Below are 53,950 nucleotides of genomic sequence, written 5' to 3'. Positions count from 1 at the left end.
CAGTTCGGTCGCGCCCGTGACCTCGACGACCTCGGCGTCAATGCCCTCGGCCTCGAAGTAGGTCCGCGCGATGTGCGGGAACTCGGTGGCGACGACCTTGCCCGACACGTCCTCGACGGTCTCGATGTCGCCGTCCTCGGGCGCGGCGAGGACGAGCCGACACTTGCCGTACTCCAAATCGAGCAGGTCTTCGAGTTCGTGGCCCGACTCGCGGACCTGGTCGAGGCCCGTGACGCCGACCTCGGCGGCCCCGTCGCGGACGTACTCGGGGATGTCGGCGGCGCGGGCGAACAACACGGTCACGTCGGGGTCGACGGTCCCGGCGTAGAGTTTGCGCTCGGCACCGTTGTCGAGGTGTAGTCCCGCACGCTCCAGGAGTTCAATCGTCGGTTCGTGCAGGCGGCCCTTGTTGGGCACGGCGATTCGCATACCTGCCCGTCACGTCCCGGAGGTAATTGACTTTCGCAAGCCGGAACGGTTTTTTGACACATCTGTGAAGTGTCATCTATGGCTCCCGTTACGTTCGCCGGCGCGCTCGTCGGCGTCTCCCTCCTCGGTGCCGGCTGGTCGCGGCTCAGCGCCGCGTTCCACGAGCGCCGCGGTTCGTCCGTCCAGCGGTTCAGAAAACGGGTTCGAAGCAACTGGCTCTACGCCGCCATCCTGTTCGTCGGCGTCGTCTGGTGGACGAACGCGGACCGGGCGGTCCTCACTTCCGTCGGTCTCCCGACCGACTGGCCGTGGGCGATTTTCGGCTGGGCGCTCGTGGCTGTCGGTGCCGCGGTCGTGGCGACCGTCTCGTACTTGGGCGCGTTCCCCGTGGCGAGGCGCGTTCGAGACGCCGATATAGGTGCGGGAACGGCCGCCGCGAAGATGTTCCGCTATCAGCTCTTCATCGCGGCGCTCGTCTTCTGCGTGGTGACCGCGCTACAAGTCGAATTCCGGGTCTTGGAGACCAGCGGCCTGCTCACCATGCTTGCGTTCGTAGCCGCCGCATACGTCTTTTCGGCACCGCTCGTCGGCGTCTCGCAGACGACGGCGGCCCCCGCGGCCGCGACGCGCGAGCGACTCGACCGCCTGTGCGACCGCGCCGGTCTCTCGGTCGCTCGGATTCGCCTCCTCGACGGCGGCGGCCATCGCTCGGACCACCTCACTCGCGGCCCGGTCGGGCGGAAGACGCTCTTTCTCACAGACTCGCTTCTCGACCGCTACGACGACGAGGCGGTTACGGCGCTGTTGGCGGTTGACGCCGCGCGACTCGGCCGGTTCGTCTACGAGCTTCGACTGTTCACCGTGGGCGCGGCGGCCGGGCTCGTCTTCTTGGGCGTCGCGTGGCCGCCGTTCGGATTCGTCCTGTCGTTCTTGACGTTCGCCGGAATCGGCGTGATAGTTCTCGTGACCGGCGAGTACGCGAGCAAACGGCTCATCTACCGGGCCGACGAGGCGGCGGCACAGCGGGTCGGACGCGCGGCCGTCGCCGACGCGCTCGACGCGACCGCCGACGAGGTCGACACCGGCCGCGCGGGGTCGTTCCTCTCGTTCGAGCCGTCGCTGGCGTCGCGTATCGGGCGGCTCCGAGACGCGGGCGGCGCGGGCGAGACGGAAGCGTAGGACCGCTCTCGGGACCCGCGGCTACCCTTCGACGAGGTGGTCGAGCAGGCGGTCGAACCGGTCGACGAACCGCTCGGGGAGCGACGGCGACACGTCGTCTAACAGCCGGGTCGTCCGCTCGGGGTGGGTGAGGACGAGCGTCACGCGGTTGTGCAGGTCGCGCTCCTTGCGGACCACGTCGCGCTCGACGAGGTGGTCGAGGTGCCACTCCAGCGTGCTCCGGGCGACGCCGATGTCGTCGGCCACGTCGTCGGGGCGGGCGTCGCCGTGTTCGAGGAGGTGGCCGAGGATGTCGCGGGCGGTCTCCCGGCGGACGAGCGCGAGCGTGCCGCGCTCCCACGCGTCGAACTCCGGGGGGAAGTAGTGCGTCCGCCCGTAGAACTCGGCGCGACGGACCGTCTCGTCGGAGAGCAGTCTGCGGACGTGGTGTTGTACCTGGCCGGGGGCGAGGTCGAGCGCGCGAACGAGCTCGTTGAAGTGGACTCCCGGACTGTGCTTGATGTGGTCGGCGACGCGGGTTCGTGTCTCACTCATGGGTCGTTGACCCCCGCCTCGCGCTCGATGCTCCGGGCGTAGTAGATGGCCGCGAGGACGAGGCCGGCCATCACGAGGTCCAAGAAGTGTTCGACCACGTGGTGGTCGAACTCGGAGAGGACGCCGGTGAGCGTCAGCGCCGCGACGGCCGCCCGCGACGCGAACGCCAACAGCGCCAGCGCGACGAGCAGGTGCGACCGCGTCCGCCGCCGGAGGAAGACGGCGACGCCGAGCGCGGCCAGCGTGACCGACGAGACGCCCGCGAGGACGACGACCGCGGTCATCCACGGACTTGCTTGGACGTGCCCCGGAACGAGCGCGAGGTTCGACGGGGGCTCCATGTCCCCCGATACTTGGGGTTCGGACCTAAGCGGGGGTGCTCGTTCTCGATTTTCGGGAATCGGACTACCGCCGGTATCCCGGCCGCTCCGCGGCGAACTCGGCGGTTGCGTCTCGCGGCCGCGAGACGGTGGATTCACCACCCCACCGACCCGAACGAGCGACATGAACACGCTCCGAATCGCGGGCGGACAGGTGCTCCGCCCCGACGCGACGGTCGAGGACGCGGACGTACTGGTGGACCGAGACGAGGGGACGATTCTCGATATCGGCGCGGACCTCGACGCCGACGCCGACGAGACGCTCGACGCCGAGGGCTGTCTCGTCACGCCGGGTCTGGTCAACGCCCACTGTCACGTGGCGATGACGCTCCTGCGCGGCTACGCCGACGACAAGCCGCTCGACGCGTGGCTCCGCGAGGACATCTGGCCCGCCGAGGCCGCGCTCACGCCCGAGGACGTGCGCGCCGGCGCGGAACTCGGTCTCGTGGAGATGATTAAGTCGGGGACCACCGCGTTCGCGGACATGTACTTCCACGTCCCCGAAATCGCCGCCGCGGTCGACGAGGCCGGCCTCCGCGCCCGCCTCGGCCACGGCGTCGTCACGCTCGGCAAGGACGACGCGGACGCGCGGGCCGACATCGACGAGAGCCTCGACGTGGCCCGCGAGTTCGACGGCGCGGCCGACGGCCGGATTCGGACCGCCGCGATGCCCCACTCGCTGACGACGGTCGCGGAGGAGTACCTCCGCGAGTTCGTCGCCGACGCCCACGCCGAGGGCATCCCGGTCCACTACCACGCCAACGAGACGACCGACGAGGTCGACCCCATCGTCGACGAGCGCGGCGAGCGGCCCCTGTCGTACGCGAAGGAACTCGGCATGCTCACCGGCGACGACTTCCTCGCCCACGGCGTCCACGTCGACGACGCGGAAATCGACCTGCTCGCCGAGGCGGGCACCGGCGTCGTCCACTGCCCGGCGTCGAACATGAAGCTCGCCTCCGGCATGGCTCCCGTCCAGAAACTGCTCGACGCGGGCGTCACGGTCGGCCTCGGCACCGACGGCGCGGCCTCGAACAACGACCTCGACATGTTCGACGAGATGCGCGACGCCGCGATGCTCGGCAAGCTCGCCGCGGACGACGCCAGCGCCGTCGCCGCCCCCGACGTGGTGCGGATGGCGACCGCCGGCTCCGCCGCCGCCGTCGACCTCCCCGGCGGCGCGCTCGAAGTCGGTGGCGCGGCCGACCTCGCCGTCGTCGACCTCGACGCGCCGCACCTCGCGCCCGCCAACGACCTCGTGAGCCACCTCGCGTACGCCGCCCGCGGCTCCGACGTCCGCCACACGGTCTGCGACGGGCGGGTGCTGATGCGGGACCGCGAGGTGCTGACGCTCGAGGAGGACGCCGCGATGGCCCGCGCCCGCGAGGCAATCGCGTCGCTCCGCGAGCGCGTCTGAATCGCCGCGCCGGCCTGCCGCCGTCTGAACCCCCCGTCTGGTCCGCCCACACCGCCTTCCGACCTCGCTACCCGGCCAGTTCGATGCGCAGTCCGTCGTCGGTCACGCTGACCTCCATGCGCTCGAACGTCCGGTGGTACTGCGCGACGTGTCGCCCGTCGCTGTGGTCGACCATGATGGACTTCTCGAACAGCGCCGCCTCGTGGAGCCGCTTGACCTCTCTGTAGGCCGTCGACAGCGGCACGTCGGCCCGACAGCTCAGCTCCTTGACCGTCAGCGGTTCGTCGGCGACGCGCAAGAGGTCCGGGACTGCGGGGGCGCTCATCAGGGCGAACAACTCCTGCTCGGCGAGCGTCTTGCCGTTTTCTATGACGAGCATCGGCCCTCGGCGATACAATCTCCCGGTTGACACTTGTAGATTCGGGGGCGCGACCGCCTTCGGTAGGGTTTTCGGACCCCTCTCCGAACCCACGGGTATGAGCGAACACTACGCTCCCGTCTCCGAGCACCTCGACGACGTCGAGGCCGCCCGGACCGAGGGACGACGCAAGATGGACTGGGCGCTCCAGCACATGCCCATCCTGCAGGAGCTCCGCGAGCAGTTCGAGTCGGAACAGCCGCTCGCCGGCGAGGTCGTCGGCATGGCGATGCACGTCGAGGCGAAGACGGCGAACCTCGTCGAACTGCTGGCGCTCGGCGGCGCGGAAGTCGCCATCACCGGCTGTAACCCGCTTTCGACCCACGACGACGTGTCGGCGGCGCTCGACGCCAACGACGACATCACCTCCTACGCCGTCCGCGGCGTCGACGACGAGGGCTACTACGCGGCCATCGACGCCGTCATCGCCCACGAGCCGACCGTCACGGTCGACGACGGCATGGACATGGTCTTTACCATCCACGAGGAGTACCCCGAACTCATCGACACCATCGTCGGCGGGGCCGAAGAGACCACGACCGGCGTCCACCGCCTCCGCGCGATGGACGAAGACGGCGAACTGAACTACCCCGTCTTCGCCGTCAACGACACGCCGATGAAGCGCCTGTTCGACAACGTCCACGGCACGGGCGAGTCGTCTCTGGCGACCATCGCCATGACGACGAACCTCTCGTACGCCGGCAAGAACGTCGTCGTCGGCGGCTACGGCTACTGCGGCAAGGGCGTCGCCAAGAAGGCGTCCGGCCAGAACGCGAACGTCATCGTCACCGAGGTCGACCCCCGTCGCGCGCTCGAAGCCCACATGGAGGGCTACGACGTGATGCCGATGGAGGAGGCCGCGAAGGTCGGCGACGTGTTCATCACGACCACCGGCAACCGCGACGTCATCACCCGCGAGGACTTCGAGAACATGAAAGACGGCGTCCTCCTCGCCAACGCCGGCCACTTCGACATCGAAATCGACCTCGAGGCGCTGTCGGACCTCGCCGTCGACGAGTACGAGGCCCGCGACGGCGTCGACGCCTACGAACTCGAAGACGGCCGCCGCCTGAACGTCCTCGCCGAGGGCCGCCTCGTCAACCTCGCGTCGCCCATCGCGCTGGGCCACCCCGTCGAGGTCATGGACCAGTCGTTCGGCGTGCAGGCCGTCGTCGTCCGCGAACTCGTCGAGAACGGCGACGCCTACGACGCCGGCGTCCACGACGTGCCCGACGAACTGGACCGCGAGGTCGCCGAAATCAAACTCGAAGCCGAGGGAATCGAGTTCGACTCGATGACCGACGAACAGCGCGAGTACATGGGTAGCTGGGCCCACGGGACGTAAGCCGACCCGCGCGCTCTCTCTCTCTCTCGTTTCTCACAGCTGTCAGCGGCCGCGTTCGGTCCACTCGCCGGCCCGCCAGATGCAGGCGACGCCGCCTATCCACGCCGCGAGTCGCATCGCCTCGATGGCCGCGTCGGACGGCGCTTTCCACCCCCAGCCGGTCGGGACGCGCTCGGTTTCGACCGGTTCGACGACGTAGTACCGCCCCTCGAACGCGACGTAGTGGGTCTCCGGTTCGTACAGTTCGGATTCGGTCACGGTGCTACTGCCGTTTCGGACGGCCTCGCGGACGTATCCCGGTGACTCGGCGAGGTCTTCCGAGAGGTCGCGTCTGACCGTCTCGGTCGACACCGGGTGGAGCGAGAGCGTGAGCGTGCGCCCGTCGAGGGTCGCGTTCGGTTCGAAATACCGGCCGTCGGCCCGGACGTAGTCGAACGACCAGAATTCGGGGTCGACGCCGCGGTCCGGGTCCAACTCCAGTTCGACCGGGTCGCCGCGGACCATGTCGATGATGGCGGCGCACTCCGCCGACTGGAGGGGGTTCCACCCGCACGATTTGACCCGGTAGAACGCGTCGGCGGTGTGCGGGAGGTAGTCCACCGCCGACGCCTCGTAGGTGTACGTCTCCTCGTAGGAGACGCCGTCGGGATAGAGGAAAAGCGGGTTCGCGAGGAGGGCGACCCCGAGGACGAGGAAGACGAGGCCGCGGCGGTTCTCGCGGTTCATACGGGCAGTATCCGCCAGCCGACAGATAGCTCTGGTGGCGCGGTCCCTTCGTGTCGGCCCTCAGTGTGCGGCCATCTCCGAGAGGACGTTGACGCAGTAGACGCCCGCGAGGATGAGAAGCAGGCCGACGAGCCCGGTCAAGTCGACCGGTTCGTCGAACACGACGACGCCGATGGCCGCGACGCCGACGATACCCAGCGCGGCCCACGTCCCGTACACCACGCCGATGGGGAGTTCTTCCAGCGTCAGCGAGACGAGGTAGAACGCGAGGCCGTAGCCGACCACCACGCCGAGGCTCGGGAGGGGCTTCGAAAACCCCGCGGACAGTTTGAGCGCGGTCGTTCCGACCAGCTCCGACGCGATTGCGCCGGCGAGTACCACGTACGGATTCATGCCCGTCGGTCCAGTCACGACCCGGATGAGCGTTCTGCAATCGCCCGCCACTTGCGGTCCGTTGCCCACCGCCGCCGAACGCGAAATATCGAATTACTAACTGATGGGGAACGGACTTCCGCACATGACCGAACTCGGCGAACTCGGCCTGTCGAACTACGAGGAGAAGGTGTACCGGACGCTACTCGTCACGGGGGCCGCGACGGCCGCGACCGTCTCGGACGCGAGCGGCGTCCCGAACGGCCGGGTTTACGACGTGCTCAACGGGCTTCGGTCGCGCCGACTGGTTCGCGCGCAGTCGACCCAGCCGACGCGCTACGTCGCCGTCGACCCGCCCGCGGCCGTCGAGCGACTGCTGACCGAGCGCGCCGCGGAACTGCGCGAGGAGTGGACTCGGTACCGCGACGTGGCCGACGCGGTCCGGTCGAGCCTCCTGCCGACGCCGCCGGCCGACGGGAGCGTCTGGCTCGGCCGCCTCGGCGGCGACGAGATGCGGACGGCGATGCACGAGCACGTGCGGGCGGCAACTGACTCCGTCTCGGCCGCGGTCGGCCCGCCGTACGAGCGGGCTCCGTGGGAGACGCTCCGCACGGAGTTCGACGCGTTCTTCGAGGGCGCTCGCGCCGACCTCGGCGTGTCGTTACTCCTCAGCGACCCCGTGCTCGACTCGCTCCCCGACGAGTTTCGGGAACTCGTGGCGTCGAAGCCGCAGACGGTTCGGGTCCGGACCCTGCCGCACCTGCCGGTCTCGTTCGACGTCGTCGACGGAACGGTCGCGTCGGTCGACATCCCGCACCCCCAGTCCGCGGCCGACCGGCTCGGCGTCGTCGTGGTGACGGACGCGGGCGTCGTCAGCGAGTTCGACCGCCAGTTCCGGGCGCTGTGGGGCAACGCCGTTCCGCTCTTCGAGTGACGCCGCGTATTTCGACTGCGCTCCCGGACGCCGGTCGCCCCATTTATCACCGCCCGCGGCCGACTCCCGACCATGTCTTCGAACAGAAAGGGAGACCGACGCGAGCGCGAACTCGTCAACGCTCTCGACGAGGCCGGGTTCGCCGTCATGCGCGCGCCCGCCTCCGGGAGCGCGACGACGCGCGAACTCCCCGACGTGCTCGCGGGAAACGGCGAGGTCTTCTACGCCATCGAGGCGAAGTCCTCCAGCGGTCGCCCCATCTACCTGAGCGGCGAGGAGGTCGAAGCGCTCGTCTACTTCTCGCGGAACTTCGGCGCGAAGGCCCGCATCGCCGTCCGGTTCGACCGCGAGGACTGGTACTTCTTCCACCCCGGCGACCTGTACGTGACCGACGGCGGGAACTACCGCGTGAAAAAGGAGACGGCGCTGGCGGAGGGCGAGGACTTCGAGTCCTTCACCGGCGGCCCGACCCAGACCAAACTCGGCGGCGACTGAGGCCGCGGCGCGATTTTCCGCGCTCGCTCACGCCCGAGCGAGTCGCTCGCCGAGCGTGCGCGCGCCGACGAAGCCGCGTTCGACGCGGCTGAGCCGCGAGGCGGGGAACCGGTAGGCGTGCAGTTCGTCGAGGTCGGCGAGGCCGGCGTCCACCGGGAGCGAATCGAGGTAGACCGCCTCGAAGGTCGGTTCGTGGTCGCCGTAGTCGCGGTTGCTCTCGTACGCCGAGACGAGGCGTCCCGTCTCGGTCGGCGTCTCGTCGGCGCGGGTGCCGAGCGCCCGCGTGACGACGAGGAGGCTCCCGCTCTCGCGGTCGTGGACGAGGTCGCCGGCGCGGTGTTCGTGGTCGGGACAGAGCTGTGGCCCCGTCGCGTCCATCGGGACGAACGTCTCGTCGCCGCAGACGGCGCAGGTGGCGCTCCGGCGGCCGGGCGGCGGGACCTCGCCGCGGGTGATCTCGATGGCGACCCGGCGGAGGTGCTTACAGCGGGCGTGTCGGATGGCGTTGTCGGGGCAGGTGCAGGTGCGCGCCTCCACGTCGACGACGTAGGTGCCGCCGTCGGTTTCGACGACGTAGCGACCGTCGCGGAGCGGCCGGACGGCCATCGGCTCGACGCGGGCGCGGCGGGCGCGCCCGGCCAGTCCGTCGGACGGGAGCGTGGTCTTGCGGCGCACCGGGCGGCGAGTCGACGCGGGTGTGTGTGCGATGTGCGTCATGGTGGTGCGGGAGTCCGACCTTACCAGCGGCTGTTCGAGGTCGGTTTCCGTCACCTGCAAGTAGGTTCTCGAACGACCTAAACCCTCGTTTCGCGTGGAAAATCGGCCGCGTGAGTGGCTCTCGTCGGGCATCCGCCCATCGAAGACCTTTTAGAACGGCCGCGGATACGTCGTCGCATGGCTATCGAAGCGGAGATGCGGCGGAAGATTGCCGTCTCCATCGTCGCGGTCGGGGTGTTTATCGCCCTCATCGTCGGCATCGGTGCGACCTACAACCAGAGTGGACTCGCCTCCACCGGCGGGTTCGCACTCGTCGGCGCTATCACGGCGTTCGTCCTCGTGATGGCTGGTATCGGCGTTTGGCTGTCGCGTTCTTCCTAACTCGGCCGGTCGGTTTCGGTGACGTGTTCGCCGTCGCGGGGCGCTCGACGCGTAGCGGCGGCGCTCGGCGGTCGGCTGACGGCCCGCAGACGGCTCGCAGAAACGCTCTTCGTGCCCTCGTTAGTCGGCGGCTTCGTCCGCGGCGGCCGCGTCCGCGTCGGTCGTCGCCGTCTCGAAGTACTTCATCGGGTGCTTGATGGTGTCACACCGGTCGTCGCGGTTCACACAGAGGTCGTACGACTGCATCGTCTCGCAGGTCGGCGGCGCGTACTGCGACCCGCTTGAGTCCGCGAGGACGGTCGCCCGCTTTTCGAGCTCCTCGGCGTTCGCGTCGCCGACGACGCCCCTGACCGCCTCGGGTTCGAGGCCGACGCCGACGAGGAACGCCGCGAGCGCGAACGCCGCCTCGTTCGGGAGGTCTTCGCCGTCCTGCGCCCGCGCTAACAGCGCCTCGACGCAGGGCGGGAAGTGGTCGGGGTCGACCGAGTCGACGTAGACGACGTTGACCGCGCCGCGGTCCGAAAGCAGGTTCCGCAGGCGCTCGACGTGGGGCTTGAGCGCGTCGGCGAGGCGGTCGCCGGCGTCGCTCCCGCGGACGGCGAAGGGAAGCCCCTCTGCGACCCGGCGGCGGACCGCCTCGCGGAGCAGTTCCGAGAGCTCCTCGCGGGTGACGCGGACCGCGCCGCCGGCCAGCGAGCGGTTGACGAGCCGCCAGTCAGCGCCCCAGTCGGTGTCGGAGTAGGTGAGGTACGGTCCCACGTCGACCCAGTAGTGGTCGGGCGCGCGGCGGCTGTTGCGGCTCCGGGTCGATTCGGCCCGCACCGCGCCGTCGAGGTCGAACTCGCGGAGGAAGTCGTCGAGGCTCGCGCGGGCGTCGCCGTGGACGTCGTCGTCGCCGGCGTCGAAGTCGGCGAGCATGCGCTCGTAGGCCGTGTCGGCCTCGGCGCGGGCGTACTTGTCCACCGCCGCGGGCGTCTCGACGAGCGAGACGATGATGCGCGAGATGGGGTACGAAAGCAGTTCCGTCTGGGTGTCCCGCCCGTAAGCCTCGTCGGGGTCGGGTTCGACGGTGCCCTCCATGAGGGCGCGTTCGACGCGCTCGACGCCGCGCTCGACGGCCGGGGCGTCCTCGGCGACGAGCGTCGCGATGGCGACGTCGGCCGATTCGACCGCCTCTCTGGCCGCGGCGAAAAACGGGTATCGGGCGTGGAGCGGGCGCATCCGCATACCGCCACGTTCCGGGTGCCCACCGATAAACGCGACGGATTCGGCGGTGGCGCACGGGCCGCGTGACCCCGTCACAGACCCCGCCGGCGGCGACGCGCATCACACAACCTATTACCGACCACTTCCTCAGGCTCTCACGTGCCGCACTTCGACTACCCGTGTCCGGACTGCCGCGCCACGACCAGTCTCCACGACGCCGACTGCCGCTTCGAGGGGACGCCGTGGGTCGAAGTCGAGCGCGCCTACGTCGACATCGTCTCCGTCCTCGCTGGCGGCCCGTGCGACGAGGAGACGCTCCGCCGCGAGGCGCCGGGCGAGTGGGGTCCGCTCCAGCAGGCCGCGCTCCGACGGCTCAAGCGCGACGAGCGGATATCGGACGCGAACTCGGGCGTCCTCCGACTGCGCACCGCCGAGGAGTTCAGAGAGGAGGTCTCGGAGCCGACCCGGGAGCCGATGCGGACGCTCCACCAGTACGGGAGCGTCCCCGGCTGTCACGACAACGCCGTCTTCGCCATGATTGCGTGGTACGAGATGGTCGGGCTGTCGTGGCCCGAGACGCGCGAGAACGTCGTCAACTGGCTCCGCGACACCGGTACGTGGGACCGCGGCGGCTTCGAGGAGGCGACGCCCGCCGAACTCGTCGAGAAGAAGCGCCACGTCTACGACGCGGGCTACGGCTGGAAGGAAAAGGCCGTCTCGGCCAAGCGCGTCATCGACCGCTACCGCTCTTGAGCGTCGCCCCGGCTATCTATCCCGACTTTTCCCCTACCTCGGCGTAACTGTTAGGCGCTTCTCGCGCGTCTGTGGTGTCGTGAGTGCCCCCGAGTCCGCCGTGTCTTCCGACGCCGAGTTCCCCGAGGAGTCGCGGGGGACGCGACGCGCCCTCGCGGTCGTCATCGCCGTCGTCTTCATCGACCTCCTCGGGTTCGGGGTCGTCATCCCCATCCTGCCGTTCTACGTCCGGAGCTTCGGCGTCAGCGACGTGTACATCGGATTTCTGGCGGCGTCGTACTCGCTCATGCAGTTCCTCTTCGCGCCCGTCCTCGGTCGCATCTCCGACCGGCGGGGCCGCCGGCCGGTCATCATGCTCTCGCTCGTCGGGAGCGTCCTCGCGTGGACCGTCTTCGGCGTCGCCGGCGAAATCGACCTGCTTTTCGGGACGGCGCTCGCGGTGGCGACGCTTTTCGCCTCGCGGATGCTCGCGGGCGCGATGGGCGGCAACATCGCCACGGCGCAGGCGTACATCGCCGACATCACGCCGCCGGCGCGGCGGGCCGGCGCGCTCGGCCTCGTCGGCGCGTCGTTCAGCCTCGGGTTCATCTTCGGCCCGGCCATCGGCGGCCTGATGGCCTCCGACCCGGTGGTCGCGCTCGCCCGCGACCTGTTTCCGCCGTTCGTGCCCGCGACGCGCTTTTCGCTACCGAGCTTCACCGCGGCGGCGCTGAGCCTCGTGAGCCTCGGTTTCGCGTTCGTCTTCCTGCGCGAACCCGAGCGGACCCGCGCGCCCGCCGGCACGCCCGCGACGACGCTCGTCTCGCAGTTCCGCGCCGCCCTCGCCGACGACGACCTCCGGGGACTCGTCGTCTCGTTTTTCGTCGTCTCGGTCGCCTTCTCGGGGATTCAGGTCATGTTCATCCCCTTCGCGGCCGACGTGTACGGCTACGGCGAGACCGAGACGGCGCTGTTTCTGACCTACATCGGCCTGCTCGGCACGCTGAATCAGGGGGTCGTCGTCGGCCGCCTCGCCCGGCGGTACTCGGAGGAGAAACTGGCGGTCGTCGGCGCGGTCGGCCTCCTGGCCTCGCTCGCGTTGCTCCCGTTTTCGCCCGACATCGGGGCGTTTCTCCCCGCGGTCGGCGGCCCGCCGTGGCTCACCCGCGAACTCGTGGCGCTCCTCCTCGTCGGGGCGCTCCTGTCGTTCGGCAACGGGATGTTGAACGTCTCGCTTTCGACGCTCGTGTCCACGTCGGCGTCGGCGGACCAGCAGGGCAACGCCTTCGGCGTCACGCAGGGCGCGGGGAGCCTCGGCCGGACGCTCGGTCCGCCGTCGATGGCGGCGCTGTACGTCTTCGCGTACTGGTCGCCGTTCGTCGTCGGGGCCGTGCTCATCGTGCCCGTGGTCTACGTCCTCGTGTCCGTGGCGCGAGGTCCGCGGACTGAACCCTCCTGAGATTCGGTTCGCGCCGCCCGCCGCCCACGCCCGCGCCGACGCGGTCGCTGGCGGGTGCGAATCGAGAGAAACGAGTGGGACGGCTCGGATGGTCCGAAAACGACGCGGCCGCCGCGGCCGCCGAAACGTCCGCTCAGTCGCTCTGGATGCGCGGGGCGAGCATGTACGTGATGGTTCCCATCCCCTCTGCGATCTGGTAGTGAAGCTTGACCGGGAACTCCTCGCCGAGTTCGACGGTGACCTCGGCGTCGGTCGGAATCGCCTTGTTCATGTCCTTCAAGTAGTCGAGCGAGAACAGCGAGTCGGCCGCGCCCGCTTCGATGCTGATGAGGTCCGCCGGGGGGAGCGACAGGTCCACGTCGTCGGTGTCGCCCTCGGCCTCGATGTGGAACGTCTCTTCGGCGCCGTCGACGCGGAGGCGGATGTGGTCCGAGACCATGTCGGCCGCCTTGATACCGCGGTCGAGGTGCGTCCCTTCGAGGACGATGTTCGCGGCGAGGTCGAGGTCCGGGATGTCGGGTTCCTGGCGAATCGAGTCGGGGTCGATGAGCGCGAGCGTGTACGACAGCCCGTCGATGCGGATGTTGAGCTTGCGCGTCTCCTCGTCGAGCGTGAGGTGGATGAGGTCGCCCGAGCCCGCCATACCGGCGACCTCTTCGAGGCGCGAGAGGTTGACGCCGATGACGCCGCCGTCGGCTTCGTAGGATTCGAACGCCGCCGCGTCGAGCGTGAGGTCCACCATGCCGACGTTCGCGGGGTCGACGGCGCGGATGGAGAGACTCTCCTCGTTGAGTCGAATCTTACACTCGTCGACGAGGACGCTCACGGAGTCGAGCGCGTCCCGGAGCGTCGCGGCGCTCACGATGGCCTTGAACATATGTGCCGTCGTACGACAGCGGTCTTAAAAATACTCCTGATTTGGACTCACCGCAATATGATGTTCGCACGCTCTCCCGCGTGCGCGCTCCCGCGAGCACACCACCGTTCCCCTCGGCTCCCCACCGTTCCCCTTGGCTCCCCATGCGTGTTGTTGTCACAGATTGGATATTAAGCTAATCTCCTGATTTCAGCGGACACAGGCTCCAAAGCACTCAAATAGCTGATTGTGCAACTTCCGGTTATGGCGCACGACGAGACGAAGCCAGCCGCCCGCCGACGAGGTGCCGAGCGATGACCGACGCCGCCGATGTCGATGTAGACCCCGACGCCGACGCGACCGCGACCCGCGTCGCCTTCGTCTGCGTCCAGAACGCCGGCCGGAGCCAGATTGCGACGGCCTTCGCCCGCCGGGAGCGCGACGAGCGCGGCGTCGGCGACCGCATCGAGGTCGTCACCGGCGGCACCGACCCCGCCGACCACGTCCACGACGAGGTCGTCGCGGTCATGGGCGAGGAGGGGTTCGCCCTCGCCGACGAGACGCCCCGCGCAATCGACCAAGACGAGATTATGGGCGTGGATATCGTCGTCACGATGGGCTGTTCGGCCGAGGGAATCTGTCCCATGACGTGGCGCGGCGACGCCCGCGACTGGGACCTCGACGACCCGGACGGACAGGACCTCGATGCGGTTCGGGCGATTCGCGACGACATCGAGGGGCGCGTCTCGGCGCTGTTCGACGAACTCGTCGGCGACGACTGAGTCGGGGGCCGGCCGGTCTCGACGCCTGACGCCCGACCCAGCCGTCAGCCGAACAGTCGCTCTCGGAGCGACCGCCGCCGCGGGCGCTCGGCCAGCAACACGGTCGTCTCGAGGTCGTTGAGCACGGACAGCGCCAGCGACCCGCCGACGAGTCGGGACAGCAGGCCGGACTCCGTCGCGCCGACGAGGACGAGCGACTTGTCCGCCGCCGCCTCGCCGATGACGGTCTCCACGTCGCCCGTCTCGACCAGTTGCTCCACTCCTTCTAGGTCGTGTTCCGCGACCCACTGTTCGAGGAACTCCCGACCGGCGGCGACCTCGTCGGCGACGTGTAGCACCGAGATGCGCGCGTCGGTCGTCGCTTGCAACGCCCGTGCGACCTCCGCGGAGAGGTCAGACGAGTGCCCGCCCGCCGTCGGGAGGAGCACCTCGCTCGGGTCGAACTCCCCTCCGTCGAGGACGAGCACGTCACACGGGAGGTCGTGGGTGAGTTCGTCGAGCGCGCCCTCGACCCGCCCGCCGGCGAGTTTCGCGCCGCTGTGGCCCATGACCAGCCTGTCGACGCCGTGTTGACGCGCCACGTCGAACACCTCTGCGAGTCCCTCGTGGGAGAGAATCGTCCGCGTGTCGACCGGCACGTCCAACTGTTCGACGTCGGCTCGCGCGTCGGCCATGAGCTGTTCGGACGTCTTCGAGATGCGGTCGCGCTGGTCGGCGGCGGCCGCCAGCGAGGTCTGGTCCGGGACCTGAATGACGTGGGTGGCGAGGACCCGCCCGCCGTCGAACTTGGCGAGCGCGGCCGCGAGCGTCACGAGCGCCCGCTCGGTTCGGGGGTTCGAAACCGCGACCATCGTCGTCGTCGCGGGCGCGTCGTCGATGCGACCCGACCCGTTCGGCGCGACCGTCGCCGCGGCGTCGACGACCGAGTTCGGTAGCTCGTCGCCCCGAGAGAGGATGTGCCGACCGAGCAGGCCCTGCCTGTCGGCGTTGTTCCGTGCGTACACGAAGTACCAGACCACGGCACCGACGACGAACAGCCCCGAAAGCAGGAGCTCCTCCCCGCCGACGAACGCCAGCAGTCCGAGCGAGAGCGCCATGCCGACTATCGGCGTAAACGGGTACAGCGGCACGGTGAACGCCGGGTCGTACTCGGGGTCCGTCTCCCGGAAGACGATGAGCGCCGCGTTCATGAGCGCGTAGACGACGAGGTGGAGCACGCTCGCGGCTTTCGCCAGCACCTCGATGTCGCGGCCGAGCGCCGCGATGAAGAGGACGATGACGGCACCCGTGACGAGAATCGAACGGTAGGGCGTCGCGTAGTTCGGGTGAATCTCGTTGAGCCAGTTGGTGACGATTCGGTCCCGTCCCATCGCGAAGTTGATTCGAGCCGACGCCAGAATCGACGCGTTCGCGCTGGAGGCGGTCGCGAGAAGCGCGCCCAGCGTCACGATAGTGACGGCGAGGCCGGCCAGTCCGCCGGGGAACGCGGCCTGCGTCGCCTGCGTCAGCGGCGCGCTCTGGCTCAGGTCCGGCCACGGCACCACGCCGAGCATGATGCTCACGAGAATCGCGTAGAGGACGGTGACGATGGCGACGCTCCCGATGACCGCAAGCGGGAGGTTCCGACCGGGGTTCTTCAGCTCCTCGGCGACGGTCGCAATCTTCGCGTATCCGAGGAACGAGACGAACACGAGCGCCGTGCCCGGCAGGATGGCACCGTAGCCGAACGGCGCGAGACCGCCGTCGCCGACGAGCGTCGCGAAGTCGAACGACAGCCAGCCCTGAACCGCGAACAGGGCCAGAATCGCCAACAGGACCGTGACGATGACCGTCTGCACGCCGCCGGTCTCCTTGGCACCGATGTAGTTGACGCCCACGAAGACGGCACCGGCGACGAGCGCGCCGACCTGCACCTCGTTGAGAAAGAGGAACGCCGGCATCGGCAGGAGCGTCGCGAGGTACTGGCCGAAGCCGATGCTGTAGAACGCGGAGGCGAACGCCAGCCCCATCCAGTCGCCGAGGCCGGCGATAGAGCCGAAAAGCGGCCCGAGCGCGCGGTTGACGTAGTAGTAGCCCCCGCCGGCTTTCGGCATCGCGGTGCCGAGTTCGGAGACCGAAAGCGCGTTCACCAGCGCGATGAGGCCCCCGACGACGAACGAGGCGACGACGACCGGGCCGGCGGTGCTGGCCGCGACGCCGGGCAGGACGAAGATGCCCGCGCCGATCATCGTCCCGATGCCGATGGTCAGCGCCGACAGGAGGCCGAGGTCTTTCGCGAGCTCCTCGTCGCTCATCCGTTGGCCTCCGTGCTGGCACCCTCGGTCCGTCGCTTCGGGACCCGCTGTTCGGGTCGGAGCGCCGCGTTGTCGGCCGTCTCGGTGACGTTCGTCTCGTTCATAGACGCTACCCGGTTGTGTAACGATATAAGCTCTGCCCTTCTACTACGGATTCGAAAATAGAAACGAGTATAATTTCTAAGAACGAAATTGTGGGCGGGTGGGGGAGAGGTCGCACGCGTCCGGACTGGCTCGTCTTCGCGGTCCCTCACGGACTGGTACGGGGCTGACCTCCCCTCGCGGCCCCTCGTTCGAGCGGTTCCGTCTCGCAAGACGAGCGTCGTCCAGACAAGCCTTATAAGAAAACGCGGGGTAGCTAACTTCGCAAACCGAAACTCGACACAGCCACCGATGCCATATCGAAACACCGACCACCGCCTCGACGAGATCGACCGACGCATCCTCTACGCCCTGATGAACGATGCGCGTAACACGTCCGCCAGCACGCTCGCCGCGGAGGCCGGTGTCTCCGGAGCCACCATCCGGAACCGCATCCACAAGCTCGAAGACTCCGGAATCATCCGCGGCACCACCGCGCAGGTCGATTTCGAGCGCGCCGGCGGGAAGCTCACGAACCTCTATCTCTGCGACGTTCCCGTGACCGAAAGAGAGGCGCTCGCGCACGAGGCGCGGGCGATTCCGGGCGTCATCAACGTCCGGACGCTGATGACCGGCCGCCGCAACCTCCACGTCCTCGCGGTCGGCGAGAGCACCGGCGACCTCCGACGCGTCGCGCGACTGCTCACCGACATCGGCATCCACATCGAAGACGAAGACCTCCTCGAAGAGGAACTGTTCGCCCCCTACGGACCGTTCGACCCCGAGGACGGCGGCCACGCGCCCGAAGCCAACGACTTCATCAGCCTCACCGGCGACGCGAGCGTCGTCGAGGTCTCCGTGCAATCCGACGCGCCGATTGCCGACCTCACGCTCGAAGACGCCTCCGAGCGGGGGATTCTCGACGAGGAGACGCTCGTCATCGCCATCGAGCGGGGCGACCGGGAACTCACGCCGCACGGGGACACGGTCATCAAGCCGGACGACATCGTGACGATTCTCTCCCGCGCCGGCGGCGACGCGGACGCGCTGTCGGCGTTCCGCGGCCCGCAGACGGAGTCGTCTGCGGGCTGACTTCGACGGTGTCGCGCCTCAGTCGGCGCCGACGCGCCTCCGGGTGGTATCCGATGTGCCTTTCCGGGCTGACCACGTCACACCCGATATGAACGCGAATTCGCCGGCCGTTCCCGCGCGGAACATCTCGGGCAGTTCAGCGAGGTAACCATGGCACGAAAAGACCACTACTACAACAAGGCCAAACAGGAGGGCTACCGCGCCCGCTCGGCCTACAAACTGAAGCAACTCGACGGGGACGCGGGCCTGTTCGGTCCCGGTAACACCGTCGTCGACCTCGGTGCCGCCCCCGGCGGGTGGTTACAGGTCGCCTCCGAGAAGGTCGGCGACCACGGCAAGGTCGTCGGCGTCGACCTCCAGCGAATCCGCGGTATCGACCGCGACAACGTCCAGACGATTCGCGGCGACATGACCGAAGACGAGACGAAAGAGGAACTGACGGCCGTCATCGGCGAGCGCGGGGCCGACGCCGTCGTCTCCGACATGGCGCCGAACATGACCGGCGAGTACTCGCTGGACCACGCCCGCTCCGTCTACCTCGCCCGGCAGGCGTTCGAGGTCGCACAGGAGCTGTTGGCGACCGGCGGCGACTTCGCCGTGAAGGTGTTCGACGGCCCGGACGTGGCGGACCTCCGCGCCGACATGGAACGGGAGTTCCAGTACGTCCGGTCGATGCGCCCCGACGCCTCCCGCGACAGCTCCTCCGAGCAGTACCTCGTCGGCAAGCACTTCCTCACCGCCCCGGTCCGGAAGGGCGACGAACTCGACGTGGAAATCGTCGACGTCGGAAGCGAGGGCGACGGCATCGCCAAAGTCGAGGACTTCACGCTGTTCGTCTCCGGCACGGAGGCGGGCGACACGCCGACGGTCCGTGTCACCGACGTGAAACCGCGGTTCGCCTTCGCCGAACCAATAGACGACGAAGACTGAGCGCGTCGGTTCCGCACGCCGGTCCCCCGCGTCGAGTCCGGCGCGTCTCGCGCCCGCGGGCCGCCGCGTCGCCGACCTCGTCTCCTCCGCAATTTGTGTCTAACTTCGGGCAAGCATTATCCCCGCTTGACACGACTCTGCTCGTGAGTCACCCATGTCAGCAGATACGACGACCACCGACCCGCGACCGCTGTTCACCGGCCTCCCGTCAGGCATCGTTCCGTACGTCGCCATCCTCGGGGCGTTGGCGTCCGTGTACGCCCACCTCTCGCTCGCGCCGGTGTTGATGCAGTTCAACCAGACGCAGGCGATTCTGTTCGTCCTCGCCGGCGTCGGGTTCCTCGCGGGCATCGCCGTCTACCTGAGCAAGTTCTGGCGGCGCGAGTTCTACCTCGTCGCCATCGCGTTCGCGCTCGCCCAAATCGCGGCGTGGGTCGTCATGAGCGGGCGAGTCAGCGAGATGGCGATTCTCTCCAAGAGCGGCGAGGCCGTCTTCAGCGTCGCGGCGGCGTACCTCTATCTGAACGAGTGAACGAGTCGCCGGACGCCGACGGGACCGCCTGAGAACGCTGTTCGTCCGGTTCCGCGACTCGGCGTCTCGTCGGTCTCGCCCGTCGTTTTCAGTCGTACACCACGAGGTCGAGCCGAAGTCCCGTTCGACACCCCTTCCACCCGCCGCGGCAGGCTCCGGTGGCGAGGATGTCCCCGAACGACGTGTAGGTCCCGCAGTTCGGACAGCGAACCCCCATCTCCATCCCGTCCCGCTCGGTGAGCCTGTGGCGGTGCTCGTCGGCCATACGTCGTGTGGTATGCTACCAAAAGAGATAAGCCGTCCGTCGCCCCGGGCGCGTCTCAGTCCGCGACCCAGCCGTCGGTCGAGGACTCGTCGTCGCCGCGGAGGAGCGCGACGGTCCCGTAGACGAACGGGGTGTCCACGACCGCGATGAGGAGCTTCAGGAGGTACTGGCCCACGGCGAGGCCGATGAGGACGTTCCACGGGAGCACGTCTCCGATGCCGAGGACCGTCGGCGCGACGTAGAACCCGACGCCGACGAAGATGACCGTGTCGATGGCCTGACTCGTCGCCGTCGAGACGATGTTGCGGAGCCAGAGGTACGAGCCGTCGGTCAGCTCGCGGATGCCGTGGAAGACGATGACGTCCCAGTTCTGACTCACGAGGTACGCGAGCAGGCTCCCGGCGACGATGTTCGTCCCCGACGAGAGCACCGTGGCGAACTGCGCGGCGAACTCGGGGTTCGCGGCGGGCGCGGCGATGGTGCTCCAGACGAGGCCGAGGAGGACGAAGTTCATGGCGAAGCCGACGTTCACCATGACCTGCGCCGCCCGGCGGCCGTACAGTTCGGAGTAGCAGTCGGACGCGAAGAAGGTGAGCGCGTACGCCAGCGCCGCCCCCGGCATGAGGATGGCCGCGCCGACGAACGGGAGTTCGCCCACCGCCGACGGCAGGGGAATCGAGAGCAGTTTCGACGCCGTCAACTGCGCCGTCGTCAGCGCGGTGACGAACAGCCCGACGAGGGCGACCTGTCCGACGGCTGACCGCCCCTCACTCATCTTCGACGAGGCGGTTGTGTCGGTCGTCGATTTCGTCGAGGATGTCGAGCGTCTTCCGGATGGACGCCCGAACCGCATCGCTCCGGTTCACGAACTTCCCGTCGTCGCCGACGTGCTCGTCTAGGTCAGCGAGCAGTTCGTCGGGTATCTCGACGCTTATCTTGGCCATACTCCGCGATTCTCGTGAGAATACTTAACGCCTTTTCAACGGCCGTAACGGCGGTGTTCGGCGCGTCTTCGGGTTGGCGAATTGACGAGTCGGTCGCGGTCGGCCCGCGCTCACTCCGCCGCGCCGCGGGCGGGCGAGAGGTCGCGCCGGCCGCCGACGGTCAGCACGAACAGGACGCCGAGGCCGACGCCGTAGGCGGCCATCAGCGGGAGCGTCACCATGAACATCGTCGTGATGCTCGCTGGGGTGAACACCGCCGAGATGGCGAGGATGAACACCGTGACCTCGCGCCAGCGCTTCCGCATCATCCGGTAGCTGACGCCGGCGGTGTTGAGAAGCACCATCAGGATGGGCACGTCGGCGAGAAGGCCGATACCCGCGGTGGTGAAGAAGATGAGCCAGAAGAAGTTGGTGATGCGGTAGGAGATTATCATGTTCGCCGCGAGCGCGTCCTCGACGAGGAACGTGATGACCGTCGGCGCGACGTAGCTGTAGCCGAGCGCGAAGCCACCGAGGAGACCGCCGGCGAGCGCGCCGGTCCACAGGAAGACGGTCCGGCGGCGCCGGCGGATGATGTTGCGCTCGCGGAGCGCGGGCCACGCGAAGTACGCGAGGAGCGGAAGCGTCGCCAGCACGGCCAGAATCGTCGAGAACTTCACCTCGAAGATGAGCGCCTCCATCGGGTGGAGTGCGACGACGTTGAGCACTTCTTCCGGCGTCACGACGGCGGGGAGCCGCCCGAGGAAGTCCTCGTAGACGTCCCGGATTCCGCCCGTGTAGAGCCAGCCGAACGTCACCGCGAGGACGAGCATGAACCAGCCGACGACCCAGAACGCCCGCGAGGTGAGCGAGTCGACGATGAACGCGATGTCGGTGTAGTAGCCGCCGATGTCGTCCTCGTCGGTCTCGCCTTCGGTCAGTTCGGCGAAGAACGCGCCGCCCGCGCGAGTCGTCCGGTCTTCGAGTTCGCCCGGCTCGTCTTCGGCGTCGGCCGCCTCGGCCTCGCGGTCCGCTTCGGCCTCGTCGAACCGGTCGATGAGCGCCTGCGCTTTGGCCTTGTCGCCGTCGTCGATGGCGGCGGACGCGAGGCTCATAATCTCGTCTTCGTCGCGGTCGGCGAAGACCTCCGGCGGCGCGGCGCGGACGCCGGCGACGTCGAGCGCCGAGAGGTCGAGCTTCGAGGGATCGCCGACGCCGACTTCGGTGCGTTCGATCCGCTCGATGTCGCGGTAGACGAGATAGGCGAGCCCGAACGCGAGGCCGACGACGCCGCCGCCGGCGACGAACGCGCCCAACGCGAGTTGCGAGCCGGGGTCGAGGAACACGTAGTCGCTTCCGACCGCGGCGAGGCCGTCGTTGACGAGTTCCACGCCGCCGTACTCGTAGAAGGCGTAGACGAGGAGGCCGCCGACGACGCCGACGCCCGCGAGGTGGTTCCAGTGGTGCGCCGCCGTCGATTTGACGTCCATCTTCTCGCTCCCGCGTTTGGCCGTGACGACCACGCGGGCGAGATAGAGGCTGAACGCGTACAGCGAGATGACGGGGACCGCCCACATGATCTGGGTGAACGGGTCCGGCGGGGTGAACAGCGCGCCGAAGGCGAAGATACCGACGACGGCGTGCCGCCACTTGTCGCGGAACAGTTCGTAGGGGACGATTTCGGCGTACGAGAGGCCGGTCATCGCGAGCGGGAGCTGGCTCGCGAGGCCGAACGAGAGCGTGAGCAGGAAGATGAACTGCGCCCACTTCACGATGGAGTAACTCGGCGTGAAGCCGGCCGACAGCGCGTTCTGCGCGAGGAACGCGAAGGTGAACGGGAAGAAGACGAAGTAGCCGTAGGCGACGCCCGCGGCGAACAGCACGACCATCGTCAGCCCGATGAGCGCGAGTTTCCACGGCGCGACGGGCGATTTGGGCCACGCGCCCCGGGCTTTCAGCGCGTCCCGCGAGACGTAGATGAACGGCGGGACCGCGAAGAGAACCCCCACGACGAGGCCGATTTTCGCCTGCAAGAGAATCACGTCGAACGGCGTCTGGGCGATGATGCTGACGTTCCCGGAGACGCTGGCGTCCATCTGCGCCTTGGTCACGCCCCGGAAGAACCCCCAGACGTAGAGTCGGAGCGCGTAGAACGTGCCGAGGAACCCGACGAGGAAGACGATAAAGACCTTCTGGAGGTCCTTTTGCGCCGCTCGGAGCATCGCACCGGCGGTCTCGCGGCCTGCCGCGATGGTCTGTTGGGTGTCCTCGTCGAGGGCGCTGGACATACGTACGTGGCGAAAGCAGTCTGGCGGTTATCAATCTTTTTCACCGCGGGCGTGATTTCGACCCCCTCGACGCGCCTCCTCGGCGCGATGCGAAAAGACCTATAACTGGCCGGAAGCGTAGGACACCTGAATGGCGGACGAGGAGCGCGACACAGGGCTCTCTGCGGCCGACGACGAGACGGACGCCTCGGGCGACGCCGACCAGCGCTCGTCCGACGAGTCTGGCGACGATGGGCCTTCGTCGTCCGACGGTCCGGTTTACGGTCGAGTCACCCCGCGAGACGAGGCCGTCACCGACGGGTTTGACGACGGCGAGACGGACGACGCTCCCGACGAGACGGACGACGACGGCGCTTCCGGCGATACTGATGAGACCGGCGACGCCGACGACGGCGCTTCCGGCGGTACTGATGAGACCGGCGACGCCGACGACGGTGCTTCCGGCGATACTGATGAGACCGGCGACGCCGACGACGGCGCTTCCGGCGGTACTGATGAGACCGGCGACGCCGACGACGGCGCTTCCGGCGACGCCGACGAGCCCCGCCTCCTCGCCGACGACGAACACACCTCGCACGTCCCCGAGGGGACGTACGACGATTCGCGCGAGGAGTCGGCCGACGCCGGAGCCGGACCGAACGCGGCGGCCGACGGCGCGACCCCCGCTCTCTCGGGCGAGGACGAGGTGAGCGGCGTGGCCCCGTCGCCCGCGCCCGCCGCCGACGACTTCGACGACGACTTCGACGACGAGGACGTCGGCGGGCTCGTCGGCGAGGCCCCCGAAAGCGACCAGGAGATGCCCCTGACCGCGCACATCGAGGAGATGATTCGCCGGTTGGCGGTCGTCCTCGGCGTCGCCGGTGCGATTACGCTCGTGCTGTTCCCCGGCGCGGACATCCTCAACGCGCTCGTGGACACGCAGGCCGCCTTCGGCGTCCACATCCCGAGCGCGACCGACGTCATCAACTTCCTCTGGAACTCCCACATCCCCGGCGCGGAGACCATCGTCGACCGCCGGCCGCGACTCTACGGCCCGCTCGAACTCATCCTCACCAAACTGAAGGTCGCCGGCCTCGCCGGGACCGTCATCGGCCTCCCCGTGTTCGTCTACGAGACGTACCTGTTCATGCGCCCCGGGCTCTATCCGAAAGAGCGCAGATACTACCTCGCGGCCGTCCCGACGAGCCTCATCCTCGCGCTCGTCGGCGTCCTCTTCGCGCACTTCGTGGTGCTCCCGGCCATCTTCGCGTACTTCACCTCCTACACCGAGGGGACCGCGGTCGTCGCGTTCGGTCTCAAAGAGACGTTCAACCTCATCCTCATTCTGATGGGCTACATGGCGGTCGTCTTCCAGATTCCGCTGTTCGTGGAACTGGCCATCATGATGAACCTCGTCACCCGGCGGTGGCTCGAAGACCGCCGCCTGCTGTTCTGGGGCGCGTTCCTCGGCCTCGCGTTCCTCGTCAGCCCCGACCCGACCGGGATGGCTCCCATCATCATCGGCGCGACGATGATCGTCCTGTTCGAGGGGACGCTCGCGGCCTTGCGCTGGACCGGGAACTAAGCGACACACTGGCGTCCGTCACGCGTCTGAGCCGTTTTCACGCCGCGTCCGTCGACTCCGTCGCCTCCCGCTTCTCGGCCGCGACCATGCCCTCGACGCGCGTCTTCAGTCCCTCGTTCATGGCGACGAACCCCGCCCGGGTCCGCTCGCCGACGAACCGCAACAGGAGTCCGGCGAGGACGCCCGAGAACGTCTCGGACTGCTCGAATCGGGCGCGCTCGCCGCCGTCGAGCGGTTCGAGGCGGAACCGGTGTTCGCCGTCGAACAGCCCCGGGAAGACGAGGTGGCCGAGCCAGCGCAGTTCGCGGTGCTTCTCGCAGTGGGTCACGTCGGGTTCGAACTCCGACTCGCGGCCGCCCGGCGGCCGCAGGTGGACGGTGAGCGTCGCGCCCTCGTTCGGCCGCCCGGCGATTCGCATGAACGGGTTCCACTCGGGGTAGCGGTCGAAGTCGACGAGCGTCTCCCACACCCGTTCGGGCGGGGCGTCTATCTCGATGCTCGTTTCGAGTTCGTGTGCCATACCCAACAGTTGGCGCGCCGAGACCGTGAATCTCGCGCGGAACGTTCATTGCCGGTGGGGAGAGAGACGGACGTATGGCAACCCTCCTTCTCGCCAGACACGGCGAGACGACGTGGAACCGCGCCGGGCGCATACAGGGGTGGGCCCCCGTGTCGCTCACCGAGCGCGGCCGCGCGCAGGCCGACGCCCTCGCGCACCACGTCGCGGACACCTACGAGGTCGACCGCCTCGTCTCCTCTGACATCGAACGCGCCCAAGAGACCGCCCGCCCCGTCGCCCGCGAACTCGGCGTCGAACCCGTCCTCGACTCCGCGTGGCGCGAGCGCGACGTGGGGTCGCTTCAGGGGCTCGAATTCGACGAGCTCACGGACCGGTACCCGCAGTACTCCCTCGCGGCGGTCGGCGCGCCCGCCGCCCGCGAGCGCCCCCCGAGCGGCGAGAGCCTCGTCGAGGTCCGCCGCCGCGTCCTCAACGCCCGCGAGGGGCTCGCCGACTCGCTCGCCACCGACGAGACGGTGCTCGTCGTCAGCCACGGCGCGCCGATTCGGCTGTCGCTCGGCGAGGTGAAGGGACTCGACGTCGTCGAGGCGATGCTGTCGCAACCGCTCGACAACGGCGGCATCTGCGAGCTCGAAGTCGAACTGAGAAACGACGGCGACGAGCCGTCCGTCCACGTCGTCGCCGAGAACGAGACGCGATTCCTGACGACGTAGGCCGTTCTGCGGGCGATTGGGCGATTCTCGGTGCGGTCGCGGCGCTCGCGTTTCCTCGCGTTTCCTTACTCCCGCATCGGGTAGTCCTGCGCGAACACGTCGTCCACGAGGAGGTCGTCGTCGCCCGCGTCGGCGTCCGTATCCGCCTCGGCCGCGGGGCTGACGCTCCCGGTCCGGTAGCCGTGGAGGTCGAGCGTGACGTGGTCGAAGCCGGCGTCCTTCAGGTGGTCGCGGGCGGCGCGGACGAAGTCGGCGTCGAGGGCGCGGTCGAGTTCCTCCGGCGCGACCTCGATGCGGGCGAGGCCGTCGTGGTCGCGGACGCGGAACTGCTCGAAGCCCCACGTCCGGAGAATCGTCTCGGCGCGTTCGACCCGCGAGAGCCGTTCCTCGGTGACTTCGAGCCCGGTCGGAATCCGCGAGGAGAGACAGGCCATCGAGGGCTTGTCGGCGACCGACAGGCCGTAGTCGTCGGCGATGGCGCGGACCTCCTCTTTCGTGATGTCGTGGGCTAAAAGCGGCGACAGCACCTCTAACTCCTCGACGGCGCGGAGGCCGGGGCGGTGGCCCTCGCCGGGGTCCGAGGCGTTCGTCCCGTCGCAGACGGCCTCGATGCCGCGGTCGCGGGCGGCCTCGTACATCCGGCCGAGGCGCATCGTCCGGCAGTGGTAACACCGGTCGTCGTCGTTGGCGACGAAGTCGGGGTTGTCCAACTCGGAGAACTCGACGGTCAGGTGTTCGATGCCGATTTCCTCGGCGACGCGCCTCGCGTCGTCCAACTCGGCGTCCGGCAGGGTCTCGCTTTTCGCGGTGCAGGCGACCGCGTCGTCGCCGAGCGCCTCGTGGGCGAGTGCGGCGACCACGCTGGAGTCCACGCCGCCCGAAAAGGCGATGAGGACGCTCTCGCGCTCCGCGAGCGCCTCGCGTACTTCGTCGGCCTTCGCCGCGACGTCTCGCTCGCTCATGGCCTTCCTTCCCGGCCGACGGGCAAAAGCCCCTCGCCCCCGGCGCGAACGACCGCGAAGGCCGGACGCGCCGGCGAACCGGCCGCGACAGGCGCTCTCTCGGCGGGCGCGACCCGCGCGTCGTCCCGCGGTCACCACCCCGCGACTTTTTGTCCTATGCCGCGATAGGTCCGCCCGAATGGACTTCGAGACCATCCCGGGCGTCGGCGAGAAGACCGCCGCCGCGCTCGCGGAACTCGACGACGCCGAGCGAGCGCTCACCGACGGCGACGTGGCGGCGCTCGCGCGGGCGCCGGGGCTCTCTGAGGGCAGGGCGGCGGCCATCGCCCGCGGGGCGATTCGCCGCGACCACGACGACCCCGGCGGCTTCCTCGCCACCGACCGCGCCTCGGAGATATACCGCGACGCGCTCGGCCTCCTGCAGGCGCGGACGGTCACGACGTACGCCGAGAAGCGACTGGAGACGCTGTTTCCGACCGGGTCGGCCTCGCGCATCGAGGAGGTCCGGGCGTTCGCCGCCGCCGCGACCGACCTCGACCCCGACCCCGACGTGCTCGCGGCGCTGGCTGGCGTCGAACCTCTCGCGGACCCGAAGCCGCGTCGCGTCCGCGAGCGCTGTCTCGCCACCGCCGACGCGGAGCGCTACGCCGCCGCCAAGGAGGCGTTCCCCGAACTCTCCATCGAGGTCGTCGAGAACGGCCGCGACATCGCCGAACTCGCGCGGTCGTACTCGACGGTGGTCGTGCTGGACGAGTCGTTCGCCGGCATCGACGTCGAGGGCGACGTGCGCGTCCTCCCCGACGCCGCCGAGCGGACCGACGAGGTCGTCCCCGAGCGACTGCTCGCCTTCTTCGCCGCGAACCGCGAGGCCTTGGAAGCGGCCGCCGCGGTCCACGAAGCGACCGAACTCGACCCGCCGTGTGACCTCGCCGCCCTCCGCGACGCCCTCTCTCGGCTGGCCGACGACGGGACCGTCCTCGGCGACGACGAACTCGAACGCCTCTCGAACGCGGTGGACGACCTCGACACCGCCGTCTCGACCGCCGAGTCGGTCGCCAACGACCGCCTCCGCGACGTGATTCGAGAGCGCGACGTGACCATCGAGGGGACCGACTTCCTGTCGCTCGTCGAGCAGGGCGCGCGCGTCGACTCCCTGCTGTCGCGCGAACTCGAAGACGAGTTCGACGAGGCTCTTTCGGCCGCCCGCGACCACCTCGTCGAGTCGCTGTCGCTCCGCCCCGGCGAGGCCGACCTCACGGAGCGCGTCTTCCCCGAGGACCCGTCGTTCCCGCTCGGCCACGACGAGGACGCCGTCGGCCGCCTCCGAACCGAACTGAAGGCCGCCCGCGACCGCCGCGCCGCGAAGTTGAAAGCCGGTCTCGCCGCCGACCTCGGCGACCTGCGCGACCCCGTCGAGACGCTGGTCCGCGACGCGCTCGAACTCGACGTGCGCCTCGCCGTCTCGCGGTTCGCCCGCGACTTCGACTGCGTCTTCCCCGAGTTCACCGGCGCGGCCGGAAACGACGGAGCCGGGTCGTTCGCCATCGAGGCCGGCCGCTCGCCCCTCCTCGACGTGGGCTTCGCGGACGTCGACCCGGTGGACTACGAGGTGTCGGGCGTCACGCTCCTGTCGGGCGTCAACAGCGGGGGCAAGACCTCGACGCTCGACCTCGTGGGGCTCGTCGTCGTCCTCGCGCACATGGGGCTTCCCGTCCCCGCCGAGTCGGTCCGGCTCTCGCGGTTTTCCGAACTCCACTACTACGCCAAGTCGCAGGGAACGCTCGACGCCGGCGCGTTCGAGAGCACGCTCCGCGACTTCGCCGCGCTCACCGACGGCGCGGCCGACCGACTCGTCCTCGTGGACGAACTGGAGAGCATCACCGAACCCGGCGCGTCGGCCAAAATCATCGCCGGCATCCTCGAAGAACTCGCCGAACAGGGCGCGGCCGCGGTGTTCGTCTCGCACCTCGCCGGCGGCATCCGAGAGGCGGCGGACGTGTCGGTCGCGGTCGACGGCATCGAGGCGGTCGGGCTGGAGGACGGCGAACTCGTCGTCAACCGCTCGCCCGTGAAGGACCACCTCGCGCGGTCGACACCGGAGCTCATCGTGGAGAAACTGGCCGGCGAGAACGAGACGAGCTTCTACGGGCGACTGCTGGAGAAGTTCGACTGACGCGGCCGTCTGTGGCGATGTTCGACTGACGCGATCGCCCGCGGCGACGCACGATTTATCTTGGCTCGCCGACAACCCCGCCCGTGCCCTCCGATTCGCTCTCCCCCGAGGAACGACAGCAGTACGACCTCGTCTACCACGCCACGAAAAACGCCATCTGGGACGTGCTCGGGACCGCCGTCTACCTGGTGTTTCTGGTGTTCGGCGGGTTCCTCGTGCTGTTCGTCTTCGTGCTTCCGGCGCTGGGGGCGCTCTCGCGGACCGGCGGGACGCCGGTCGCCCTCGGTATCGGCGCGGTCGGACTGCTTCTACTCGTCGCCATCGGTTACCGAATCGTCCGGCTCCTTCAGTAAGTGACGTACCGGCTCGCGACCTCCCACCGGACCGCGGCGACGACACCGACCGCGCCGAGCAGTACGGCGACGAGTGAACCGACTGTCGTCGGGGCGGTGTAGTCGGTGGTCGCGTCGAACTCGAACGCGTGGTAGGTGCCGTCGCGCTCGACGAGTCCCGGGAGGTTCCCAGGGTCGTCTTCGAACCGAAGCACCTCGCCGGCGAGGGCGCGGTCCACGGCCCGCTGTTCCGACTGAGAGAGTTCGCTGTACAGCGGGGGAACCGTCTCCGGCGTCTCCGACAGTTGCCCCTCGTATCGATAGCTGTAGTCTTCGTCAGCGACGAAACCGAACCCGAGCACGCCGCCCCCGACGAGCGCAAGCGAGACGAGCAGCGCGGCGAGTTGTATTCGAGTTGCCATGACTGCGCATCCATTGTTGGAAAATTAACTATTGTGGCTCGGGTTCCGGTGGTTGGCGGTTGAACGCGTTCGGGACGCGTCGAGACAATGCGTCCGTCCGCCCCCCCCGTCGGACGCCGCCGCGGTAAACGATTAAGTCCCCCGCGCGTGGTACTTCACTCGATGAGGGAGGACCCCGAAGAGGGGATGCTGTCGTGGGACGAGACGGTGTTCCGCGACGAACACGTCTTCGAAATCGACCACGTTCCGGAGACGTTCAACCACCGCGAGAGCCAACTGCGGAGCCTGAAGTACGCGCTCCGGCCCGCGGTCCGCGGCTCTCGCCCCCTGAACACGATGGTGCGTGGTCCGCCGGGGACGGGCAAGACCACCGCGGTCCAGAAGCTGTTCGGCGAGTTGGGCACGCAGTCGGGCGTCCGGACCGTCCGGGTGAACTGCCAGGTCGACTCGACGCGCTACGCGGTGTTCTCGCGGGTCTTCGAGCATATCTTCGAGTACGAACCCCCGTCGTCGGGCATCTCGTTCAAGAAGCTGTTCGGCCAGATAACCGACCGCCTCGTCGAGGACGACGAGGTGCTCGTCGTCGCGCTCGACGACGTGAACTACCTGTTCTACGAGAACGAGGCCTCCGACACGCTCTACTCGCTGTTGCGCGCCCACGAGGCGCACTCCGGCGCGCGCATCGGCGTCATCATCATCTCGTCAGACCTCTCGCTCGATGTCATCGACGAACTCGACGGGCGCGTCCAGAGCGTCTTCCGGCCCGAGGAGGTGTTCTTCCCCCGCTACGACGTGGACGAAATCGTCGACATCCTCCGCGGCCGGTCGAAGCGCGGCTTCCACGAGGACGTTATCGGCGCGCCCGAACTCGACCAAGTCGCGGAGTTCACCGCCGACAGCGGCGACCTCCGGGTCGGCATCGACCTGCTCCGCCGCGCCGGTCTGCACGCCGAGATGCGCGCCTCCCGCACCGTCGACATGGAGGACGTTGAGGCGGCCTACGACAAGTCGAAGTACGTCCACCTCTCGCGGTGTCTGCAGGGGCTTTCGGACCCCGAACGCGAGCTCGTCCGGGTCGTCGCCGAGTACGACGGCGAGCGCGCCGGCGAGGTTTACGAGGCGTTCAACGAGGAGACCGGTCTCGGTTACACGCGCTACTCCGAACTCGTGAACAAACTGGACCAACTGGGCGTCATCGAGGCCCGGTACACCGAAATCGAGGGACGGGGTCGGACCCGCGCCATCTCGCTCGCCTACGACGCGGACGCGGTCTTGGACCGCCTCTGAGGGCGGCTCGCTCGCCCCGTTTCAGGACCATTTTTACTCGCCGGCCGAGTCGGCAGAGCCATGAAGACTACCGGCGGAACCGACGCGCAGAAGCGCCGAGCCGCGGCGGCGGCGGTCGAAGCGGTCGAAGACGGGACCGTCGTCGGCCTCGGTACCGGCAGTACCACCGCCTTCGCCATCCGCGCCATCGGCGACCGCGTCGCCGACGGCCTCGACGTTCGGGGCGTCCCGACCTCCTTCGCGGCCCGCGAACTCGCCCGCGAGTGCGACATCCCCGTCGCCGACCTCGACGAAGTCGACGCCATCGACCTCGCTATCGACGGGGCCGACCAGGTGGCGACGACCGACGGCGCGCTCGTCAAGGGCGGCGGTGCGGCCCACGCCCGCGAGAAAGTGGTCGACGCCTTCGCCGACCGGTTCCTCGTCGTCGCGGACCCCTCGAAGACCGCCGAAACGCTCTCGCGCGCCGTCCCCATCGAGGTGCTTCCGTCGGCGCGGACGACCGTCGCGGCGGGCGTCTCGGACCTCGGCGGCGAGGCGACGCTCCGCCGCGCCGAGCGGAAGGACGGCCCCGTCGTCACCGACAACGGGAACCTCGTTCTCGACTGCGAGTTCGGCGCGATTTCCGACCCCGAGTCGCTTGCGACCGACCTCGCGTCGCTCCCCGGCGCGGTCGAACACGGCCTGTTCGTCGGCCTCGCGGACGCGGTCTACGTCGGCACCGACGACGGCGTCGACGTCACCGAATACTGACTCGATTGGTCCGGCGCTCGAACGGACCTGCGGCAGACCGGGTGGTCCGGCGCTCGAACGGGCACCGACGACCGACTCGATTTGCGGGACACGGCCGGCGCTCACCGGCCGGCGATAAAAGAACGAGAGGTCTAAAGACCGAGTTTACAGGTCGCGGGGCTGGACCGTCTTACGGTCGTTCTGCTCAGCGCGGCGAGCAGCGTCTTCGAGAAGCTCCTTGACTTCCTCGTCGAGAGCGTCGTAGAAGTCCGAGGCCACGTTCTTGTCCTTGAGCGCTTCCTTGACGGCTGCCTTGACAATGAGGTCTGCCATACAGAATGTCCTACCGATTCTCCTTTAATAAACTTTCCTATATTGGACGTTAATACCGCCGGATTTGGGGGTTATGGCGCTTCTATGAGGACGGATTTATCGGGAACAATCTCCACTTATATATGCTTTATCCTCGCGAGGGCGGAACGACGGGTATGAGTACGCCTCGGGCCAACGTGCGGCCATGCGCGACATCTTGGAGGCGGTCGCGGACGGTTCGCTCTCGCCCGCCGAGGCCGAGGTACGACTCTCCGGGTACGCGACGACCGACGCCGGGCGGTTCGACGCCGCCAGAGAGACGCGGCGCGGCGTCCCCGAAGCGATTCTGGCAGAGGGAAAAACGCCCGACGAGACGGCGACGCTGGCCGTCGCGGCGGTCGAGACCAGCGGTCGGGCGCTCGTCACCCGGGCAGACACCGCCCACGCCGAGGCCGTCGCCGACGCCCTCCCGGACGCCGACGTCGACCGCGACGCCCGGGCGAAGACGGTCGCCGCGGCCGCGCCGGACTTCGAGCGCCCCGACCTCGACGCGACCGTCGCTATCGCCACCGGCGGCACCTCCGACGCTGAGGCCGCGGGTGAGGCGGCCGCCGTCCTCCGCGAGATGGGCGCGGACGTCGAGCGAATCGAGGACGTGGGCGTCGCCCATCTCGGACGCGTGCTCGACCACCTCGACACGCTCCGCGAGGCCGACGTGGTCGTCGTCGCCGCCGGCCGCGAGGGCGCGCTTCCGACCGTCGTCGCCGGCCTCGTCGACACGCCGGTCATCGGCCTGCCCGTCTCGACGGGCTACGGCCACGGCGGCGACGGCGAGGCCGCCGTCCTCGGGATGCTCCAGTCGTGTACCGTCCTCTCCACGGTGAACGTCGACGCCGGCTACATCGCCGGCGCGCAGGCCGGACTCATCGCCCGCGCGGTCGCCGACGCCCGCGACGACGACGCCTGAGCGGGCGTTGTAGACACGCCTGAGCGGCGGCAGTTGTCCCTCCGTGGTCGTGCGCGATTTCGCGTGCGTACGCACACGCGCGAAGCCCTCTTATGGGTGGGGTACCGTGTAGCATACACCGGCTCGGTGGCTGCCGGACCGCAACAATGCCAGTCTGTGACCACTGCGGGTCACACGTCTCCGAGCGCTTCGCACGCGTGTTCGCCGACAAGGACGGTCAGGTTCTCGCCTGTCCCAACTGCTCGGCGAACGCGGGTATCGCGGAGGTCGCTCGACAGCGTGCCCGCACCGCATGACCACTGAAGCGACAAAAGACCACCACGCGAAGCCAACACCTCGTGCACGAGGCCGGGCGCAGGGTTCATATCCGCGCCCCTGAACCATTCTCTCGTGCACTTCGTCTACGTCATCGAGTGTAGCGACGGCTCGCTGTACACCGGATACACCACCGACGTGGAGCGACGCGTCGCCGAACACGACGCCGGCGAGGGCGCGAAGTACACCCGCGGTCGGACCCCGGTCGAACTCGTCCACGTCGAGGCGTTCGAGTCGAAGTCGGCGGCGATGTCCCGCGAGTACGAGATCAAACAGCTCCGCCGCCGGGAGAAACTGCGGCTCGTGGAGTCGTGAGCGCGTCACCTCCCCGTCGGCTCGTAACGTAGTTTTTTGCCCCGCCGCGGAGTGGTGCGCGTATGGACGAAATCTCATTCGGGACCGACGGGTGGCGCGCCACGCTGGACACCTTCACCGACGACCGCGTCCGCGTCGTCGGACAGGCCGTCGCCGACTACCTCGCCGACGAGGGCTTCACCGCGCCGGTGCTCGTCGGCTACGACGCCCGCGAGACCTCCCCCGGTTTCGCGGAGTCGCTCGCGGAGGTCGTCGCCGGAAACGGCTTCGACGTGCTCCTGCCGGAGCGGGACTGTCCGACCCCGCTCGTCGCCTACGCCATCGCCGAGCGCGGCCTCTCGGGGGCGCTCATGGTCACGGCCTCGCACAACCCGCCGGAGTACAACGGCGTGAAGTTCATCCCCTCGGACGGCGCGCCGGCGCTCCCCGACGTGACCGACGCAGTCGCCGAGCGACTCGCCGAGCCGGACCTCCTGCCCGAGTCCGAACGCGGCACCATCGAGCGCGTCGACGTGGTCTCGCCGCACGCCGACCACGCGATGGACCTCGTCGGCGACGACCTCTCGGGTCTCACGGTCGTCTACGACGCCATGCACGGAAGCGGTCGCGGCGTCACCGACGCGCTCCTCGAAGCCGCCGGCGCGGAGGTCGTCCGCCTCCGGTGTGAACGCGACGCCGACTTCGGCGGCATCTCGCCGGAGCCCTCCGCGGAGAACCTCGGCGGCCTCGCCGAGGCGATGGCCGAACACGACGCCGACCTCGGGGTCGCAAACGACGGCGACGCCGACCGCATCGCCATCGCCACGCCCGACCGCGGCGTCCTCGACGAGAACCTCTTTTTCGCCGCCGTCTACGACTACCTGCTCGAATCGGACGCCGGGCCGGCCATCCGGACCGTCTCGACCACGTTCCTCATCGACCGCATCGCCGAGGCCCACGGCGAGGAGGTGTTCGAGACCGCGGTCGGCTTCAAGTGGGTCGCCGACGGCATGCGCGAACACGACGCGCTCATGGGCGGCGAGGAGTCCGGCGGCTTCTCGGTCCGCGGGCACGTCCGCGAGAAGGACGGCGTGCTGATGGGCCTGCTCGCGGCCGCCGCGACCGCCGAGGAGGACTTCGACGCGCGCCTCGACCGCATCGAGGCCGAACACGGCGAAATCGTCGCCGACAAGATAAGCGTCGCCTGCCCCGACTCCGAGAAGGCGCGCGTCATCGACGAGTTAGAGGACGTGCTCCCCGAGACGGTCGCCGGCCGCGACATCGCCAAGGTCGTCACGCTCGACGGCTTCAAACTCCTCTTAGAAGACGGCTCGTGGCTCCTCGTCCGCCCCTCGGGGACGGAGCCGAAGATGCGCGTCTACGCCGAAGCCGGGAGCGAAGACGCGGTCTCGTCGCTCCTCGAAGCCGGCCGCGAACTCGTCGAACCCCTCGTCTGAGCGGACCGCTCTCAGAGCTCTCGTCTCTCTTCTTCGTCGCCGACCGGTCTGACGACCCCGCGGTACGCCGGCGTGAAAAGCGGGAGCGTCTCCGCGTGCTCGGTCAGGGAGACGCCGTCTCCCGCCGATTCGACGAGGTCCGCGGCCTGTAGCTTCGGCAGGTGGACGTGGACGATGCCGACCTCGGCCTGCTCGACGACCTGTAGGTCCACCTCGTCGGGAGGGAGGTCGGTCGTCCGGACCGCGAGGGCGACCGCGAGGTCCCAGACCGACGCCGGCTCCGACCGGTCGTGGAGGTACTCCAGCACGTAGCGGCGCGACGGGTCCGCGAGCGCGTCGAAAACGCGGTCCCAGTCGGTCAGGATACGGTCGCTCCGGTCTCGCTTTGCCATGGGCTTGACTCCCTAGCTCTTGACGACCGGCGGCTAAATCTATGTCGATTGTTAACTCGTCCCACTCAGAGCGGCCGTCACTCGTCGCGCAGGACGCCGCGAAACCGCCCGTCGTCGTCGCCTCGCTCCTCGATGTCGAATCCGAGCGCCTCGTAGAACGGGCGGATGCCTCCGTCGAAGTCGGCCACGAGGCGGCCCCGACGGTCGAGCGCCGCCCGAACGAGTCGGGTTCCGACGCCCCGGCCGCGGCGACTCGGCGAGGCGGCCACGGCGTCGATGTAGTCGCCGTCGAGCGCCAGCGCGCCAACGACCCGACCTGACGCTTCGGCGACGAGGCAGTCTCCGGCGGCCAGTCGGTCGCGGACCTCGCCCGCGTCGGCTTCGAGCAGTCCGGCGTCGAGGACGCGCATCACGGCCACCAGTTCGTCGGGGTCGCCCTCGCGGACGCGGATATCGTCGTCGTCGGCTCCTGCGGTGTCGTCGGCTCCTGCGGCGTCGTCCATGCGCCGACTACCCGCCTTTGATGAGGCGGAGCACCTTCACGCGGTCGACCTCGACGGGCTGGTCTTCGGGGACGGGGCGGCCGTCGACGAGGACGGTCACCTCGTGGGGGCTGAGGTCCACCGCCCGCACGAGGTCCGCGTAGGTCCCGCCGTCGCCGACGGCGACCTCGCTGGTCTCCTCGCCGACGACCTCGACGGTCACGTTCATGGTCGCTCGTGGGTCGGGCGCGGGTTTCAGTCCGTCGGCTCGGCGTCGGCCGAGGGCGCTCTCCGTCTCGCACGGTTTATGTGCGGGGCGGTCGGTAGAACGGATATGAGCGAGGCCGCGGAGTCGGGCGACGCCCCGGCGGGTCGTGAAATCTGGATCGAGAAGTACCGACCGCAGACGTTCGACGACGTCTACGGGCAGGACGACATCGTCGAGCGCCTGCGGAGCTACATCGAGCGCGACGACCTGCCGCACCTCCTGTTCGCGGGGCCGGCGGGCGTCGGCAAGACCACCTCCGCGACGGCCATCGCCCGCGCCATCTACGGCGACGACTGGCGCGGCAACTTCCTCGAACTCAACGCCTCCGACGAGCGCGGCATCGACGTGGTCCGCGACCGCATCAAGAACTTCGCACGCTCGTCGTTCGGCGGCCACGACTACCGCGTCATCTTCCTCGACGAGGCCGACTCGCTGACGAACGACGCGCAGTCGGCGCTCCGCCGGACGATGGAGCAGTTCTCCGACAACACCCGGTTCATCCTCTCGTGTAACTACTCCTCGAAGATCATCGACCCCATCCAGTCGCGCTGTGCGGTGTTCCGCTTCTCGCCGCTCGGCGACGACGCCGTCGCGGAGCAGGTCCGCGACATCGCCGCGGCCGAGGGCATCGAGGTCACGGAGGACGGCCTCGACGCGCTCGTCTACGCCGCCGGCGGCGACATGCGCCGCGCCATCAACTCCCTGCAGGCCGCCGCGACGACCGGCGAAGTCGTCGACGAGGAGGCCGTCTACATGATTACCTCGACCGCCCGCCCCGAGGACATCGAGAGGATGGTCCGGAACGCCATCGACGGCGAGTTCACGGCCGCCCGCAAGCAGTTAGAGACGCTCATCGTCGACACCGGAATGGCCGGCGGCGACATCATCGACCAGCTCCACCGCTCGGTCTGGGAGTTCGACCTCGACGAACGCGAGGCCGTCCGCCTCATGGAGCGCATCGGCGAGGCCGACTACCGCATCTCGGAGGGCGCGAACGAGCAGGTCCAGCTCGAAGCGCTCCTCGCGTCGCTCGCACTCTCGCAGAACTGAACTCGGTACACTGAACCGGCCGCGCCGACCGCCGCGGTTCCCGGTCGTCTCCGGTCTCTCCGCTCGTTTTCACTCGCCCGTCACGCCCGGAACTCGAAGCGCGCGCCGCCCGCCGTCCCCGACGTCACGACGGCCGTCCAGCCGTGGGCCTCGGCGATGGACTCGACGATGGCGAGGCCGTAGCCGATGCCGTCCTCACCGGTCGTCTCGCCCGGTTCGAACACCTCGTCGCGGCGCTCGGGCTCGATGCCCGGGCCGTCGTCTTCGACGTAGAAGCCGCCGTCGACGCCGCCGACCTCGACGCGCACGTCGCGGCCGCCGTGTTCGACCGCGTTCCGAAACAGGTTCGCCAGCAGTTCGACGAGGCGGTCCTCGTCGGCATCGACGACGACCGACTGGCAGGTGACCAACTCGGCGTCGGCGGTCTCGGTCGTCGCCCACGCCTGTTTGGCGACCGCCGGGAGGTCGACCCGCTCGGTCTCGTCGACCAGTTGGCCGCGGCGGGCGAGCGACAGCAGGTCGTCGATGAGCTGTTCCATCTGTTCGAGCGCCCGCTCGGCGGTGTCGAACCGCGATACGTCGCCGGTCTCGCGGGCGAGGTCGAGGTTTCCGCGGGCGACCGAAAGCGGGTTCCGAAGGTCGTGGCTCACGATGTTCGCGAACTCTTCGAGGCGCTCGTTCTGTCGCTCTAGCTCGCTTTCGCGGGTCTTCCGCTCCGTGATGTCGGTGTAGATGGCGTAGCCCGCCCCGCGCTCCTCGCCGGGTGACAGCGGGACGACGTTCAGGATGAACTCGCGGACGCCGCCTTCGGTCCGTCGGCGGACCTCCCCGCGGTAGCTCTCGCCGGCGGCGACGAGGAGTTCGGGGATGGTCTCGTCGGCCCCGGGTTCGGGGACGGGGTCCGGGTCCGGCTCCGGGGGGACGATTCGACCGAGGAGGTCGCTTCCGACGACGTCGTCGGCGTCGTAGCCGAACGCCGACTGGAACGCCCGGTTCACGTCGCGGACCGTGAGCGCGCCGCCCTCCACGTCGTAGGCGACGGCGGCGTCGGAGACGTGTTCGAACAGCGCCGTCGAGCGGTCGCGCTCGTCTCTGAGCCGCGACTCGGCGCGGATGCGCTCGGCCGTGACCGCGACGTGCGCCATGAGGAGTTCGGTCAGTTCGGCGTCCCGCTCGTCGAACGCGGCGGGCGTGAACGCGGTCGCCTGAAAGACGCCGATGTCGCCGATTGGAACACTCAGGACGGCGCGGTACATCCGCTTGACCGGCCGCGCCTCGGGGTGGTCGCGCACGTCGTCGGTGATGTTCGTGGTCCTCGACAGGTACACCTCGGCCGCGATGCCGCCGTCGTCGAGCGGGACGCGCTCCGCGCCGTCGGCCGGGGCGTCGGACGAGATGGCCGTCGGGACGATGTGGCCGTCTTCGACGACGCCCACGTAGCTGATGTCGAACTCCAAGATGTCGTCCGTGATTTCGACGGTCCGCTCGAACAGCTCGTCGAGGCTCGTCGCCGCGGCCAGTTCGGTGGCCCCCCGGTGGAGCCGCTCTATCTGCTCGCGGCTCTGCCTGACGGCGGCCTCCGACTCGATGCGGCTTCGCGTCTCGGAGACGTACGACACGAGGAGTTCGGCCAGCGTGAGGTCGGTCTCGTCGTACGCGCCGACCTCGTTGGAGATAGCCTGAAACACCGCGTCGTCGCCCGCGGGCACGCTCAGCGCCGAGCGATACGCGGGGTCGTTGGGGTCGGCTTCCGGGTGGTCGCGCACGTCGTCCACGAGAAACGAGCGTCCGGTCCGGTAGGTCCGCCCGAGCAGGCCCGTCTCGTCGGATATCGGTCCCGTCCCGACCAGACCGTCGTTGTTGGCGGCGACGTAGAACCCCTCGCCGTCGTGGCGGAAAAACGAGGTGTTGTTGAACTCGAGGATGTCCTCGGTGAGCCCGATGGCGCGTTCGTACAGTTTCTCGACCGTCTCCGCGGCGATGAGCTCCGTCGTCCCCTCGTAGAGCCGTTTGAGGCGCTCCCACTCGGGGTCGTTCCTCGGCTCCGCCGCCCGCTCGGCGTCCGTGTCTGCGCCCGCGTCGTCGCCGGACGCGAGCAACCAGCGGACCTGCGATTCGAGCGCGGCGCGGTCGCCGCGTCTGACGTAGGCGTCGAATCGGTCGGGACGGTCGACGGCCTCGGGCGGCACGTCGGTGTACAGCACCGTCGGCACGCCGTCGCAAACCCCCGCGTCGGGGTCCGCGACGACGACGCAGGCGGCGTCGCTCGGTCCTTTCCCGTCACTCGGTGACGCCACCGTGACCCCGTCGCCGAGGTCGATACCGTCGAAGTCGTCGTCCACGAAAACCGTTGGGTCCGTCGCGTGCACGGCAGTCTCCCTATCGAAGGGCAACGAGAACTATAATCGTTGCGGCATGTTTTCAATGAGCAAGAGCGCGCCGCGAGCGGTCCGATTCGGCGGCGCGGCGCTTTGACCCCGCCGGATTACTCAGTTTAGCGACCAGAAGCCGTAGTTGAGCGCGGCGGCGAAACACGTCCACAGGAGATAGGGGACGAGGAGGCCCACGGCGCGCCGGTCGACGGCGGCGAACTCGCGCATCGTCGCCAGAATCGCCGCGATGAGGACGACGATGACGGCGAGGCCGGCCGCGGGGGACTGCAGTCCGAAGAACGCCGCGGACCACGCGACGTTGACGACGAGGTGGCCGACGAAGACGGTGAGCGCCCGTTCGCGGCGGGGGTGGTCCCGTCGGGAGACGAGCCACGCGGCGACGCCCATCAGGGTAAAAAGCGTCACCCAGACCGGGCCGAACACCCAGTTCGGCGGGGCGAACCACGGGCGGGCGAGCGTCGCGTACCACGACCCCACGGCGGTGACGGTGAAGACGCTCCCGAGCGCGCCGGCGAGTTGCGCGAGGACGACCCACGCGAGCAGTTCGACCGCGGGCCGCCGCCGGAGTGAAGCGAGTTCCATACCCCTCGTACGCTCGGGAGGGAAAAGAACGACGCGGCCCGTGCGGGCGAAATTGTGGGGAATCGGGCGTCTGCGTCCATTTCCCGGAACTGTTTTACCCGACGGTAGACCAGAGTTTGGCAATGAGCGAACTCGAAGCGGAGTACCGCCTCGACTACTTCGAGGAGGAGGGCTTCTACCGGAAGCAGTGCCCCGTGACGGGCGTCCACTTCTGGACACGAGACCCCGACCGCGAGACCTGCGGTGAACCGCCCGCCGACGACTACACCTTCATCGACAACCCCGGCTTCGACGAGGAGTACACTCTCGAAGAGATGCGCGAGAAGTTCCTCTCTTTCTTCGAGGAACACGACCACGAGCGCATCGACCCCTACCCGGTCGCCGCGAACCGCTGGCGCGACGACGTGCTCTTGACGCAGGCATCTATCTACGACTTCCAGCCGCTCGTCACGTCCGGCGAGACGCCGCCGCCGGCCAACCCGCTGACTGTCTCCCAGCCTTGCATCCGGATGCAGGACATCGACAACGTGGGCAAGACCGGTCGCCACACGATGGCCTTCGAGATGATGGCGCACCACGCGTTCAACGCCCGCGAAGAGGCGGGTGACAAGTACGCCTACTCGGGCGAAGTCTACTGGAAGGACGAGACGGTCCGCCTCTGCGACGAGTTCTTCGAGTCGCTCGGCGCGGACATCTCCGAAATCACCTACATCGAGGACCCGTGGGTCGGCGGCGGCAACGCCGGTCCCGCCTTCGAAGTCCTCTACCGCGGCGCGGAACTCGCCACCCTCGTTTTCATGTCGATGAAGCAGGACCCCGAAGGCGAGTACGAACTCAAGGACGGCAACACCTACTCGCCGATGGACACCTACATCGTCGACACCGGCTACGGGCTCGAACGGTGGACGTGGGTGTCACAGGGGACGCCGACGGTGTACGAGGCCGTCTACCCCGACATGATAGAGTTCCTGAAGGACAACGTCGGCATCGAGCACACCGACGAGGAGGAGGAACTCATCCACCGCGCGGCGAAGCTCTCTGGCCACCTCGACATCGACGAAATCGACGACCTCGCCACCGCGCGCGCCGGCGTCGCGGGCGAACTCGGCGTCGACGAGGCCGAACTCACCGCGTTGCTCCGCCCGCTCGAAGACATCTACGCCATCGCGGACCACTGCCGCACGCTCGCGTACATGTTCGGCGACGGCATCGTCCCCTCGAACGTCGGGACGGGCTACCTCGCCCGCATGGTCCTCCGACGCACGAAGCGCCTCGTGGACAACCTCGGCGTCGACGCCCCGCTCGACGAGCTCGTGGACATGCAGGCCGAGCGGCTGGACTACCAGAACCGCGACACCATCCGCGACATCGTCCGCAGTGAGGAGCGCAAGTACAGAAAGACGCTCGAACGCGGCTCCCGCAAGGTCCAACAGCTCGCCGACGACTACGCCGACAAGGACGAACCCATCCCGGTCGACGAACTCATCGAGCTGTACGACTCCCACGGCATCCAGCCCGACATGGTGCAGGAAATCGCCGAGGAGCGCGGCGCGACCGTCGACATCCCCGACGACTTCTACTCGCTCGTCGCCGACCGCCACGAGCAGGTCGACGGCGAGGAGGACGCCGAGGAGCGCGACGACCGCCTCGGGGACCTCCCGGCGACGGACAAGCTCTACTACGACGACCAGGAGCGCACCGAGTTCGAGGCCGTCGTCCTCGACGTGTTCGAGCGCGAGGAGGGCTACGACGTGGTCCTCGACCAGACGATGTTCTACCCCGAAGGCGGCGGACAGCCCGCCGACCACGGCTCGCTCGCCACCGACGACACGACCGTCGAGGTGACCGACGTGCAGATCGTGGACGACGTGGTGCTCCACCGCACCGACGAGGACCCCGGTAAGGGCGAGTTCGTCCGCGGCCAGCTCGACGCCGAGCGCCGCCGTCGGCTCATGCGCCACCACACGGCGACCCACGTTATCGGCCACGCCATCCGGACGGTCCTCGGCGACCACATCCGGCAGGCCGGCGCGTCGAAGGGCGTCGACCGCTCGCGGCTCGACGTGACCCACTACGAGCGCATCACCCGCGAAGAGGTAAAGCAGATAGAGCGCGTCGCCAACGAAATCGTGATGCAGAACATCCCGGTCAAACAGGAGTGGCCGGACCGCCGCGACGCCGAGAAGAAGTACGGCTTCGACCTCTATCAGGGCGGCATCCCGCCAGGCGAGCAGATTCGCCTCATCCACGTCGGCACCGACGTGCAGGCCTGCGGCGGTACCCACGTCAAGCGCACCGGCGACATCGGGGCCATCAAGGTGCTGACGACGGAGCCCGTCCAGGACGGCGTCGAGCGCGTCGCCTTCGCGGCGGGCGACGCGGCCATCGAGGCCACCCAGCGCACCGAGGACGCGCTGTACGGCGCGGCCGACGTGCTCGACGTGAACCCCGCGGACGTGCCCGAGACGGCCGAGCGCTTCTTCACCGAGTGGAAGGAGCGCGGCAAGACCATCGACCGCCTGAAGACGGAGCTCGCCGAGGCGCGCGCCGCGGCCGGCGCGGACGAAATCGACATCGACGGCACGCCCGTCGTCGTCCAGCGGCTCGACGGCGACGCGGACGAACTCCGCGCGACCGCCAACGCGCTGGTCGAGGAGGGCAAGGTCGCCGTCCTCGGCTCCGCCGCGGGCGGGAGCGCCCAGTTCGTCGTCGGCGTCCCCGACGACGTGGGTATCAACGCCGGGCAGGTCGTCGGCGAACTCGCCGGCAAGGTCGGCGGCGGCGGCGGCGGCCCCGCGGACTTCGCGCAGGGCGGCGGCCCCGACGTGGACGCGCTCGACGACGCGCTCGACGAGGCCCCCGACGTGCTCCGGACGGTCCTGAACGCCTGAGTCGGTCCCGCGGCTCCCGCGAGTTCGCTTCGTTTTCGCTTTTTCGCGCCCGAGACGGACGCCCTAAGTCGCTCGCCCGCCGAGCCACCGGTATGCCCACGGCAGTCGCGGACGGGGTCGAACTGTACTACGACAGCGAGGGCGACGGCGAGACGGTCGCCTTCGTCGGCGACGCGGGCTACGGCGCGTGGCAGTGGGGCTGGCAACACGCCGCCGTCGCCGGGCCCTACGAGAGCCTCGTGATCGACCTCCGCGGGGCCGGACGCTCCGACGCCCCCGCGGGACCGTACTCGGTCGAGACGCTCGTCTCCGACCTCGTGGCCGTCCTCGCGGACGCGAACGTCCGGAAGGCCCACCTCGTCGGGTTCGGCCTCGGCGGGCTGGTCGCGCTGGAGACCGCGCGGACGACGAACCGCGCCCGGAGCCTCACGCTCGTCGGCACCGCCGCCTCCGGGGAGGGAGTCGACCCCGAACCGCTCTCTGCCGCGCCCGACGACCCGGCCGCGCTCCGCGAGTCGCTCGCGCCGGCGCTCTCCGAGGCGTTCCGCGCGGAACAGCCCGAGGTGGTCGACCAACTCGTCTCGTGGCGCGGACGCGAAGACGCCGACCCGGAGGCGTGGGCCGCGCAGGCCGCCGCCGTCGCCGACTACGACGCCGGCCCGCTGTACGAGGTGACGGTCCCGACGCTCGTCCTCCACGGCGACGACGACCCGGTCTGGCCGGTCGAGGGGGGCCGCGCGCTGGCCGAGGGACTCCCGCGCGGCGAGTTCGAGTCGTTCGCGGGCGCGCGGCACCTCGTCACCGTCGAGCGGTCGCGGCTCGTCAACGACGCGCTCGTCTCCTTTCTCGAATCGGTCGGCGACGACTGAGCGTCGTTCCGGCGCGTTCGCCCCGCTGTCGCGGCCGCCGTCGCGCCTCGCAGATGCCGGCAGTGAGCGGTCCGGGCGCAACTTCTTTAGAGCCCCGCCGATTGTCTCTCCACGATGACTCGCCCGCGACTCGCGTTCTTGGACGCCTCCCACGGCGATTCGAGCACGTCACGAAACTTCAGGCGCGAACTCGACGCCGACCTCGTCGAGTTCGACGTTACCGACGGCCGTCTCCCAGACCACTTCGACTACGACGGCGTCGTTATCAGCGGCTCGTCGTCGTCGGTCTACTGGGACGAGCCGTGGATTCGAAGCCTCGTGTCGTGGGTCGCCGACGCGGACGAGCGCGGCGTTCCTCTCTTGGGTGTCTGTTTCGGCCATCAGGTCGTCGCGGCGGCCCTCGGCGGCACCGTCGAGGACATGGGCGAGTTCGAACTCGGCTACAACGAAATCGAACGCACCCGCCCCGACGACGAGGACGACATCCTCGCCGGCATCGGCGAGCGATTCACCGTCTTCACCTCCCACGGCGACCGAGTGGCCGAACTCCCGTCGGGCGCGGACCTCCTCGCCGAAAACGAGTTCGGCGTCCACGCGTTCCGCCGGAACCACGCCTTCGGCGTCCAGTTCCACCCCGAGTACGACACCGACACCGCCGAGACCATCGCCCGGCAGAAGGAGTTCCTCCCCGACGAGCGGATTCAGTCGGTGGTCGACGGCATCACGCCGGAGAACTACGCCGCGGCCTGCGAGGCCAAGCGCCTGTTCGACAACTTCGTCGGCTACGTGAACCGGGCGAACGCGGGCCCGGTCGAATCGGCGGCCTGACGGCTCGACTGCCGTCTCGCGGTTTCGGAGCCGTCTCTGAATCACGACCGCCCCGCTTCCGTCTCCGGCTTTTCGACCGTCCGTCTCCGCGAACCTCGACCGAGCGAATCGCTTTTCACCGCGCCGAGCGCAGAAACCATCATGCTCGATTATCTGGAATTGGAGGGCGACCTGACCGGCGAAGAGAAACTCGTCCGCGACGAGGCCCGGCGCTTCGTCGACGAGCAGGTCAAACCCGACATCGGCGAGCACTACGAGGCCGGGACGTTCCCGACCGACCTCATTCCGAAGATGGGCGAACTCGGCTTCTACGCGCCCAACCTCGACGGCTACGGCCTCCCCGGTCTCGGCGAGCGCGCCTACGGCCTCCTGATGCAGGAACTCGAAGCCGGCGACTCCGGCCTCCGGTCGATGGCGAGCGTCCAGGGGTCGCTCGTCATCTACCCCATCCACGCCTACGGCTCCGACGAGCAGAAACAGCGCTGGCTCCCGAAGCTCGGGTCGGGCGAAGCGGTCGGCTGTTTCGGTCTGACCGAACCGCAACACGGCTCCGACCCGTCGGGGATGGAGACCCGCGCCGAGCGCGACGCCGACGGCTACGTCCTCAACGGCTCGAAGACGTGGATTACGAACTCGCCCATCGCCGACGTGGCGGTCGTCTGGGCGCGCGACGTGTCGGCGGAGGGGTCGCCGGTCCGCGGGTTCCTCGTCGAGACCGACCGCGACGGCGTGACGACGAACAAAATCGAGGACAAGCTCTCGATGCGCGCGTCGGTCACGGGCGAAATCGGCCTCGACGACGTGCGGGTCCCCGAGGAAGACGTCCTCCCGGGCGTCGAGGGGATGAAGGGGCCGCTTTCGTGTCTCACGCAGGCGCGGTTCGGCATCGCGTGGGGCGTCGTCGGCGCGGCACGCGACGCCTTCGAAGACGCCCGTCAGTACGCGAAGGACCGCGACCAGTTCGGCGGCCCAATCGCGCGGTTCCAACTCCAGCAGGGCAAGCTCGCGGAGATGGCGACCCAAATCACGAACGCGCAACTGATGGCCCACCGCCTCGCCGACCTCAAAGAGCGCGGCGACCTGCGACACCAGCAGGTGTCGATGGCGAAGCGCCACAACGTCCGGGTCGCCCGCGAGGTTACCCGAACCGCCCGCGAGATGCTCGGCGGCAACGGCATCACGACCGACTACTCGCCGATGCGCCACATGGAGAACATCGAGACCGTCTACACCTACGAGGGGACCGACGACATCCACACGCTCGTCCTCGGCGCTGACCTGACGGGAATCGAAGCATTCGACTAGCCGTCGGGAGCGGACGCCCCCGTGGCTTTCGCGGTCGTGCGTGTCGCATGACAACAGTACACATACATTTATGCCTCCCCGCCCATAGGTTACGGTAGAGGCCCCACAATGACCACATCGGCCCAGGACCGTCCGACGGCGCTCGACCTCTCTCGCGAAGAGACGTGGGTCGTCCACGCCGCGTTGCTCGACGCCATCGAGCGGGCGGTCGATGCAGACGAAGAGCCGACGCCGGCCCCCGGCCTGCTCGCGCGGGTCGAGGCCGGCGACGAAGATTTCGACAGCGCCGAACTCGACTATCTCGTAGACGCCCTCCGCACCTATCGGACACAGGCGCCCGCCCGGGACGACCACCACATCTCGCGCGTCCTCGAACACATCGAGGCCGCGCGGGTATAGTCGCCCGACTGACGTTCGCCCGCTGGTTTCCTTTCGCCGTCACGCTTCCGAGCGACCGCGCTCCTCGCGGATGTCGACGGCGCGCCCCGGTCGCCTCTCGGTGACCGGCCCCGGCCCGGCCCCGATTCCGTCTTCGATTTCTCGCGTCGCCGATGCGGACGTTTTAGTACCCGGTGCGGCCAACGCCCGGCGATGGCTATCGACTCGAACTTCGACCAGAACCGGGAGCGAGCGGGCGACGAAAACGGCGTCGCCGTCTGGGGGCCCGTCGAACCGCCGGAGAAACTCGGCATCCACGGCACCCACGTCGCCGTCGACTACGACATCTGTCTCGCGGACGGCGCGTGCCTCGAAAACTGCCCCGTGGACGTGTTCACGTGGGTCGACACGCCCGACCACCCGGTGAGCGAGCAGAAGGTCGAACCGACCAACGAAGACCAGTGTATCGACTGCATGCTCTGTGTCGACATCTGCCCCGTCGACGCCATCGACGTGGACGCCTCGCGGCAGGCCTGACACGAAGACCAGACGTTATCTCTCCGCGCCGCGTCGCGTCGGCCATGGGTCTCATCCACACCGCCCTCGTCGTCTCGGACATCGACGCCACGCTCGACTTCTACACCGACCTCGGTCTCGAACGGACCAACGAGTTCGAACTCGACGGCGTCCGGAACGTCTACGTCGGTAGCGACGACACCGACATGGAACTGCAGTTCAAGTACGACCCGACCTCGGCGGCGCGCGTCGAACCCGCCGGCATCGACCACGTCGCGGTCGAAGTCGCCGACGCCGACCGCGCGTTCGAGGACATCGTCGAGGCGCAGTCGCCGGAGGTCGTCAAGCCGCCGGTCGACATCGACCCGGCGAACGCCCGCGCGGCGTTCGTGAAGGACCCCGACGGGTACGTCGTCGAACTCGTCGCGCTCGAAGACTGAACTCCCGCGCCGCCGACCCGTCTCACACGCCGATTTTCGCCGACGCCGACGGCTCGACCGCCCGCCCGACTCGCCGCGGCGAACAGCTATTTGTTGCCAGAGCGTCAATACGAAGTCGCTATGTCCGAGGACGTAACCGCGCTGTTGAAGCGCGCCTACCAGGACGAGATCGAGACGGTGATGAACTACATGACGAACTCTATCGTCCTCGACGGCGTCCGGGCCGAGGAGATAAAGCAGTCCCTCCAGACCGACATCCAAGAGGAGCTCACCCACGCGGAGCAACTCGGGAACCGACTGAAGCAACTGGACGAGAAACCGCCGGGCTCCGGGTCCTTCGAGGCGCGCCAGCACGACCTCCAGCCGCCCGAGGACAGCACGGACGTGCTCGCCGTCATCAACGGCGTTCTCGGTGCCGAGGAGGACGCTATCGAGACCTACCGCGCGCTCATCGACGCGGCCGAGGAGGCCAACGACCCCGTCACCGAGGACCTCGCCGTGACCATCCTCGCCGACGAGGAGGCCCACCGGACCGAGTTCCGCGGCTTCAAGAAAGAGTACGACCGCGAGTAACTCCGCGGGCGGCGGGCGACCGCACCCGCGACGGTCGGCGTGGTACCGGTGCGACGGTTCGACGACTCCGATACTTCTTCATCTTTAAAAAAATACGCCGCTATCGGACGGTTTCTAACAAATTATCATCCGTTACGGGAGTTGTACTCCCAGTTCTTCGAAACGGAGCTCTGTTTTTATCAAGCCGTCGCTCGAACGACCGGTATGAGCACTGAACGCGGCAAAGGTACGGTGGCGGTCGTCGGCGGTGCGGGCGCAGTCGGGTCGAGCACGGCGTTCGCGCTGATGGAGAGCAGTCTCGTGGGCGAAATCATCCTCGTCGATATCGCCGAAGAGCGCGTCGAGGGCGAGGCGATGGACCTCAACCACGGGTCGTACTTCACGTCGCCGGTCCGGGTGCGGACGGGCGACTACGAGGACTGCTGGGACGCCGACGTGGTCATCGTCACCGCCGGTGCCAGCCAGAAGCCGGACGAGACCCGCCTCGACCTGATGGAGCGGAACGCCGACATCTTCGCCGACATGATTCCGCAGATTACCGAGGGGCTGAACGACGACGCCGTGATGCTCATCGTCACCAACCCCGTCGACGTGCTGTCGTACGTCACGTGGAAGGTGTCGGACCTGCCGGCCGAGCGCGTCATCGGGTCGGGGACCGTCCTCGACACGTCGCGGTTCCGCCACTCGCTCAGCCGCGAGTTCGACCTCGACCCCGCGAACGTCCACGCCTACGTCGTCGGCGAGCACGGCGACAGCGAGGTGCTCGTCTGGAGTTCGGCGAACCTCGGCGGCATCCCGTTCGTGTCGTACGCCACCAGCCACGGCGTCGACGACGTGGACGCGCTCAAAGCCCGCGTCGAAGAGGAGGTGCGCGAGGCCGCCTACGAGATTATCGAGCGCAAGGAGCGAACGAACTACGGCGTCGCGCGCTCGGTGGCCGCGACCACGGAACGCATCCTCGGCGACGACAACTCCATCCTCACCGTCTCGACGCTCGTCTCGGGCGAACACGGCATCGACGACGTCTACATGAGCCTCCCGTGTACCGTCAACCAAGGCGGCGTCCGCGACGTCCACGAGTTCGACCTCTCGGCGGACGAGACGGCGGCGCTCCGGGAGTCGGCGGACGTCATCCGCGAGTCCATCGAGCGGTTGGACTTAGAATAGCATAGAACCGGAGAGACGAAACGAAGATAGAACGGCCGCGCCGCCGACTCAGTCGGCCGACGCGGGCGTCGTATCCGTGCCCGCTTCCGTCGCCGCGGCGGCCTTCGCGTCGAGCGCCTCAACGACGAGTTCGGCGATGTCAACGACGTCGATGTCCTCTTCGTAGTCGCCGGTCTTGCGGCCGTCTTCGTACATCGTCGCGCACATCGGGCAGGCGACGACGAACCGCTCGACGCCGCCGGTCGTGTCGTCCAGCGCCTCGCGCAGACGCTCTTCGGACGGTTTCGACTCCTCGTCGTGGTCCATCCAGAGGCCGCCGCCGCCGCCGCCACAGCAGAACGACTGGTCGCGGTTGCGCGGCATCTCGGCGAGTTCGACGCCGGTCGCGCGGATGACCTCGCGGGGCGCTTCGTACTCGCCGTTGTACCGGCCGAGGTGACACGGGTCGTGGTACGTCACGGTCTGGGCGGCGAGTTCGTCGCCCGCGAGGTCGAGGCGGTCGTCGACGACGAGGCGCTCGACCAGTTGGGTGTAGTGGTACACCGGGTAGTCGAACGAGTCGTCCATCTCCGGGTACTCGTTTTTGAACGTGTTGTACGAGTGCGGGTCGGTGCAGACGATTTTCTCGAACTCGCAGTCGGCCATCGCGGCGACGTTGTCCTCGACGAGCATCTCGTAGAGGCCCTCCTCGCCGACGCGGCGCACGTCGTTGCCGTCGTGCCCTTCGTCCTCGTAGAGGATGCCGTAGGAGACGCCGGCTTCCTCGAAGATGCGGGCCAAAGAGCGGGCGACGGCGCGGTTGCGCTCGTCGTAGGAGGGGTAGTCGCCGACGTACCAGAGGAACTCGACCGGTTCGTCGCGGGCGTCGGGCACCTCGAAGTCGAGGTCGTCGGTCCAGTCGGGGCGCTTGCGCTGGGGGTCGCCGAAGGCGTTGCCGTTCTGGAAGATGTTCATCATCGCCTCCTGCACCGGCTCTTGCTGTTGGCCCGTCTCGGTGAGCCGGCGGTTCATCTCGGTGAAGTGCGTGAGGTGCTCGATATCGACCGGGCAGGCGTCCATGCAGGCCATGCAGGCCATGCAGGACTCCATCGACTCGGCGTCGACGACGGAGGTGCCGCCGTCCGCGACGATGTCGACGGAGTCGCCGCCGGCGTCGACCGACTCGCGGTAGGTCTTCAGGTCGAGAATCACGTCCCGCGGGTCGAGGTTGCGGCCGGAGGCCTTCGCCGGGCAGGCGTCGGTACAGCGGCCGCACTTCGTGCAGGCGTCCATGTCGAGCATCGCCTTCCACGAGAAGTCGTCCTCGGAGACGTAGCCGATTTCGTCCGGCGGCGTGTCCGCGGGGACCGCCGGGAGGCGCTTGCCGGCCTTCTCGTCTGCGGTGACGACGTTGGCGAAGGAGGTGAGCATGTGCAGGGGCTTGGCGTAGGGTACGGCGGCGACGAACGCCAAGGCGAGGAGCGCGTGGGACCACCAGCCGAACCAGTAGAGCGTCTGGGCGAGGCCCTGTCCCATGCCCGCGGTCTCGAACACGACGGCGACGAAGTAGCCGACGAAACTCACCGTCTCGAAGTCGGGGAAGTCGGTGCCGACGATGCGGACGCCTTCGAGGACGTAGCCGCCGACGCCGAGGAGAAACAGCGTCCAGACGAACGCGGCGTCCTCGAAGCCGGTGTGTTTGCCCCACAGCCGCGGGTGCCGGACCCCGTAGCGCCGCCACAGCGCCATCCCGACGCCGACGACGAACGCGAGACCCATGAGGTCCATGACGAACGAGTACGAGCGGTAGAAGTCGCCGACGAAGAAGGAACTGCCCGTCACCCGCCGCCACACGTCGATGTCGATGGCGAGGATGGTCGTCCCGATGAGGAGCGTCAGGAAGCCCCACATAATGAACGCGTGCATCACGCCGGCGAACCGGTCGCGTTTGAACTGCTTTTCGTTGGAGAACACCACTTTCGCGGCCCGAACCGTCCGTCCCGGGAGGTCGGACAGCCGGTCGAACGGGTCTTCGCCACCCCGCGCGTATCGCGCGAACCGCTCGTACACCCCATAGAGGAAGACGAGCGACGCGATGACGGCCAGACCGTAGAAGAGCGCCTCGCCGACCGGACTAATCGTCCAGAACGTCTCCCGCGTAACATCCGCCTGTGCCGCAAAGTCCATAATCAATCACCGGAGAACGGCGGGTTAAATCTTGCCACCCGAGGCGTGTCGGTCGGCGGATTACGAGCGCTCCGGCGACCTCAGAGCGCGAGGCTGGCGAGGAGCGCGGCGGCGAGGACGAGTCCGGGCGCGTCGCGCCGGTCGAACCGAATCTCGGGGAGCGTCGGGTTCCACGCGAAACACCGCGCGCGGAGGGCGAGCGCGAGCGCGTCGGCCCGCGCGAACGACCGCCGGAGGCCGCCGGTGGCGACGAGCGAGAGCCGTTCGTCCAGCCGCCGTTCGCTCCCGAGGCGGGCCGCCTGCGCCTCGCGGACGCGACGCAGGTCGCGGCGGATCAAGGGGAGAAACCGGAAGACGAGCGCGACGCCGACGCCGAGCGCGACGCCGACGCGACCCGGCACGAGTCGCTGAATCGCCGCGCGGGACTCGCGCACGGGCGTCGTCCTGACGTACGCCGCCGCGACGAAGAAGACGAAAAGCACGCGGACGCTGGCGAGCGCCGGTTCGACGGCCGCCTCGGGGTCGAACCACGGCGCGCCGAGGCGGGCGGCCTCGACGACCGGGCCGAGCGCGAGGAACGGAATCGCATAGCGGAGGTCGCGGAGGGCGGACACCGGTGAGGTGTCGGCGGCGCGGAGACAGCCCGCGGCGACGGCGCCGAGGACGACGAGCCCGGCGGGCGTCGTGTGCGCGAACCCGGCCGCCGCGAAGGCGACCTGCACCGCGAGCTTGGTCCGCGGGTCGAGTCGGTGGGCGAGGCTGTCGCCCGGCTCGTAGGTCAACACGGCGGGCGAACGTCGAGGTCGGGGAGGCGGTCTGCGGCCTCGTCGGGCGCGGCGTCGAGGGCGACGTCTCCGTCGGCGAGGGCGACCACGCGGTCGGCCAACTCGGCCACGTCGCGCAGGTCGTGGGTGACGACGACGAGGCTCGTGCCCTCGGCGCGGAGGTCCCGGAGGCGGGCGAGCACGGAGCGCCGGGCGAGTTCGTCGAGGCCGGTGAACGGCTCGTCCAAGACGAGATGGTCGGGATGCATCGCCAGCGCGCCGGCGATGGCGAGGCGTTCGACTTCGCCCCCGGAGAGGGCGTCGACGCGCTCGTCTTCCCGGCCGTCGAGGTTGACCGCGGCCAGCGACTCGCTGACGCGGCGGTCGATCTCGTCGCGGTCGAGGCCGAGGTTCTCCGGGCCGAACGCCACGTCAGCGCCGATTGTCGCGGCGACCAGTTGGTCTTCGGGGCGCTGGAACACCATCGCCACCGCGGTCCGGGCGGCGACGAGGTCGTCGGCGACCCGGCGGCCGTTGACCGAGACCGTCCCCTCGTCGGGGTCGAGCAGGCCGTTGAAGTGCCGGACGAGCGTGGTCTTGCCGGAGCCGTTCGCGCCCGCGACGATGACGCACTCGCCGTCGTCGATGGCGAGGTCGACCCCGTCGACCGCGACCGTGTCGCCGTAGCGGTGGACGAGTCCCTCGACGCGAATCATCTACTGGGCGGCGATGGCGTCGGAGCGGACGATGCCGACCGCGGCGGCGATTTTGAACGCCTCGGCGGGGATGAACGCGGCGGAGGCCGTCCAGAAGGCGGATTCGAGGCCGACGCTTTGGACGTACGCGAACCCGAGCGTCCCGAAGGCGTAGACGACGACGGTGCCCGCGACCATCGCGCCGACGAGTCGGACGGTGCGCACGCGGTAGTCGCCGATGTCGACGCCGCCGTGGACGACGAGGCCGACGACGGCCGCGGCGACGGGGTACGACCAGAGGTAGCCGGCGGTCGGGCCGACGAGCGGCGCGAACCCGGCGGAGCCGCCGGCGAACACCGGCGCACCGAGGCCGCCCGCGACGAGGTAGAGCGCGATGGAGCCGCCGCCCCAGACGGGGCCGAGGAAGATGCCCGCGAGGAAGACGACGAGCACCTGCATCGTCACCGGAATCGGCGAGACGGGGTTCGGGAACGAGACGTAACTGCCCGCGCCCATGAGCGCCGCGAACAGGGCGGCGCGGGCGATGTTGCCGACGAGTTCGTCGCCGACGAGTTCGACAGACTCGCGTTCGGTTGCCATGCCCATCGCTGTCTCGTAAACCCAGTTTAACCTATCGGTTTACGAAGTTCGCGGCCGGGGAGCCGGTTCGGGCCTCGTCGGTCGATTCGAGTCGTCTCTCCGGCGCTCGGCGGCTCTCGGGTCAGCATCATTAAAGACGCTGGACGTGCCATTCTCCGGGTATGGACGAAAAGACCGCCGAGCTCCGCGACATCTTCATCGAGGCGACCGGCTCGGACACCGTGACCGAACAGCAGTCCGAGTCGCGCGGGTCGCTCGCCGACGTGGACGACCCCGAAGCGGTCCGCGAGCGCGTCCACGACACCGTGGCGACGATGCGCGAGCGCTACGCGTTCGAGACCGGCTTCGACGACGACGCGCTCGTCGCGCTCGTCGTCGGCTTCTTCGACGGCGACTCCGACGCCGACCTCGCGGTCGAACTCGACGCGTCGCCCGAGGCGGTTCGCACCGCCCGGTTCGACCTCCATCTCGTCCGCGACGCCGACCGCGAGTTCCCGTTCGACGCCGACCGCTTCGACAACCTGCTCGTCGACGGCGCGGACGACGAGACCATCGCCGAGACGCTCGACGTGCCCGTCGAAGTCGTCGCCGAGTGCCGCCCCGCCGCCGAGGCGGACATCCGCTCGAGCCGGGCCAACTACCGCTTCCGCGACGACTTCGCGGAGCTGTTGACCGACGACGACCTCTCGAACCGGCTGGCCGAGGACGCCCGACGCGACGGCCTCCGCGAGGCGACAGAAGATATCGAGACCGACGTGTCACTGTAGCGGTCGG

Annotated in this window: 60 protein-coding genes (1 of these 60 running past the window's edge); 33 read left to right on the top strand and 27 right to left on the bottom strand. The window is 68.8% G+C overall.

The features are described 5' to 3' along the window. Positions 1 to 429 carry the 5' portion of an ATP phosphoribosyltransferase gene (gene hisG, locus C441_RS13445; RefSeq protein WP_007275562.1) on the bottom strand. It extends 417 nt beyond the left edge of the window, so only the first 429 of its 846 coding nucleotides appear in the window; its start codon is at positions 427 to 429; its stop codon lies off the left edge, out of view. Positions 430 to 507: 78 nt separating this feature from the next. On the opposite strand from hisG, the gene C441_RS13440 reads away from it, so the two are divergent. Next, the gene (locus C441_RS13440) at positions 508 to 1,608 is read left to right on the top strand and encodes a hypothetical protein (RefSeq protein WP_007275561.1); all 1,101 of its coding nucleotides are present in this window, start codon (positions 508 to 510) and stop codon (positions 1,606 to 1,608) included. Positions 1,609 to 1,629: 21 nt separating this feature from the next. Here the strand turns inward: C441_RS13440 and C441_RS13435 are convergent, their stop codons facing one another. Both C441_RS13435 and C441_RS13430 read right to left on the bottom strand, forming a co-directional pair. Continuing rightward, positions 1,630 to 2,142, bottom strand: coding sequence for a winged helix-turn-helix transcriptional regulator (locus C441_RS13435; protein WP_004968912.1), 513 nt, complete (start codon positions 2,140 to 2,142; stop codon positions 1,630 to 1,632). Then, positions 2,139 to 2,483 carry a DUF7471 family protein gene (locus C441_RS13430; protein WP_007275560.1) on the bottom strand — a complete coding sequence of 115 codons (345 nt, stop codon included), beginning with the start codon at positions 2,481 to 2,483 and terminating at the stop codon, positions 2,139 to 2,141. Before C441_RS13430 ends, C441_RS13435 begins: the two co-directional genes overlap by 4 nt. A 163-nt stretch (positions 2,484 to 2,646) precedes the next feature. On the opposite strand from C441_RS13430, the gene C441_RS13425 reads away from it, so the two are divergent. Further along, entirely contained in the window at positions 2,647 to 3,939 is a 1,293-nt protein-coding gene (locus C441_RS13425; RefSeq protein ID WP_007275559.1) for an amidohydrolase, read from the top strand. 67 nt (positions 3,940 to 4,006) lie between these two features. Here C441_RS13425 and C441_RS13420 read toward each other — a convergent pair whose 3' ends face one another. Next, positions 4,007 to 4,318, bottom strand: coding sequence for a helix-turn-helix transcriptional regulator (locus C441_RS13420; RefSeq protein ID WP_007275558.1), 312 nt, complete (start codon positions 4,316 to 4,318; stop codon positions 4,007 to 4,009). 97 nt (positions 4,319 to 4,415) lie between these two features. Between C441_RS13420 and C441_RS13415 the strand changes: the two genes are divergently transcribed. Then, positions 4,416 to 5,702: an adenosylhomocysteinase gene (locus C441_RS13415; RefSeq protein ID WP_007275557.1), complete on the top strand. Its 1,287-nt coding sequence runs from the start codon at positions 4,416 to 4,418 to the stop codon at positions 5,700 to 5,702. Between the two features lie 42 nt (positions 5,703 to 5,744). On the opposite strand, the gene C441_RS13410 is transcribed toward C441_RS13415, so the two are convergent. Together C441_RS13410 and C441_RS13405 are read right to left on the bottom strand one after the other, a co-directional pair. Continuing rightward, on the bottom strand, positions 5,745 to 6,428 hold the full coding sequence (locus tag C441_RS13410) for a hypothetical protein (protein ID WP_007275556.1): 684 nt from the start codon (positions 6,426 to 6,428) through the stop codon (positions 5,745 to 5,747). A 60-nt stretch (positions 6,429 to 6,488) separates the two neighbouring features. Beyond that, on the bottom strand, positions 6,489 to 6,821 hold the full coding sequence (locus C441_RS13405) for a DMT family transporter (protein WP_007275555.1): 333 nt from the start codon (positions 6,819 to 6,821) through the stop codon (positions 6,489 to 6,491). 124 nt (positions 6,822 to 6,945) lie between these two features. Here C441_RS13405 and C441_RS13400 point away from each other — a divergent pair, with 124 nt between their 5' ends. Continuing rightward, complete coding sequence (locus C441_RS13400) at positions 6,946 to 7,734, top strand: TrmB family transcriptional regulator (RefSeq protein WP_049920596.1); 789 nt, start codon at positions 6,946 to 6,948, stop codon at positions 7,732 to 7,734. A 72-nt stretch (positions 7,735 to 7,806) separates the two neighbouring features. Beyond that, a complete protein-coding gene (gene hjc / locus C441_RS13395) occupies positions 7,807 to 8,229 on the top strand; it encodes a Holliday junction resolvase Hjc (RefSeq protein ID WP_007275553.1) in 423 nt (140 codons plus the stop codon). A 27-nt stretch (positions 8,230 to 8,256) separates the two neighbouring features. Here the strand turns inward: hjc and C441_RS13390 are convergent, their stop codons facing one another. Beyond that, entirely contained in the window at positions 8,257 to 8,904 is a 648-nt protein-coding gene (locus C441_RS13390) for an SWIM zinc finger family protein (RefSeq protein WP_007275552.1), read from the bottom strand. A gap of 219 nt (positions 8,905 to 9,123) precedes the next feature. Here C441_RS13390 and C441_RS13385 point away from each other — a divergent pair, with 219 nt between their 5' ends. Continuing rightward, complete coding sequence (locus tag C441_RS13385) at positions 9,124 to 9,327, top strand: DUF7472 family protein (RefSeq protein WP_004968920.1); 204 nt, start codon at positions 9,124 to 9,126, stop codon at positions 9,325 to 9,327. Between the two features lie 120 nt (positions 9,328 to 9,447). Here C441_RS13385 and C441_RS13380 read toward each other — a convergent pair whose 3' ends face one another. Further along, positions 9,448 to 10,548 carry a DNA primase eukaryotic-type large subunit gene (locus C441_RS13380; protein ID WP_007275551.1) on the bottom strand — a complete coding sequence of 367 codons (1,101 nt, stop codon included), beginning with the start codon at positions 10,546 to 10,548 and terminating at the stop codon, positions 9,448 to 9,450. Between the two features lie 144 nt (positions 10,549 to 10,692). Between C441_RS13380 and C441_RS13375 the strand changes: the two genes are divergently transcribed. Together C441_RS13375 and C441_RS13370 are read left to right on the top strand one after the other, a co-directional pair. Further along, on the top strand, positions 10,693 to 11,286 hold the full coding sequence (locus C441_RS13375; protein ID WP_007275550.1) for a DUF7474 family protein: 594 nt from the start codon (positions 10,693 to 10,695) through the stop codon (positions 11,284 to 11,286). A 79-nt stretch (positions 11,287 to 11,365) separates the two neighbouring features. After that, positions 11,366 to 12,724, top strand: a complete 1,359-nt coding sequence (locus C441_RS13370) for an MFS transporter (RefSeq protein ID WP_007275549.1) — start codon at positions 11,366 to 11,368, stop codon at positions 12,722 to 12,724. Positions 12,725 to 12,857: 133 nt separating this feature from the next. Here the strand turns inward: C441_RS13370 and C441_RS13365 are convergent, their stop codons facing one another. After that, on the bottom strand, positions 12,858 to 13,601 hold the full coding sequence (locus C441_RS13365) for a DNA polymerase sliding clamp (RefSeq protein WP_004065599.1): 744 nt from the start codon (positions 13,599 to 13,601) through the stop codon (positions 12,858 to 12,860). Positions 13,602 to 13,894: 293 nt separating this feature from the next. Between C441_RS13365 and C441_RS13360 the strand changes: the two genes are divergently transcribed. Then, positions 13,895 to 14,362, top strand: coding sequence for an arsenate-mycothiol transferase ArsC (locus tag C441_RS13360; RefSeq protein WP_007275548.1), 468 nt, complete (start codon positions 13,895 to 13,897; stop codon positions 14,360 to 14,362). A gap of 44 nt (positions 14,363 to 14,406) precedes the next feature. On the opposite strand, the gene C441_RS13355 is transcribed toward C441_RS13360, so the two are convergent. After that, positions 14,407 to 16,656, bottom strand: a complete 2,250-nt coding sequence (locus C441_RS13355; protein ID WP_007275547.1) for an amino acid permease — start codon at positions 16,654 to 16,656, stop codon at positions 14,407 to 14,409. A gap of 393 nt (positions 16,657 to 17,049) precedes the next feature. Here C441_RS13355 and C441_RS13350 point away from each other — a divergent pair, with 393 nt between their 5' ends. From C441_RS13350 to C441_RS13340, 3 genes are all read left to right on the top strand, one after another. Continuing rightward, entirely contained in the window at positions 17,050 to 17,829 is a 780-nt protein-coding gene (locus C441_RS13350) for an Lrp/AsnC family transcriptional regulator (RefSeq protein ID WP_007275546.1), read from the top strand. 150 nt (positions 17,830 to 17,979) lie between these two features. Then, positions 17,980 to 18,759, top strand: a complete 780-nt coding sequence (locus C441_RS13345; protein ID WP_007275545.1) for a 23S rRNA (uridine(2552)-2'-O)-methyltransferase — start codon at positions 17,980 to 17,982, stop codon at positions 18,757 to 18,759. 154 nt (positions 18,760 to 18,913) lie between these two features. Next, entirely contained in the window at positions 18,914 to 19,291 is a 378-nt protein-coding gene (locus C441_RS13340; protein ID WP_007275544.1) for a DUF7475 family protein, read from the top strand. Between the two features lie 88 nt (positions 19,292 to 19,379). On the opposite strand, the gene C441_RS19990 is transcribed toward C441_RS13340, so the two are convergent. The 4 genes from C441_RS19990 to C441_RS13325 form a co-directional block, all read right to left on the bottom strand. Next, the gene (locus C441_RS19990; protein ID WP_004968931.1) at positions 19,380 to 19,556 is read right to left on the bottom strand and encodes a hypothetical protein; all 177 of its coding nucleotides are present in this window, start codon (positions 19,554 to 19,556) and stop codon (positions 19,380 to 19,382) included. Positions 19,557 to 19,611: 55 nt separating this feature from the next. After that, positions 19,612 to 20,331 (bottom strand): queuosine precursor transporter, encoded by a 720-nt coding sequence (locus tag C441_RS13335; RefSeq protein WP_007275543.1) that lies wholly within the window; start codon positions 20,329 to 20,331, stop codon positions 19,612 to 19,614. Further along, on the bottom strand, positions 20,324 to 20,500 hold the full coding sequence (locus C441_RS13330) for a ribbon-helix-helix domain-containing protein (protein WP_007275542.1): 177 nt from the start codon (positions 20,498 to 20,500) through the stop codon (positions 20,324 to 20,326). The genes C441_RS13335 and C441_RS13330 overlap by 8 nt, the downstream gene beginning before the upstream one ends. A 110-nt stretch (positions 20,501 to 20,610) precedes the next feature. Beyond that, on the bottom strand, positions 20,611 to 22,767 hold the full coding sequence (locus C441_RS13325; RefSeq protein ID WP_007275541.1) for a twin-arginine translocase subunit TatC: 2,157 nt from the start codon (positions 22,765 to 22,767) through the stop codon (positions 20,611 to 20,613). Positions 22,768 to 22,897: 130 nt separating this feature from the next. Between C441_RS13325 and C441_RS13320 the strand changes: the two genes are divergently transcribed. Continuing rightward, a complete protein-coding gene (locus tag C441_RS13320; RefSeq protein WP_007275540.1) occupies positions 22,898 to 24,331 on the top strand; it encodes a twin-arginine translocase subunit TatC in 1,434 nt (477 codons plus the stop codon). A 37-nt stretch (positions 24,332 to 24,368) separates the two neighbouring features. Here C441_RS13320 and C441_RS13315 read toward each other — a convergent pair whose 3' ends face one another. After that, complete coding sequence (locus tag C441_RS13315; RefSeq protein ID WP_007275539.1) at positions 24,369 to 24,851, bottom strand: SRPBCC domain-containing protein; 483 nt, start codon at positions 24,849 to 24,851, stop codon at positions 24,369 to 24,371. A gap of 74 nt (positions 24,852 to 24,925) precedes the next feature. Between C441_RS13315 and C441_RS13310 the strand changes: the two genes are divergently transcribed. Then, positions 24,926 to 25,564, top strand: coding sequence for a histidine phosphatase family protein (locus C441_RS13310; protein WP_007275538.1), 639 nt, complete (start codon positions 24,926 to 24,928; stop codon positions 25,562 to 25,564). Between the two features lie 65 nt (positions 25,565 to 25,629). Here C441_RS13310 and larE read toward each other — a convergent pair whose 3' ends face one another. Continuing rightward, positions 25,630 to 26,526, bottom strand: coding sequence for an ATP-dependent sacrificial sulfur transferase LarE (gene larE / locus C441_RS13305; RefSeq protein ID WP_007275537.1), 897 nt, complete (start codon positions 26,524 to 26,526; stop codon positions 25,630 to 25,632). A 178-nt stretch (positions 26,527 to 26,704) separates the two neighbouring features. Between larE and C441_RS13300 the strand changes: the two genes are divergently transcribed. Next, positions 26,705 to 28,699 carry a MutS-related protein gene (locus tag C441_RS13300; RefSeq protein WP_007275536.1) on the top strand — a complete coding sequence of 665 codons (1,995 nt, stop codon included), beginning with the start codon at positions 26,705 to 26,707 and terminating at the stop codon, positions 28,697 to 28,699. 83 nt (positions 28,700 to 28,782) lie between these two features. Continuing rightward, positions 28,783 to 29,052 (top strand): hypothetical protein, encoded by a 270-nt coding sequence (locus C441_RS13295; protein ID WP_007275535.1) that lies wholly within the window; start codon positions 28,783 to 28,785, stop codon positions 29,050 to 29,052. Here the strand turns inward: C441_RS13295 and C441_RS13290 are convergent. Continuing rightward, a complete protein-coding gene (locus C441_RS13290) occupies positions 29,046 to 29,453 on the bottom strand; it encodes a hypothetical protein (protein ID WP_004973843.1) in 408 nt (135 codons plus the stop codon). The two genes, C441_RS13295 and C441_RS13290, sit on opposite strands and share 7 nt — an antisense overlap. Positions 29,454 to 29,615: 162 nt before the next feature. On the opposite strand from C441_RS13290, the gene C441_RS13285 reads away from it, so the two are divergent. Next, on the top strand, positions 29,616 to 30,740 hold the full coding sequence (locus C441_RS13285; RefSeq protein WP_007275534.1) for an ORC1-type DNA replication protein: 1,125 nt from the start codon (positions 29,616 to 29,618) through the stop codon (positions 30,738 to 30,740). Between the two features lie 60 nt (positions 30,741 to 30,800). Then, positions 30,801 to 31,493 carry a ribose-5-phosphate isomerase RpiA gene (rpiA, locus tag C441_RS13280; protein WP_007275533.1) on the top strand — a complete coding sequence of 231 codons (693 nt, stop codon included), beginning with the start codon at positions 30,801 to 30,803 and terminating at the stop codon, positions 31,491 to 31,493. Between the two features lie 144 nt (positions 31,494 to 31,637). Here the strand turns inward: rpiA and C441_RS13275 are convergent, their stop codons facing one another. After that, positions 31,638 to 31,805, bottom strand: a complete 168-nt coding sequence (locus tag C441_RS13275) for a DUF1931 family protein (RefSeq protein WP_004045310.1) — start codon at positions 31,803 to 31,805, stop codon at positions 31,638 to 31,640. 184 nt (positions 31,806 to 31,989) lie between these two features. On the opposite strand from C441_RS13275, the gene larB reads away from it, so the two are divergent. The 4 genes from larB (at position 31,990) to C441_RS13260 (ending at position 34,817) form a co-directional block, all read left to right on the top strand. After that, positions 31,990 to 32,751 carry a nickel pincer cofactor biosynthesis protein LarB gene (gene larB / locus C441_RS13270; protein WP_007275532.1) on the top strand — a complete coding sequence of 254 codons (762 nt, stop codon included), beginning with the start codon at positions 31,990 to 31,992 and terminating at the stop codon, positions 32,749 to 32,751. 146 nt (positions 32,752 to 32,897) lie between these two features. Beyond that, positions 32,898 to 33,047, top strand: coding sequence for a DUF7563 family protein (locus C441_RS20755; RefSeq protein ID WP_187367346.1), 150 nt, complete (start codon positions 32,898 to 32,900; stop codon positions 33,045 to 33,047). A gap of 94 nt (positions 33,048 to 33,141) precedes the next feature. Then, positions 33,142 to 33,381 (top strand): GIY-YIG nuclease family protein, encoded by a 240-nt coding sequence (locus C441_RS13265; RefSeq protein WP_007275531.1) that lies wholly within the window; start codon positions 33,142 to 33,144, stop codon positions 33,379 to 33,381. Between the two features lie 62 nt (positions 33,382 to 33,443). Continuing rightward, positions 33,444 to 34,817, top strand: a complete 1,374-nt coding sequence (locus tag C441_RS13260; RefSeq protein WP_007275530.1) for a phosphoglucomutase/phosphomannomutase family protein — start codon at positions 33,444 to 33,446, stop codon at positions 34,815 to 34,817. An 11-nt stretch (positions 34,818 to 34,828) separates the two neighbouring features. Here the strand turns inward: C441_RS13260 and C441_RS13255 are convergent, their stop codons facing one another. The 3 genes from C441_RS13255 to samp2 all read right to left on the bottom strand — a co-directional run bounded on the left by C441_RS13255 (position 34,829) and on the right by samp2 (position 35,920). Beyond that, the gene (locus C441_RS13255; RefSeq protein WP_007275529.1) at positions 34,829 to 35,209 is read right to left on the bottom strand and encodes a DUF7344 domain-containing protein; all 381 of its coding nucleotides are present in this window, start codon (positions 35,207 to 35,209) and stop codon (positions 34,829 to 34,831) included. Positions 35,210 to 35,286: 77 nt separating this feature from the next. After that, positions 35,287 to 35,712 (bottom strand): GNAT family N-acetyltransferase, encoded by a 426-nt coding sequence (locus C441_RS13250; protein WP_007275528.1) that lies wholly within the window; start codon positions 35,710 to 35,712, stop codon positions 35,287 to 35,289. A gap of 7 nt (positions 35,713 to 35,719) precedes the next feature. After that, positions 35,720 to 35,920, bottom strand: coding sequence for a ubiquitin-like small modifier protein SAMP2 (samp2, locus tag C441_RS13245; protein WP_004973827.1), 201 nt, complete (start codon positions 35,918 to 35,920; stop codon positions 35,720 to 35,722). A gap of 105 nt (positions 35,921 to 36,025) precedes the next feature. On the opposite strand from samp2, the gene C441_RS13240 reads away from it, so the two are divergent. After that, positions 36,026 to 37,009 (top strand): replication factor C small subunit, encoded by a 984-nt coding sequence (locus C441_RS13240; RefSeq protein WP_007275527.1) that lies wholly within the window; start codon positions 36,026 to 36,028, stop codon positions 37,007 to 37,009. An 80-nt stretch (positions 37,010 to 37,089) separates the two neighbouring features. Here C441_RS13240 and C441_RS13235 read toward each other — a convergent pair whose 3' ends face one another. Both C441_RS13235 and C441_RS13230 read right to left on the bottom strand, forming a co-directional pair. Beyond that, positions 37,090 to 39,351, bottom strand: a complete 2,262-nt coding sequence (locus C441_RS13235; RefSeq protein ID WP_007275526.1) for a GAF domain-containing protein — start codon at positions 39,349 to 39,351, stop codon at positions 37,090 to 37,092. A gap of 147 nt (positions 39,352 to 39,498) precedes the next feature. Further along, on the bottom strand, positions 39,499 to 39,984 hold the full coding sequence (locus C441_RS13230) for a TspO/MBR family protein (RefSeq protein ID WP_007275525.1): 486 nt from the start codon (positions 39,982 to 39,984) through the stop codon (positions 39,499 to 39,501). A 122-nt stretch (positions 39,985 to 40,106) separates the two neighbouring features. Here C441_RS13230 and alaS point away from each other — a divergent pair, with 122 nt between their 5' ends. The 9 genes from alaS (at position 40,107) to C441_RS13185 (ending at position 48,951) form a co-directional block, all read left to right on the top strand. Beyond that, positions 40,107 to 42,875: an alanine--tRNA ligase gene (alaS, locus tag C441_RS13225; protein WP_007275524.1), complete on the top strand. Its 2,769-nt coding sequence runs from the start codon at positions 40,107 to 40,109 to the stop codon at positions 42,873 to 42,875. A 92-nt stretch (positions 42,876 to 42,967) separates the two neighbouring features. Then, complete coding sequence (locus C441_RS13220; RefSeq protein WP_007275523.1) at positions 42,968 to 43,744, top strand: alpha/beta fold hydrolase; 777 nt, start codon at positions 42,968 to 42,970, stop codon at positions 43,742 to 43,744. A gap of 114 nt (positions 43,745 to 43,858) precedes the next feature. Then, positions 43,859 to 44,572 (top strand): type 1 glutamine amidotransferase, encoded by a 714-nt coding sequence (locus C441_RS13215; RefSeq protein WP_007275522.1) that lies wholly within the window; start codon positions 43,859 to 43,861, stop codon positions 44,570 to 44,572. A gap of 141 nt (positions 44,573 to 44,713) precedes the next feature. Next, on the top strand, positions 44,714 to 45,877 hold the full coding sequence (locus tag C441_RS13210; protein WP_007275521.1) for an acyl-CoA dehydrogenase family protein: 1,164 nt from the start codon (positions 44,714 to 44,716) through the stop codon (positions 45,875 to 45,877). 108 nt (positions 45,878 to 45,985) lie between these two features. Then, the gene (locus C441_RS13205; RefSeq protein ID WP_004968958.1) at positions 45,986 to 46,276 is read left to right on the top strand and encodes a DUF7853 family protein; all 291 of its coding nucleotides are present in this window, start codon (positions 45,986 to 45,988) and stop codon (positions 46,274 to 46,276) included. A 192-nt stretch (positions 46,277 to 46,468) separates the two neighbouring features. Beyond that, positions 46,469 to 46,792 carry a 4Fe-4S dicluster domain-containing protein gene (locus tag C441_RS13200; protein WP_007275520.1) on the top strand — a complete coding sequence of 108 codons (324 nt, stop codon included), beginning with the start codon at positions 46,469 to 46,471 and terminating at the stop codon, positions 46,790 to 46,792. A gap of 44 nt (positions 46,793 to 46,836) precedes the next feature. Then, on the top strand, positions 46,837 to 47,211 hold the full coding sequence (locus tag C441_RS13195) for a VOC family protein (RefSeq protein ID WP_007275519.1): 375 nt from the start codon (positions 46,837 to 46,839) through the stop codon (positions 47,209 to 47,211). A gap of 120 nt (positions 47,212 to 47,331) precedes the next feature. Beyond that, entirely contained in the window at positions 47,332 to 47,784 is a 453-nt protein-coding gene (locus C441_RS13190; protein ID WP_007275518.1) for a ferritin-like domain-containing protein, read from the top strand. A gap of 204 nt (positions 47,785 to 47,988) precedes the next feature. Beyond that, the gene (locus C441_RS13185; RefSeq protein WP_007275517.1) at positions 47,989 to 48,951 is read left to right on the top strand and encodes an L-lactate dehydrogenase; all 963 of its coding nucleotides are present in this window, start codon (positions 47,989 to 47,991) and stop codon (positions 48,949 to 48,951) included. A 48-nt stretch (positions 48,952 to 48,999) separates the two neighbouring features. Here the strand turns inward: C441_RS13185 and C441_RS13180 are convergent, their stop codons facing one another. The 4 genes from C441_RS13180 to C441_RS13165 form a co-directional block, all read right to left on the bottom strand. Next, positions 49,000 to 51,117 (bottom strand): (Fe-S)-binding protein, encoded by a 2,118-nt coding sequence (locus tag C441_RS13180; protein WP_007275516.1) that lies wholly within the window; start codon positions 51,115 to 51,117, stop codon positions 49,000 to 49,002. Between the two features lie 80 nt (positions 51,118 to 51,197). Further along, entirely contained in the window at positions 51,198 to 51,902 is a 705-nt protein-coding gene (locus C441_RS13175; protein ID WP_007275515.1) for an energy-coupling factor transporter transmembrane component T family protein, read from the bottom strand. Further along, positions 51,896 to 52,597: an energy-coupling factor ABC transporter ATP-binding protein gene (locus C441_RS13170; protein WP_007275514.1), complete on the bottom strand. Its 702-nt coding sequence runs from the start codon at positions 52,595 to 52,597 to the stop codon at positions 51,896 to 51,898. The genes C441_RS13175 and C441_RS13170 overlap by 7 nt, the downstream gene beginning before the upstream one ends. Beyond that, on the bottom strand, positions 52,598 to 53,176 hold the full coding sequence (locus C441_RS13165) for a biotin transporter BioY (protein ID WP_049920595.1): 579 nt from the start codon (positions 53,174 to 53,176) through the stop codon (positions 52,598 to 52,600). A 161-nt stretch (positions 53,177 to 53,337) separates the two neighbouring features. Here C441_RS13165 and C441_RS13160 point away from each other — a divergent pair, with 161 nt between their 5' ends. Next, the gene (locus tag C441_RS13160) at positions 53,338 to 53,943 is read left to right on the top strand and encodes a hypothetical protein (protein WP_007275512.1); all 606 of its coding nucleotides are present in this window, start codon (positions 53,338 to 53,340) and stop codon (positions 53,941 to 53,943) included. Positions 53,944 to 53,950: the final 7 nt, after the last annotated feature.

The organism is Haloferax sulfurifontis ATCC BAA-897, from assembly GCF_000337835.1.
Classification (GTDB): domain Archaea; phylum Halobacteriota; class Halobacteria; order Halobacteriales; family Haloferacaceae; genus Haloferax; species Haloferax denitrificans.
The sequence above is the reverse complement of the archived record's forward strand: the minus strand, read 5'-3'. Positions and strand labels throughout refer to the sequence as shown.

What these genes read in the sequence shown, in the direction of transcription:
- C441_RS13200 (WP_007275520.1), top strand. Translation starts at nt 46,469, where the DNA reads ATGGCTATCGACTCGAACTTCGACCAGAACCGGGAGCGAGCGGGCGAC.
- C441_RS13435 (WP_004968912.1), bottom strand. Translation starts at nt 2,142, where the DNA reads ATGAGTGAGACACGAACCCGCGTCGCCGACCACATCAAGCACAGTCCG.
- C441_RS13415 (WP_007275557.1), top strand. Translation starts at nt 4,416, where the DNA reads ATGAGCGAACACTACGCTCCCGTCTCCGAGCACCTCGACGACGTCGAG.
- C441_RS13290 (WP_004973843.1), bottom strand. Translation starts at nt 29,453, where the DNA reads ATGGCAACTCGAATACAACTCGCCGCGCTGCTCGTCTCGCTTGCGCTC.
- C441_RS13275 (WP_004045310.1), bottom strand. Translation starts at nt 31,805, where the DNA reads ATGGCAGACCTCATTGTCAAGGCAGCCGTCAAGGAAGCGCTCAAGGAC.
- C441_RS13380 (WP_007275551.1), bottom strand. Translation starts at nt 10,548, where the DNA reads ATGCGCCCGCTCCACGCCCGATACCCGTTTTTCGCCGCGGCCAGAGAG.
- C441_RS13405 (WP_007275555.1), bottom strand. Translation starts at nt 6,821, where the DNA reads ATGAATCCGTACGTGGTACTCGCCGGCGCAATCGCGTCGGAGCTGGTC.
- C441_RS13190 (WP_007275518.1), top strand. Translation starts at nt 47,332, where the DNA reads ATGTCCGAGGACGTAACCGCGCTGTTGAAGCGCGCCTACCAGGACGAG.
- C441_RS20755 (WP_187367346.1), top strand. Translation starts at nt 32,898, where the DNA reads ATGCCAGTCTGTGACCACTGCGGGTCACACGTCTCCGAGCGCTTCGCA.
- C441_RS13250 (WP_007275528.1), bottom strand. Translation starts at nt 35,712, where the DNA reads ATGGACGACGCCGCAGGAGCCGACGACACCGCAGGAGCCGACGACGAC.
- C441_RS13260 (WP_007275530.1), top strand. Translation starts at nt 33,444, where the DNA reads ATGGACGAAATCTCATTCGGGACCGACGGGTGGCGCGCCACGCTGGAC.
- C441_RS13325 (WP_007275541.1), bottom strand. Translation starts at nt 22,767, where the DNA reads ATGTCCAGCGCCCTCGACGAGGACACCCAACAGACCATCGCGGCAGGC.
- C441_RS13320 (WP_007275540.1), top strand. Translation starts at nt 22,898, where the DNA reads ATGGCGGACGAGGAGCGCGACACAGGGCTCTCTGCGGCCGACGACGAG.
- C441_RS13420 (WP_007275558.1), bottom strand. Translation starts at nt 4,318, where the DNA reads ATGCTCGTCATAGAAAACGGCAAGACGCTCGCCGAGCAGGAGTTGTTC.
- C441_RS13410 (WP_007275556.1), bottom strand. Translation starts at nt 6,428, where the DNA reads ATGAACCGCGAGAACCGCCGCGGCCTCGTCTTCCTCGTCCTCGGGGTC.
- C441_RS13340 (WP_007275544.1), top strand. Translation starts at nt 18,914, where the DNA reads ATGTCAGCAGATACGACGACCACCGACCCGCGACCGCTGTTCACCGGC.
- larB (WP_007275532.1), top strand. Translation starts at nt 31,990, where the DNA reads ATGCGCGACATCTTGGAGGCGGTCGCGGACGGTTCGCTCTCGCCCGCC.
- C441_RS13215 (WP_007275522.1), top strand. Translation starts at nt 43,859, where the DNA reads ATGACTCGCCCGCGACTCGCGTTCTTGGACGCCTCCCACGGCGATTCG.
- C441_RS13400 (WP_049920596.1), top strand. Translation starts at nt 6,946, where the DNA reads ATGACCGAACTCGGCGAACTCGGCCTGTCGAACTACGAGGAGAAGGTG.
- C441_RS13255 (WP_007275529.1), bottom strand. Translation starts at nt 35,209, where the DNA reads ATGGCAAAGCGAGACCGGAGCGACCGTATCCTGACCGACTGGGACCGC.
- C441_RS13185 (WP_007275517.1), top strand. Translation starts at nt 47,989, where the DNA reads ATGAGCACTGAACGCGGCAAAGGTACGGTGGCGGTCGTCGGCGGTGCG.
- C441_RS13360 (WP_007275548.1), top strand. Translation starts at nt 13,895, where the DNA reads ATGACCGACGCCGCCGATGTCGATGTAGACCCCGACGCCGACGCGACC.
- C441_RS13315 (WP_007275539.1), bottom strand. Translation starts at nt 24,851, where the DNA reads ATGGCACACGAACTCGAAACGAGCATCGAGATAGACGCCCCGCCCGAA.
- C441_RS13170 (WP_007275514.1), bottom strand. Translation starts at nt 52,597, where the DNA reads ATGATTCGCGTCGAGGGACTCGTCCACCGCTACGGCGACACGGTCGCG.
- C441_RS13425 (WP_007275559.1), top strand. Translation starts at nt 2,647, where the DNA reads ATGAACACGCTCCGAATCGCGGGCGGACAGGTGCTCCGCCCCGACGCG.
- C441_RS13230 (WP_007275525.1), bottom strand. Translation starts at nt 39,984, where the DNA reads ATGGAACTCGCTTCACTCCGGCGGCGGCCCGCGGTCGAACTGCTCGCG.
- C441_RS13205 (WP_004968958.1), top strand. Translation starts at nt 45,986, where the DNA reads ATGACCACATCGGCCCAGGACCGTCCGACGGCGCTCGACCTCTCTCGC.
- C441_RS13385 (WP_004968920.1), top strand. Translation starts at nt 9,124, where the DNA reads ATGGCTATCGAAGCGGAGATGCGGCGGAAGATTGCCGTCTCCATCGTC.
- C441_RS13300 (WP_007275536.1), top strand. Translation starts at nt 26,705, where the DNA reads ATGGACTTCGAGACCATCCCGGGCGTCGGCGAGAAGACCGCCGCCGCG.
- larE (WP_007275537.1), bottom strand. Translation starts at nt 26,526, where the DNA reads ATGAGCGAGCGAGACGTCGCGGCGAAGGCCGACGAAGTACGCGAGGCG.
- C441_RS13430 (WP_007275560.1), bottom strand. Translation starts at nt 2,483, where the DNA reads ATGGAGCCCCCGTCGAACCTCGCGCTCGTTCCGGGGCACGTCCAAGCA.
- C441_RS13220 (WP_007275523.1), top strand. Translation starts at nt 42,968, where the DNA reads ATGCCCACGGCAGTCGCGGACGGGGTCGAACTGTACTACGACAGCGAG.
- C441_RS13365 (WP_004065599.1), bottom strand. Translation starts at nt 13,601, where the DNA reads ATGTTCAAGGCCATCGTGAGCGCCGCGACGCTCCGGGACGCGCTCGAC.
- C441_RS13310 (WP_007275538.1), top strand. Translation starts at nt 24,926, where the DNA reads ATGGCAACCCTCCTTCTCGCCAGACACGGCGAGACGACGTGGAACCGC.
- C441_RS13195 (WP_007275519.1), top strand. Translation starts at nt 46,837, where the DNA reads ATGGGTCTCATCCACACCGCCCTCGTCGTCTCGGACATCGACGCCACG.
- rpiA (WP_007275533.1), top strand. Translation starts at nt 30,801, where the DNA reads ATGAAGACTACCGGCGGAACCGACGCGCAGAAGCGCCGAGCCGCGGCG.
- samp2 (WP_004973827.1), bottom strand. Translation starts at nt 35,920, where the DNA reads ATGAACGTGACCGTCGAGGTCGTCGGCGAGGAGACCAGCGAGGTCGCC.
- C441_RS13165 (WP_049920595.1), bottom strand. Translation starts at nt 53,176, where the DNA reads ATGGCAACCGAACGCGAGTCTGTCGAACTCGTCGGCGACGAACTCGTC.
- C441_RS19990 (WP_004968931.1), bottom strand. Translation starts at nt 19,556, where the DNA reads ATGGCCGACGAGCACCGCCACAGGCTCACCGAGCGGGACGGGATGGAG.
- C441_RS13240 (WP_007275527.1), top strand. Translation starts at nt 36,026, where the DNA reads ATGAGCGAGGCCGCGGAGTCGGGCGACGCCCCGGCGGGTCGTGAAATC.
- hjc (WP_007275553.1), top strand. Translation starts at nt 7,807, where the DNA reads ATGTCTTCGAACAGAAAGGGAGACCGACGCGAGCGCGAACTCGTCAAC.
- C441_RS13160 (WP_007275512.1), top strand. Translation starts at nt 53,338, where the DNA reads ATGGACGAAAAGACCGCCGAGCTCCGCGACATCTTCATCGAGGCGACC.
- C441_RS13335 (WP_007275543.1), bottom strand. Translation starts at nt 20,331, where the DNA reads ATGAGTGAGGGGCGGTCAGCCGTCGGACAGGTCGCCCTCGTCGGGCTG.
- C441_RS13285 (WP_007275534.1), top strand. Translation starts at nt 29,616, where the DNA reads ATGAGGGAGGACCCCGAAGAGGGGATGCTGTCGTGGGACGAGACGGTG.
- C441_RS13345 (WP_007275545.1), top strand. Translation starts at nt 17,980, where the DNA reads ATGGCACGAAAAGACCACTACTACAACAAGGCCAAACAGGAGGGCTAC.
- C441_RS13350 (WP_007275546.1), top strand. Translation starts at nt 17,050, where the DNA reads ATGCCATATCGAAACACCGACCACCGCCTCGACGAGATCGACCGACGC.
- C441_RS13355 (WP_007275547.1), bottom strand. Translation starts at nt 16,656, where the DNA reads ATGAGCGACGAGGAGCTCGCGAAAGACCTCGGCCTCCTGTCGGCGCTG.
- C441_RS13210 (WP_007275521.1), top strand. Translation starts at nt 44,714, where the DNA reads ATGCTCGATTATCTGGAATTGGAGGGCGACCTGACCGGCGAAGAGAAA.
- C441_RS13440 (WP_007275561.1), top strand. Translation starts at nt 508, where the DNA reads ATGGCTCCCGTTACGTTCGCCGGCGCGCTCGTCGGCGTCTCCCTCCTC.
- C441_RS13180 (WP_007275516.1), bottom strand. Translation starts at nt 51,117, where the DNA reads ATGGACTTTGCGGCACAGGCGGATGTTACGCGGGAGACGTTCTGGACG.
- alaS (WP_007275524.1), top strand. Translation starts at nt 40,107, where the DNA reads ATGAGCGAACTCGAAGCGGAGTACCGCCTCGACTACTTCGAGGAGGAG.
- C441_RS13330 (WP_007275542.1), bottom strand. Translation starts at nt 20,500, where the DNA reads ATGGCCAAGATAAGCGTCGAGATACCCGACGAACTGCTCGCTGACCTA.